Below are 50,727 nucleotides of genomic sequence, written 5' to 3' on the forward strand. Positions count from 1 at the left end.
GCGGCGCGGGTAGAAGTGCCAGGCGCCGGGCCCGTACGCGGCGACGGTCACCGGGTCACGGCAGTGCTCGACGAGGACGAGGTGCCCGCCGGGGCGCAGGACCCGGGCGACCTCGGCGAACAGGGCCCGCCGCTGCGCGGGGACCCGCAGCTCGTGGGCGGCGAACGCGAGGAACACCGCGTCCTGCCCACCGGTCGCCGCCGGCAGCCGCCCCGGCTCGGCGGGGACCGACCCGCGGGGTGGCGGGGTGAGCTTCCGGGCCCGGCGCACCGAGCCCTCGGTCATGACCCGCGGGTCGTAGCAGTCGAGGAGGGTCGCCTCGGCCGCCGGCAGGAGCCGCCGCAGCGTGCCGCTGATCTCGTCGAGGCCGGTGCTGACCACGGCGTACCGTCGCGGCGGAGGCAGCAGGTCGAGGGCCCACCGCCAGTCGTACAGGCGGCTGCGGTCGTACGCCCACCAGGTCGCGGCGAGGCTCACCGCGACACCGGCGGCGCCGGGGACGGCGAGGAGCCGCCACGGCCACGGCAGCGCGGCCACGACGACCAGGGCCACCGCCGTGACGAGGTACTTCGGCCAGTTGTAGCGGACCATCCTGATCATCGGGCGCTCCCGTCGACGGCGCGGCGGACCCCGCGGTGCCAGCCGTAGTCGATCCCCGCGACGTGGAACGCGTGCGCGAGGACCGGTGCCGTCCCGGCGAACGGGCCGCGCTCCAGGAACGTGCACCGGCTGACCTGGACCGCGACCGGCTCCGGCACCCACGTGCTGCGGTGCGCCTTCACCACGACGATCCCGTCGTCCTCGGCGTCGAAGGTGTAGGGCAGCGGCCCGGCGAACCTGCGGGCGGCGGCCGGGTCGGCGAACGGGGAGCCCGGCGGCAGCGGCGCGGGACGGGAGGCGAGGTCGGCGGTGACGGTCAGGTCGGCGCCGCCGTCGCGGCTGTCGACGGTCGCGGTGAGCCGGTCGCCGTCGACGGTGAGCCCGACCCGGCCCAGGTGGTAGCGGTACCTGGTGAGCAGGTTGCCCGCGGCGGCGAGGGCGGGACGATCGGTGTCGCTGCGCAGGATGTACAGGCCGCGCATGCTCTTCCCGGCCGGGGTCGGGAACGTGGTGAAGATCCGGTAGCCGGTGAGGACCGCGTCGATGCCGAGCGCCGGCGGCAGCGGTGACGGACGCAGGTGCCGCGTGGACACGATGCCGATCGCGACGAACCCGTGGCCCTCGTACGTGTCGAGGGCCGGCCCGGGCGGCAGCAGCGGCGCGAGGACCGCCGGTGGCAGCGCGTACGTGAGGACGAGCGAGTGCCCGAAGGTGGTGCGCATCGGCAGCGGGTGCCGTCGCAGTGCCTGCAGCATGGTCATGTCCCCGGGACGAGGGTGAGGGGGTGGAGGCGGACGACGGCGCCCCAGAGCGGGGACCGGTCCGGGAGCGGGTCGCCGGGCAGCGGCGGTGTGTCGCGGAACGTGCGCAGGACGACCGGTCCGCCCGGGCGGACGCCGTGGGCGAGCGCGGCGGCGAGAGCGCCGGCGAACTCGGGCGGCGGGCCGTCGAGGACGTTGGAGAGGGTGACGGCGTCGTACCAGCCGCGCGGCACCGACCTGAGGTGCTCGACGACGTCGGCGTGCACCCATTCGATGCCCTCGACCGGGGTCTCGTCGGTGGAGCCGCCCAGCAGCAGGCGCCACGCCCATGGGTTGGTGGCGTTGGGGTGGCTCGTCAGGCCGGCCTCCAGGCGCCGGCGCAGGACGAGGTCCATCCTCGGCGGCAGGGCCCGCCACAGGTCGCGCCGGACCAGCCCGGCCGTGGCGAACGCGAGCCGCATCAGCGCCCTGAGCATGGGCCGGTCCAGGTGCGCCCGCCAGTGCGCGCGCTGGGCGTCGACGTCGGTCATGCGCAGGAACCTGGTCATCGCGGCGGGCCGCCAGCCGGGGACGAGCAGGCCGGCGGCGCGGCGGGCGACGGCCATGAGGCGCTCGGCGGTGCCGGTGACGGTGGGGGCGCCGGCGAGCCTGGCCTGCGCGTAGGCGAGCTGGGTGGCGCTGATGTCGACGGCGGTGACCCGGTGCCCGGCCCGGGCGAGCGCGGCGGCCGTGTCACCGGCGGACGCGATCGCCAGGACCCGCCCGGCCTGCGGGAACACGCTCAGCTCGGCGCCGGGGTCCTCGTACATGCGGCCGAACATGACCTGAGGCCCGCGCCCTACGGTCAGCCGCCCCCGCTGCCAGGGATTACGCATTCGCGGGCCGGTCGGGTTTCGGGGGCAGGAGCCAGGCGAGGGCGAGGAGGGCGGCGTTGGCGGTCAGCATCCTGCCCGGGTCGGCGATGTGGTCGGCGGCGAGGAGCAGGCCGCCGGCGTTGAACGCGACCAGCAGGACCGTCTGCACCACGGCGGCGGCCCGGGCGTGCCGGCCCGTCAGCACCCAGACGGCCAGGGCGGTCTCGGCGACGCCGATGGCGGTGAGGGACAGCATCGGCACCTCGGCGACGATCTCCCGCTGGGCGGGGTCGCCGCCGAGGATCTTGCACCACAGGCCCTCGTACAGCCACACCGCCGCGACCGCCGCCCGTGCGAACCGGACCGGGGTCACTTCGTGGCCTTCCTGAGCGTCGCCTTCAACGCGCGGCGCGCGACCGGGCCGAGGCCGTCGACGACCTCGACGAGGACGGCGAGCCGCTCCAGGGCGGCGATCGCGGCGGCCGCGCCGGAGGGGTCGACGCCGCCGAACAGCTCCAGGCCGATGAACGTCGACGCGACGATCCTGGCCAGGCCGGGCACGTCGATGATGTCGGCGACCGGCGACGTCGCGGTGATCCGGCGCAGCACCGCCTCGATCTCGGTGATCCACAGGTCGAGGCACACGGCGACGGCCGGGGCGAGCCGCTCGTCGGTCTGGGCGCCGGCGAGCAGCTGGGCCAGGATCGCGACGTTGCCCTCGGCCCGTTCGGTCAGCTCCAGCTGCCGGCCGACGTCGAGGAGCTCCCCGATGCTCGCCACCGCCGTGAACCGCTCGCGGTAGAGCGCGACCCGGCTCTCGGTCGCCTGCCGGCAGGCGACCGAGAGCAGCTGGTCCACGGATCCGAAGTGGTAGAAGACGAGCGCCTGGTTGACGCCGGCCGCCGTGGCGATCGCCCGTGCGGACGCCCCGGCGAGGCCGTCGCTGCCCAGGACCTTGATCGCCCCGTCGACCAGGCGTTCCTTCGTGTCGGCCACTGCCCACCCCCGTTCCTTGAGCAGTCGCTCAACTGCCTTATTTAAGCATTCGCTCAAGCTCCTCGGAAGTGGTGTACGTGAGACCGCCGTCACCGCCGTCGATCGTGACGGTGTCGCCGGGGCGCAGCGTGCCGAGCAGGATCCGCTCCGACAGCGGGTCCTCGACCTCGCGCTGCACGGTGCGGCGCAGCGGCCGGGCGCCGAGGACCGGGTCGTGTCCCCGCCGCGTGATGTGCCGCCGCGCCGTCGGTGTCACCACCAGCCCGATGTCGCGGACGGCGAGCCGCGACGCGACGTCCAGGACCAGGTGGTCGACGATGCCGCCGATCTCGTCCGGGCCGAGCTGGTGGAAGACGACGGTCTCGTCGATCCGGTTCAGGAACTCGGGCCGGAAGTGCTGTTTGAGCTCGTCCTCCACCTTGCGGCGCTGCAGCTCGTACACCGGGAGCGCCGAGGACTGGAAGCCCGCCTGGAGCGCCAGGTCGCGGGTGCCGAGGTTGGTGGTCAGGATGAGCACGGTGTGCCTGAAGTCGACGACCCGGCCCTGCCCGTCCGTGAGCCGGCCGTCCTCGAGGATCTGCAGCAACGTGTGGAACACGTCCGGATGCGCCTTCTCCACCTCGTCGAAGAGCACCACCGAGAACGGCCGCCGGCGGACCCGTTCGGTGAGCTGGCCGCCGTCGTCGTACCCGACGTATCCGGGCGGCGCGCCGACGAGCCGCGACACGGTCGCCCGGTCGTGGAACTCCGACATGTCCAGCTGGATCAGCGCGTCCCGGCTGCCGAACAGGAACCCGGCGAGGGCCTTGGCCAGGGACGACTTCCCGACGCCGGACGGCCCGGCGAAGATGAACGACCCGGCGGGCCGGCGCGGGTCCTTCAGCCCGGCCCGCGTGCGGCGGACGGCCCGCGACACGGCCGCGACCGCCGCGTCCTGCCCGATGAGCTCCTCGTGCAGGGTCTGCTCCATCCGGACCAGCCGGGCGCTCTCCTGCTCCGTGAGCCGGTGCACGGGGATGCCCGTCCACGCCGACAGCACGGCCGCGATGTCGTCCTCGCCGACGTCGCTGCCGATTTCCCTGCCGGTGTCGCTGCCGGTGTCGCTGCCGGCCCGCATCGCGCCGGCCTCGTCGATGAGATCGATGGCCTTGTCCGGCAGGTGCCGGTCGACGATGTACCGGTCGGCGAGCAGCGCCGCCGCCCGCAGCGCCGCGTCGGTGTAGGTGACGCCGTGGTGGCTCGCGTACCGGTCGCGCAGCCCGCGCAGGATCAGCACCGTCTCCTCGGCGGTCGGCTCCGGCACCGGGACCGGCTGGAACCGCCGGTTGAGTGGCCCGTCCTTGGCGATGAACCGGCGGTACTCCTCGTCGGTGGTGGCCCCGATCGTGCGCAGCTCACCACGGGCGAGGAGCGGCTTGAGCAGCGACGCGGCGTCGATGGCGCCCTCGGCCGCGCCGGCGCCGACCAGGTTGTGGATCTCGTCGATGAACAGGATGATGTCGCCCCGGCCGCGGATCTCCTTGGTGACCTTGTTCAGGCGGTCCTCGAAGTCGCCACGGTACCGGGAGCCGGCGACCAGCGCGCCGAGGTCGAGGGTGTACAGCCTGCGGTCCTTGAGGCTCGCGGGCACGTCACCGGCGACGATGCGCTGCGCGAGGCCCTCGACGACCGCGGTCTTGCCGACCCCGGCCGGGCCGGTCAGCACCGGGCTGTTCTTGCGCCGCCGCGACAGCACGCGGATGATCCGCTCGACCTGCGCCTCGCGGCCGACGACCGGGTCGAGCAGCCCGTCCCGTGCGGCGGCGGTCAGGTCGGTGCCGAACTGGTCGAGCACCGTCGGCGCGGCGTGCTTCGGCTCCGCGGTGCTGGACGGGTGCCCGGACAGCAGCTGGATCACCTGGGCCCGCAGCCGGTTGAGGTCGGCGCCGAGCTGGACGAGGACCTGCGCGGCGACGCCGTCGCCCTCCCGGACCAGGCCGAGCAGGAGGTGCTCGGTGCCGATGAAGTTGTGCCCCAGTTGCAGCGCTTCCCGCAGCGCCAGCTCCAGGACCTTCTTGGCCCGCGGCGTGAACGGGACGTGCCCGCCCGGCGCCTGCGCGCCGTGACCGATGACCTCCTCGACACGCCGCCGCACGTCGTCGCCGGAGATGCCGAGCGCGCCGATGCTCCTGGCGGCGACGCCGTCGCCCTCCTGGATGAGGCCGAGCAGGAGGTGCTCGGTGCCGATCGCGTTGTGGTTGAGGATCCGGGCTTCCTCCTGGGCGAGCACGACGACGCGCTTGGCCCGGTCGGTGAACCGCTCGAACATGACGATCACGCCTTCCGCCTGGTGCGGCGGGGGCCCACGCACCCACGCATCCGTTTCATCGGATGCGCTGAGTCGGAGCCTCTTGGCCGCCGGCGGAGGCGTGGGCTCCGTCGATCCGCGGCACGGGCAGGCGCGCTGCCGCCTCCACCATACCGCCCTCGCCCCCCTCCAGCGCAGCCCCCGCGGTGCGCCTGCGGCGCGCCTTCTGCGCGGCTTCTGCGCCGGCTTCTGCGGTGCGCCTGCGGGTGCGCCTGCGGCGCGGCTTTGAGCGCAGCTCTTTGAACGCTGTCTGCGAGCGCTGCCTCGGCGGAGGGCTGGAGCGCGGTTCCTGGGTCAGACCTGGAGCGCGGCGGCGTCGGACTCCTGGACCGGCAGGACGACGAGGTCCTCGGGGCGCATCGTGCGGGTGCGGCCCCGCGGGGCGTCGTCGAGCAGGACGTCGTACCCCAGCGGGGGGCCGGCCGCGCCCCACCGGGCTCCGACGATCGTGCCCTGCGTCAGGGTCCCCACCGGCCTGATCCTCGTCCCCGGCGCATGCCCGTCGTCGGCGACGACCAGCAGCGCGTCGAGCACCTGCCGGGCGCCGTCCCAGGGTGCCCGCAGCACGTACGGCTCCCCGTCCGCCCCCTCCACCGGCATCGTGAACCCGCGGCACACGAGCATCAGCCGGTCCGCGTCGTGCCGCACCGCGGGGCTGCCGTTGTCCTGCCCGTGCCGCAACGCCTCCTCGACCCGCCGCCACAGCCCGGCGACCCCGCCGTCCAGGACCCGCCGCGCGGCCCGGTCCAGCTCCGCGCACTCCATGTCGACCGCGGTCTCCTCACCCAGCTCCGCCGTCCAGGCGAGGTCGAGCGCCGCCGGCATGAGCCCCGGCGCTTCCCGCACGACCACGAGATACAGCATCGCGATGAGGTCCTCGACGCCGTCACCCGCATAGCACGCACCCGCCGGCCCCTCACCCGCCGGGAACCGCTCCACCAGGTGCGCGGCCCGTCCTCCCGCCGGCCGCGCCGCCCGCCGCGTGTCGTGCAGCTTCACCGGCCCGGGCCGGCACTCCCGCCCCTGCACGGTCCACCTCCCGGGGACCCCGGCCGGATACACGGTCCTGCCGAGGCTCGCCAGGCTCTCACCCGGCCCGACCCCGGCCCCGGCGAGCAGCCGCGCGGCCACCGAATACGCGACCCCGGCCTGCGCCGCGTGCGCCCTGATCGCCCGCCGCCGCTTCCGGTCCCGCCGCCCTCGCCCACGTTCACCCGCCCCGCCTGGCTCCGGTTCCGTGGCGTCCGGCCCGGGGGTGGGGTTGTCCGCTTCGTCTGCCATCACGAGACCTCCGGCGTCGACCCACGCTCGCACCGATCGGACGGCGGATCTCCGCCGGGCAGCCTGCACCACCGCGCTGAGTCTGAGCCTCTTGGCCTCGGGGCACGGCCGGCGTGGGCAGCCGTGTCGGGGCTCGGGCAGGCGCACCGCCCACCCTGACCATACCGCCGCACCCCCACCCGTCGCCCCCGCAGCCGTTCGCCGACAGCGGACTGAGCGACCCGCCACAACCCGGTGGATCCCTGTGGTCAGGGCAACAGGGATCCACCGGGTAGTCGGCACTGCGGGCCGCAGCGCGTCGGGAGGGCGCGCCAGCCGGCGCGGCGGAGGAAGACGGCGGCCGCGGCGGCGCTCTGGCACCCGTCGAGGGTGAGGGTGCCCCGGCCGGGTGCGCCAGCACGGATCCGTGCCTGTGGACAACCGGCCGGGGGACTTCAGAGGGTGACGAGGGAGCGGACCGCGAGGGCCGAGCCGACGAGGAGGACCAGGGCGGCGGTGCCGGTGGGGGCGAGCCCGGTGAGGCGGTCGCTGAGGCGCAGGCGGGCGGGCCACCTGTCGCGGACCCGGATGAGCAGCAGGCCGGCGGCGGTGAGGGTGGCGGCCATGCCGATGCCGTACGCGAGGACGAGCAGCACCCCGAACCACGTCCTTCCGAGCGCGACGGCACCGAGGAGCACGACGAGGGCGGACGGGCTGGGCACCAGACCGCCGGCGACGCCCATCCCGACCACCGCGAGCCGGCTCGGCCGCTCCGTCCCGCCCCCGTGCTCATGCCCGTGCTCATGCCCGTGGTCATGGTCATGGTCGTGTGAATGGCCGTGTTCATGATGGGAGTGGGAGTGCGGGCCGTGGGTGTGGGAGCCCGTGCCGTGGGGGGCGCCCCGGCGGGACAGGAGCATGGCCAGGCCGATCGCCGCGACCAGTGCGCCGCTCGTCACCCCGAGCCACCCCAGCACCGTCTCCCCGGCGAGCCCGGCGAGGCTCGTCAGCAGCAGGCCCAGCAGCAGGACGCCGCCGGTGTGGGTGAGGGTGACGGTGGCGCCGACCGCGAGCGCGTCGCGGGGCCGGCCGGCCCGGCCGGCGAGGTACGCGGCCATCACCGTCTTCCCGTGCCCCGGCAGCGCGGCGTGCGCGGCGCCGAGGGTCAGGGCGAGCAGGACGGCGAGGAACCCGACCCACGGCGTCAGCTCCCGTTGCGCGACCCACCCGCGCAGCGTCAGCTCCGCTCTCCCCGCCCAGCCCGGCAGCACCGACGGCGGCGGCGGAGCGGACGACAGGGCGGGACCGGCCGTGCCGCCGCCCGGCGCGACGTGCAGCGTCGCCGTGCGCACCGACGGCGGCGAGCTGAGCAGGTCGTCCGGGTACGAACGGAGCCCGTCGGAGGCCGAGGCGACCGGCAGCGGCGAGTCCACGAGGTGCACACCCGACGCCGCGGCGGTCAGCTCGTGCCAGCCGATGCGGTCGGCGAGGAAGTCGTTGGTGACCTCCACAGTGGACGAACCCACGACGGCGGCGGCGGACAGCGAGCATTCCAGGCGGCTGGTGCGCAGGCCCGCCGCGCCGGGGGAGTAGGCGAACGACGAACGGTCGATCGTCCAGCTGAGCGGGCGGCCGTCGACGGTGACCCGGAAGGCGGGCGCCACCGCCGTGCACGAGGGCGCGGACTGCAGCGTGGGAAGCTCGGCGAGATCCGCGACGTAGTCGACCGTGACCCGGTCGGGAGCGAGAGTCAGCGCGCCGAGCTGGTTGACGGAGAAGTTGCCGAGCGGGTGCGCGGAAGCGCCGGAGGGCCACAGGAACACGCCGGCCACGGCGGCGCAGCAGACGAGCAGCAAGCCACGCATCATGACTCCAGAGCGGCGAGTGTACGCACCGCGATCGGCGCGTCGGTCGGGGAGAACGTCGGGTTGAGCGCGAGGGCGAGCCGCAGCTGCACGAGCGCGGTGTCCTTGAGACCGGCCGCGTGCGCGACCATGCCGTAGTGGTAGGCGAGGGTCGCGTCGACCTGCCCGAGCGCGTTGGCCCGGCGGGCGAACGGCAGCGCCGCACCCGGCTCACCGGCGGCGAGGAGCGTCCACGCGACCATGTCGGCGACCTCGCCGAACTGCCGCCGGTCCCATTCGGCGAGCGCGAGCCGGGCCGCGCCGGCGGCGTCCCCGGAGGCGAGGGCGAGCGACGCGGCGCCGAGGTCGTCGGTGCCACCGTTGGCGGTGAAGAGCGCGTGTGCGGCGCGGGCCAGCGCGAAGGACGACGACGGATCCTCACCGGCGGCCTGCAGCAGGCGGGCCCGGTCGAGCAGCGCGTCGACGGTCGGCGTCCGCGCGACGACCTTGTCCAATGAGGACAGTGCGAGGGTGAGGTCACCGGCGGCCGCGTCGAGCTTCGCCTTCAGCTGCCACAGCCCGACGGCCCCGGGGTCGGCGGCCAGCCCGAGCGACACGTGCCGGGCGGCGGTGGCCACGTCGCCGGCCGCCCACGCCAGGCTGCCCAGGTGCTGGTGGCAGAACGCGACGTCCGCGGGTGCCGTGGCGGTGGACAGCGCCAGCCGCATGAGCGCGACGGCCTCGGTGCGTTTGCCGTGTTGTTCGAGGTCGTACGAGCCGCGCGTGTACGACGCGAGCCCGGGCCGCAGGTCGAGCATCCGCTGCACCGCCGCCGTCGCCGCCTCGGGATGCCCGAGCTGCGTCTCGGCGTCGGCGAGGACCCCGTATGCGGTGTCGGACCAGGCGTTGACGGCCAGGGCCCGCTCCGCGAGGGTCCTGGCCCCGGCGAAGTCGTGCCGGGCGTTGGCCAGGGCGCCGAGCCCGGCGAGCGCGTCGGCGTTGCCGTCGGGCCGGACCTCCAGAGACCTGCGCAGCGCGCCTTCGGCCTTCGGGTAGTAGGCCGGGTCGGCGCTGATCCGGGCCTGTTCCAGGTACGCCTCACCCAGGGCCGCCCACGCCGTCCAGTCGCCGGGCACGGCCCGCAGCCGCTCCTGCAGCGCGGCGAGCCGGTTCGTCGCTTGTGGACGCTCGGCCGGCGCGGCGGCGGGAGCACCGCCCGTCGGACGGCCGAGCACGGCACCCAGCCCGAGCAGCAGCGTCGCCGCCAGTACCACACCCAGAACGATGCGAACCCGCATGACTCCTCCTTGCCGATGGCGGGTGGGGCGCGCCCGTGACCAGGACGCGCCCCGGGAAACCAGGTCAGGGCTGCGGCTGCCCGCGGCGGCGCCGCCACCAGCCGACGAAGAGCAGGGTGCCGAGCCCTGCCGCGATCGCCGACGTGCTGACCGCGACGGCCGTCATGCCGGTGCCCGACTCGAACGCCGACGGCGTCGTGTCCGGCTGCGCCGCGGCGGCCGTGGCCGAAGGGCTGCCGCCGGACGTGCCGGCAGCGGAGCCGCCCTTGCTCACGGGCGAGTTCACCGAAACGCCGTTGGGCAGCGCCAGGTACGGGAACTCCCCACCGAAGGCGTTGTCGTTCGCGTCGACCTTGTCGCCCGCGGCGAGGGCCTCGACGAGCTTGCCGGTCTGCGCCGCACCCTCGACGGCCTGCACGGCGATGTCGACGACGTCGTCGGTGAGCCGCCGCCCGTTCGGGAAGCCCTGCAGGTCCCCGGCGAGGACACCGAGCCGGTTCGGCTGCGCCGCGACGGGCACGCCGAGGTTGAGCCGCAGCATCTCCGCCGGCCGGAAGTTCGCCGCGACGACGTCGGCGTTGTCGAGCTGCGAGTTCAGGTCGGCCTTGATCGGGCCGCCGGCCTTCGTGGTGATGCCGGTCAGGAAGATCTCGACAAGGTCGTTGCGGGGTGCCGCGGGCGCGGGCACCTTGTAGACGCTCTCGATGAGCTTCGGCAGTTCGGGGTCGGTGACACGGGCGACGACGGCGGGGATGCCGGCGTCCTTGTCGGGGCTGATCGAGTTGAACGCGTCCTTCAGCGACGCCGGCACGACGACCTCGTTGACGAGCGGGTTGCCCAGGCGGGACACCTGGACCTTCTCGCCGGTGACGGGTCCGACCTGGCCGGTGACGCGGGTCTTGGCGCGTTCCGTGGTCGACCAGATGCCGATGACCGGGTTGCGTTTCGCGTCGCCCTTGAGCGCCACGTCGGAGAACGGCACCTGCAGCGCGATCGAGTTCACGTTGTACCCGGCGAGGGTGTCCCGCCCGACCCCGCTCAGGTCGCCGCCGTACAGCAGGTCGAACACCCGCAGGTCGAGGAAGAACGGGTCGTCGGCCTGGCCGGCGTAGACGTTCCAGCCGCCGGGCAGCCGCTTGTCCGCCTCCGCCCGCAGCTTGCCGTAGTCGGGCATGGTGGCCTTGCCGACCCGCGACGGCGCGACCGGGGCGCCGGTGACCCGGGTCTTGAAGGGCTCCCCGTGGAACGAGGACTCCAGGGTGTACGTCTGGCGGAAGAGCAGGTTCTCGTCGTCGAGCGAGGTGACGGGGCCGTTGGCGTAGAGGAACGTGTCGCCGCCGCGGCGGTCGATGTTCTGGAACGTCCAGCGGAACACCGCGTCGGCCTTCGCGTCGCCGTCGTTGTCGACGTTGATGGTGTAGACGGCGTCGGTGGCGAAGGGGTAGAAGTTCGGGCCGCCGTCCGGTTCGGAGAACGGCTGCCAGTTGGCGATGAAGGTGACGTACCCGGCCCGTTCGGGGCTGACGAACGCGTACAGGTCGGTGTTGTCGACGGCCGGGTCGGCGGCGACGAGCGGCGCCTCCCGGTGGCTCGAGGCCGACGAGGTGCCGGGCCCGAGGCCGGCGAACGCCACACCTGCCGCCACGAGCGCGGCGGCGGTGGCGCGCCACCGGCGACCTGCCCGGGTTGGAGTGGTCATGAGGGTGGTCCTCCCGCGTCTGGAGCGGTCCTGTGGTGGACCGCCGCACGAGAGGCCTTCGCGTTCGCCCGGGTCGATGGATGGGTCGGTGTCGGCTTGGTGTCAGCGACCCATCCGGGCCGGGGTCAGCTCCGAATGCTGCCGCTACTCGCTGCCCGCGACCGGTCCGTGGCGCTCGTCAACGCCGGACGCTGCCGCTACTCGCTGCCTGTGACCCGTCCGTGGCGCTCGTCAGTGCCGGTCGCCGCGCACCCCGACGCCGCCGTAGCCGTGCGACACCTGCGCCTCATCGTCGTCTGGCCGCCAGTCGCCGAGCCACACCAGTCCCGGCTCGAGCAGGTCGTAGCCGGCGAACAGGTCCGCGATGGCCGCCGCGGTGCGAGGGACTATCGGCGCACTGGACTGCCGGTACACCTGCTGACCCTGCTGCGCGGGTGCGGCGGGCACCCCGTCGAGCGTCAGGTGCGACACGACGAGGTGGCTGCCGGGCGCGGTCGCGTCGCGGAGCCGGGCGATGAGGTCACCCGGGCCGGCCTCGTCGGGGACGAAGTGCAGGATCGACACCATCAGGATGGCGACGGGCTCGCCGAAGTCGAGGTGCCCGGCGACCGCCGGGTCGGCGAGCAGCGCCTCCGGCTCCCGCAGGTCCGCGCACGCCACCGACACCCGGTCCAGACCGTCCACAAGGGACCGTGCCTGCGCGACGGCGACCGGGTCGTTGTCGACGTACACGACCTTGCCGTCGGTCATCTCGTGCACGTTGCCCTGCGTCGGCAGGCCCGTGCCGATGTCGAGGAACTGCCGCACCCCGGCCCGCGCCAGGTGCCGGACCGCGCGCTGCAGGAACCGCCGGTTGGTCCGCGCCGCCGCCGGCGTGTCCGGGAAGATCGCCAGGATCTTCTCCGCGGCCTCGCGGTCGACCGCGAAGTTGTGGTAGCCGCCGAGGTAGTAGTCATACATGCGGGCCACGTTGGGAACGCTGGCGTCGACGTCGCCGAGACCGGTCATCCACCCACCTTAATAGGATAGGTTGCGGCGCATGCTGGACGGACTCGACGACGTCGACTGGGCATCGCTGGAGCACGCGTACGGTCCCGCCGCCGACGTGCCCGGGCACCTGCGTGGCCTCCTCGACGGCGACGCCGGCCACCGGCGCCGCGCCCTGTCGGGGCTGTACGGCGGCATCTGCCACCAGGGGACCCGCTACGAGGCGAGCGCGCCGGCGGTGCCGTTCCTCCTGGAGCTCCTGCAGGACCCGGCGACCCCGGACCGCGCCGCGATCGCCGGGCTCGTCGCGTCGGTCGCCGTGGGGCTGCACGAGTCGTGGCTGCCCGGTGGGTTCCCGATCGCCGAGTTCCGCGCCGCGGCCGTCGGCGGCGCCGACCTGCTCCGCGCCGCGCCGCCGCCCTCGGACGAGGACGAGGACGAGGACGACGACGAGGACGAGGACGAGGACGAGAACGAGGACGAGAACGAAGCGGGGGAGAGCCGCCTCGGCTACTGGGAGCGCCTGGACGGCGCCCAGCAGGAGGCGATGGCGGCATATGTCGATGTCGCCGCCTATGACGCGGTTCGTGTGGGTCAGCCGGTACTGCGGAGCCTCCTGTCGGACGGGGACGCGACCGTGCGTGCCGCCGCCGCGTTCACGCTCGGCTGGTTCCCGGAGGACGGGACCGGCAACGTCGCCGCGCTGACCGCTGCAGCGGCCGACCCGTCCAGGTCCGTCGCCGCGACGGCGCTCGTCTCGCTCGGGCTGCTCGGCACCGCGGCACCGGCGGCGCTGCGGGACACCAAGCCGGAGATCCGCTGGGCGGCGGCGACCGCCCTGGCCCGGGTCCGGGGCGCCGAAGCGGGCGAGGGGGCGGCGGCGGAGCTGCTGCGCTGGGCGGGCGGCGCGACCACCGCCCGGCCCGGGGTCCCGTTCCTCGACGGTGACCTCGCCGGTTACGCGGCCCTGTCCCTGCCGTCGCTCGGCGACGCGTACGCCGCCGCGGCCCTCGACGCGCTCCTCACCAGGCTCGGGACCGTCACCGGCGTCGAGACGCTCCCGGTCCTCGGCACCGCGCTGCGGGCGGTGTTTCCCGGCGGGCCACGGCCGGCGGGCGCGTCGCTCGACCCGTCGCAGCGCCGCCTCGCCGGTGTCCTGGCCGCGGCGCCCGCCGCATGGCAGCTCGGCGGGCGCAGGTCCGGCAACGTGACGGGGCTGCTGCGCGCGTACGGCCTGCCCGGCGATCCGGCGGAGCTGCACCACCTGGCAGAGCGCTGACCGGCTGACCCGCCCGTCCAGAGGGTCCAACTGTTGCCGTGCGGCAATTTGTTGTACGGTGGGGAAGTCGTCACCACCGGCGACCTGCTCAGCGTTGCCGCAAGCAGCGCGACCCGCAGGTCACCGACCGGGCCCGTCCAGACAGTGGCGGTCTACCCGGGGCGTGACGTCCACTCGGTCTCACCGCCGGCGCTCAAGACACGGGCGCTGTGAGCGACCTTCTGACCGGTCCTGAGCCTCGTGCGTCCTCTTCATCAGGATGCCCGCTCGTCGTCACCTGAAACGACGTCCCACCCGGACGGACCGGTCATGCACCGAAAGGCTGACCCTGCCGTGAGCATTGACCTGCACACCGACGCCACCAGCACCGGCACCACCGACAGCATCACCGTCCCCGCGCCCGAGGTCCCCGCCGCGCCCGCGCCGGCCGCCGGCACGCACCGCACCCGGGAGACGGACGCCCAGGCCAAGGCCCTGCTGTCCCTGCTCGGCGACCTTCCCGCCGGTGCCGACCGCGACCGCGTCCGGGCCCGCCTCATCGAGCTGTACATCCCCCTGGCCGAATACCTGGCCCGCCGCTTCCGCAACCGCGGTGAGCAGTTCGACGACCTCGTGCAGGTCGCGAACCTCGGCCTCATCAAGTCCGTCGACGGGTTCGACCCGACCCGCGGCGCCGCGTTCACCAGCTACGCGATCCCGATGATCGTCGGCGAGCTCAAGCGGCACTTCCGCGACAAGGGCTGGGACGTCCGCGTCCCGCGCCGCCTGCAGGAGCTGCGCCTGGAGATCTCCAAGGTCTCCGGTGACCTCGCCCAGGACCTGGGCCGCTCGCCGACCGTCGCGGACCTCGCGAAGAAGCTCGGGGCGAGCGAGGAGGACGTGATCGAGGGTCTGGACTGCGGCCAGGCGTACCGGGCGCTGTCCCTGGACGCGCCGGTCGGCGACGGCGGCGACGGCGGCGGTGCCACCGGCCTCGGCGACCTGCTCGGCGGCGACGACCCCGACATGGCCAACGTCGAGAACCGTGAGGCGCTGCGCCCGCTCCTCGCGAAGCTCCCGGCCCGCGAGCAGAAGATCATCGCGATGCGCTTCCACGGCAACCTGACCCAGTCGCAGATCGCGGCGGAGCTCGGCATCTCCCAGATGCACGTGTCCCGGCTCCTCGCCGGCGCGCTGCGCACCCTGCGCGCGTCGCTGACCCGGGACTGATCGCCCGGCACCTCCACCGCCGGCGGTATGCGGCGGTCACCGGACCGGGTGCGCTCCTGCCGGGGCGCGACCGGCCCGGTGGCCGCCGCACTGCCGTGCCGCGGCCTCCCGTCTACAGCGCCCGGAAACGGGCCGCCGGCAGCCCGCGGGCGTCGGGGTCGAGCAGCAGCAGGTGCCCCGATCGCGGCGCCGCCGCGCCCCGGCCCCGGCGGGCGCTGGTCACGGCGAGCAGCGCCAGGTCCGGGCCGGCGAACGCGCACCGGGTCGGCCGCGGCACCGGCAGCTCCACGACCCGGTCGACGGCGCCGTCGGGGGAGTACCGCACGATCCGGCCGCCGTCCCACTTGCAGTTCCACACGAAGCCCTCGGCGTCGACCGTGACGCCGTCGGGGAACCATGCCTCGTCCTCGTCGGACGCGAACAACCGGCCCGCGCCGACCGTGCCCGTCGCGGGGTCGAACTCGTACGCGGTGATCCTGCTGCGGGCCGAGTCGACGTGGTACATGGTGCGCCCGTCGGGACTCCACGCCGGGCCGTTGGACACGATGATGCCGCCGAACGCCTTCGTGACGGTCCGGTCCCCGCGCAGGCAGTAGAACGCGCCGTTCGCGCCCGACTCCGCCTCGTCCATCGTGCCGAACCAGAACCGGCCCGCCGGGTCGACCGCGCCGTCGTTGCACCGGTTGCCCGGGACGTCGGCCTCCACCTCCGCGACCACCTCGACCTCCCGCGTGACCGGGTCGACGAACGCGAGACTGTGCCGCAACGCCGCGACGAGGCCGCCGCCGGCGCGCAGGCCGACACTGCCCACTGTGGACGGCAGCCGCATCGTCGCCACGTCGCGGGTCGCCCAGTCGAGGGTGAACAGCAGGTCCCGGTCGATGTCGACCCAGTGCAGCCGGCCCGTCGCCTCGTCCCACAGCGTGCTCTCGCCCAGCTCGCACGGGATGTCGGAGAGTGTCTCAATCATCGGCGCGCTCCCTGCCGTAGGTGAAGAGGATGGCGAGGATCACCAGACCGTAGATGACGTCGCGACCGTACTCCGGCACCCGCTCCGCCTGCAGCAGGGTCACGATCGCGACGAGCGTGACGGACCCGGCGACGACACCGGCGTAGTGGCCCCGGCCGCCGAGGATGGACACGCCGCCGACGACGACCGCCGCGATCGACTCGAACAGGTACGGGTCGCCGAGCCCCAGCGATGGCTGCCCGCCGTAGGCGACGAGGGTGATGCCGGCGAGGGCCGCGAACACGCCGCTGAGCACGTACAACGCGACCGTGACCGGCCGCACCCCGACCCCGGCCAGGAACGCGGCGCGCGGGTTGTTGCCCACCGCGTACACCCGCCGGCCGAACGTCGTCAGGGTCAGCAGCACCGTCACGAACAGCGCCACGCCCGCCCACAGCAGCAGCTCCGACGGCACGCCGAAGATCCGGCCCACGACGAGCCGGCGGAGTGGTTCGGGGGCGTACGACGCGCACGAGCCGCAGGTGAGCCCCTTCGACAGGCCGAGCGACAACCCTTGCAGGACACCGTTCATGCCCAGCGTCATGACGACCGCGGGCACGCCGAGCCAGGCGACGCCGAGCCCGTTGCAGAGCCCGACGGCGGCGCCGGTGCCGAGCGCGAGGACGATCGCCAGGGGCAGCCGGCCGGACTGGCCGAGGCTGCTGGTGGTGAGGACGATCGCGGCGCCGTTGAGCACCCACGGCATCGACAGGTCGATGCCGCCGACGAGGACGACGAGCATCTGCCCGGCGCCGACGAAGCCGATGAAGCTCGCCAGGACCAGCATCGTGCGCAGGCTCGTCCACGACCCGAACCCCGGGTGGATGACCGCGCCCGTCAGGAGGATGGTGGCCGCGGCGGCGAACGCGTACAGGACCCGCCGGTGCGGTCCATCCACAAGGGACTTCACGGCGGCCCTCATGACCGCCTCCAGCGCACGAGCGTGCTCAGGCTGCCCAGCAGGACCGCGACGACCAGGAACAGGCCCTGGAACAACGACTGGTACAGCGGGTCGATCCCGGCGAAGAACAGCACGTCGATGACGAGCGTCAACGCGAACGCCCCCGCGACCGCGCCGAGCGCCGAGCCGCGCCCGCCGGCGAACGCGATCCCGCCGACGACGACCGCGGCGATCGACGTGAGGATGAACGGGTCCCCGGCGTTGGGGTCACCGGACGTCGTGGTCGACACGTAGAACACCGCCGCGAGGCCGCTGCACAGCCCCGACAGGCTGTACACGCCGACCTTCACCCGTGCCGTCGGCACCCCGACGGCACGGGCGGCCGTCTCGTCGCTGCCGACGGCGTAGACCCGCATGCCGAAACGGGTGCGGCGCAGCACCAGCCACCCGGCGACGGCCGCGCCGAGCCAGATCAGGCCCGTGGGCACGTCCGGGTCGGTGAGCACCGACCGGACCGCCGGGGAGATCTTCCCGCCCGGCACCGGCAGCACCTTCAACGCCAGTCCACTGTAGACGGACAGGGTGGCGAGGGTGGTGAGGATCGGCGCGATGCGCCCCTTCGCCACGATGAGGCCGTTGACCGCGCCGCAGAGCGCCCCGGCGGCGACGGCGGCGAGCATCCAGCCGGCGGTGACGGCCGCGCCGCCCGTCGACCCGGCGGCGACGATCGCGACACCGAGGCCGACCATGCCGCCGACGGACAGGTCGATGCCGCCGGTCAGCACGACCAGGCTCTGCCCGATCGCGACGAACACCAGCGGCAGCGACGTGTTGAGCAGCGACAGGTAGTCGAACGGGGTCGGCAGATGCCCCAGGTTGGTGGTGTACACGACGAGGTAGGCGACGGCGGTGGCGGCGAGGACCGCGTAGCCGAGCGTGGCGGCGCGTAGCTCAGACATGTTCACGCTCCCGCACGGCCGCCGCGACGATCAGCTCCGCGTCGCCGACGGGACCGTCCAGCTCGGCCGCCACCCGCCCCTCCCGCATCACCAGGACGCGGTGGCACAGGTGCGCGATCTCCTCGGTCTCGCTGCTGTACAGCAGGACCGCCCGGCCCTGCGCGGCGAGCCCGGCGACGAGGGCGTAGAAGTCGTGCTTGGTCGCGGCGTCGACGCCCCGCGTCACGTCGAACAGCAGCAGCACCTCGGCGCCGCTGAGCAGCCAGCGGCCCATCAGCACCTTCTGCTGGTTGCCGCCGGACAGCGTCCCGACGGGATGCCGGCTCGACGCCGCCCGCACCGCGAGCCGGTCCATGATGTCCCGCACCGCCGCGCGCTCGGCGGCGCGGCGCACGAACCCGGCGACGGACCGCCGCTCCAGGGTCGCCAGGGCGAGGTTGTCCCGCACCGACATCGGCAGCAGCAGCCCCTCGGCCTTGCGGTCCTCCGGCACGTACGCGATGCCGATCCCGGCCCGGATCGCGTCCTTCGGCTTCCTGATGGTGGACTCCACACCGCCGACGGTGACGTTCTGCCGGCCGGTGAAGAGCCGCAGGAACAGCTCGCGCTGGCCCTGCCCGGCGAGGCCGCCGATGCCGAGGATCTCGCCGCGACGGATCTTCAGCTCGACCTCGCCGACCCGCGCCCGCAGGGCGACGGCGTCCTGCGGCGGGGTGAGCGGGGGATAGGTGGCCTCCAGGGTGCGGCCGCTCATCAGGGTCACCGCCTCCGCCTCGGCGAGCCGCTCCCTGGTGGTGACGTGGGTGCCGTTGCGGAACACGGTGACCCGGTCGGCGAGGGCCTCGATCTCCCGCCACCGGTGCGAGGTGAACACCACGCAGCAGCCCTCCTCCCGCAGCCGCCGCATGTGCGCGGCCAGCCAGGCCACCTGCTGCTCCTGCAGCGCCGCCGTCGGCTCGTCGAGGATCAGCACCTCCGGCCGGGTGGCGAGGACCCGGACCAGCTCGACCACCTGCCGGTGCGCCACCGACAGGTCCCGGGTCACGGTCCGTGGGTCGAGGTCGTCGATGCCGTGGGTCTCCAGGACGGTTTTCGCCGCCGGTACCAGCCGACGCCGCGAGACCAGACCCAGCCTTCCCCTGGGCGGGTCCCGCAGCAGCAGGTTCTCCGCGATCGTGAGGTCCGGCAGCAGCGACAGCTCCTGGAACGCCGTCGCCAGCCGTCCCTTCACGACGACCGTGCCCCTGTCCGGTTTGACGAGCCCGCACAGCACCTTGATCATCGTGCTCTTGCCGGCGCCGTTCTCGCCGGCGAGGGCGTGGATCTCGCCGGGACGCGCCGCGAACGACGCGTCCCGCAGCGCCCGCACCCCGCCGAAGGAGCGGTCCACTCCTTCGGCGAGGACGGCGTGCGCCTCGGTGTGCACCTCGGCGCGCACCTCGCTGTTTGCCCCGGCGCGCACCTCGCTGTTTGCCTCGGCGCGCACCTCGCTGTTTGCCTCGGTCATCCGAGCTTCACCGCGAGGGTCTTGCCCGGGCAGGGCGTGCCGTCGGTGGCCGCCTCCTGGCACAGGACCACGGTCGCGTCGGGCCCGGAGTCGGTGAAGTCGGCGAAGAAGCTGTCCGGCAGGTCCGGGAACACGGTCTCGCCGACCTTCACCGTCTCCGACGTGACCATCGGGAACGGGATCGTCACGCTCGTCTTCGGGTGCTCGCCCTTGATGACGGCCCGGGCCAGCTCCAGGGAGATCACCGACAGGAACGGCGGCTGCCCGATCGACATGCCGTTCACCTTCGGCGTCGACACCCCGGCCAGGTACTTGCGGAAGCCGTTCTCCGCCTCGCCGCCGACGACGGGGACGGGCTTGTTCGCCTCGATGAACGCCTTGATCACGCCGTCGGTGCCGCCGGACACCCACACGCCGTCGACCTTCGGCAGGCTCGGCAGCTGCGCCGACGTCTGCCGCTGCGCGGTCGCCGAGTCCCACATGCCGCTGTACGTGGCGACGACCTTGATGCCCGGGTTGGCGTCGAACACCTTCTTCGCGCCGGCGTTGCGGTCGTTGTCCGCGCCGGTGCCGGCCACGCCGGTGACCATGACGACGTTGCCCTGACCCTTGAGCTGGTCGACGACGAACCGGGCGAGCTGCTCACCGAACTTCACCTGGTCGGTGTTGACCGTCAGGCCGCACGTGTTGTCCACGGTGTTGTCGAACGACACGACGACGATGTTGCGGTCGCAGGCCTGCTGGACGACGCCGTTGAGGCCGCTGGTCGACGCGGCGTTGATGACGATCCCGTCCACACCCTGCGCGATGAGGTTCGAGATCTGGCGGGTCTGGGTGGCGACGTCGTTGCCGGCGTTGAACACGCTGCAGTCGACCTGGTCCTTGTACGGCGGCATCGCGCAGGCCGCCTTGAACACGTTCTCCATCTCCACGCGCCAGCCGTTGCCGATGAACGAGTTCGACAACGCGATCTTGATCTTTCCGGTGCCCGATTTGGGGCTTTCGGCGGCGGTACTGCATGCGGCGGCCGCCGGGAACAGCAGGGCGAGCGCCAGGAGGGCCTTCACGGAACGCGGTAGAATCATGGTTGCTCCACCTTCGACGATCGGCCGTGGACGGCAATCCATGGCCGGTTGTTTGTGCTGCGATCGGCCGTGGACGGCAATCCGTTGGCCGGTTGTTGCGTTTGCTGCATTGGCGTGCGGCGGGGCGGCCAGAGCCGTTTGTCGCTCTGGCCGTTTCCTCTTTCCGGGTCTTTCCGGGTTTTCCGGGTCTTGCCCGGCGCTCGGTTCGGCGCTTTCACGGTGTTCGCTCGGCGCTTGGTTCGGTGCTTTTTGTTCGGTGCCTTGTTCGGTGCTTTTCGGTGCACCGGCCGGCCGACGGGTTGGGAGGGCCGGCCGGCGAGCTTTTCAGGTTCGCGGCTGTGTCAACGGACGGTTTCGCGGCCGCGTGGGCGGACGGTTCGCGGCTGCGTGAGCGGACGGCTCAGCGGACTGGGAGCGGAAACCTGGTGGCGTCGCGGAGCACGGCGGCGGCCGCTCCCACGACGACGACCTCGTCGATCCCGATCTCGCCGGCGACGACATCGGGGACGGCCTCCCCGGCGTGGATCGCGCGGCGCATCATCGACTGGCGCAGCGGCTCGATGAGGATGTCACCGGCCGGCGCGAGACTGCCCCCGAGCACGATCAGCTCGGGATCGAGCAGGTTGTACATGTTGGCCATGGCGACCCCGATGTGCCGGCCCGCGTCGGCGAGGACGCGGCGGCACCCGGCATCGCCCTCGTGCGCGAGGGCGATCACCTCGCCGATCGACGGCCGCCGCCCGTGGCTCTGCCACAGCTGGTCGGTGATCGCGTCCGGGTTGGCCAGGGTGTTCAGGCACCCCCGGCCGCCGCACGCGCACACCAGGCCGTCCTCGTCGATGGTCGTGTGGCCGATCTCGCCGGCCGTGCCGTTGGCCCCGACATACAGGCGCCCGTCCATGACGAACCCCGCGCCGATGCCGGTGGCGGTGTAGATGTAGGCGTAGTCCCGCAGCCCCCGCGCCGCGCCCCAGGTCATCTCGGCGAGGGCGGCGAGGTTGGCGTCGTTGCCGGCGTGCACCGGCAGCCCGAGCACGTGCTCGGCGAGCAGCCGCGGGTCGAGACCCACCCACGGTTTGAGCGTGCACGCGCGCCCGGTCAGCCCGGTCCGCCGCTGGATCGGCCCCGGCATGGCGATGCCGACCCCGATCACCTCGTCGCGCCGGAACCCGGTCTGCTCGAGCAGACCGTCGATCAGCCGGTCGACCAGCAGCAGGGTGTCCTGCGGCGAGGTCTGCTCGTCGACCTGGACCGCGTCGCGCCGCAGCAGCTCCTGCGCCACGTCACAGACGGCGATCCGCACGATCCCGTTGCCGATCTCGACGCCGACGGCGACGCCGAGCCCGCCCTTGAGCCCGATCAGGGTCGGCGGCCGCCCGGCCCTGATCTTGGTGCCGCTCTCGGCGACCTCGACGGCCGCGCCGGCCTCGATGAGCTCCCCGACGACGCTGGCGACCGTCGACCGCGACAACCCGATCTCCGCCAGGGCGGCCCGGCTCATCGCACCGTGCTGCCGCAGCGCGTGGATCACACGGCTGCGGTTCGCACTGCGTTGCGCTGATCCCGAGTCGAGCGGCGACATGCCCTTGAGTATTCGCATTCACCATGGTCCAGTCAATAGGAACTGCGGTAGAGCGCTTCCCCGACCAGACTTCCGCCTGTTTCAGGCAAAATCTCGCGCATTGGAGCTGCGATGGAAACGCACCCGGCAACGGCCGCCATGCATCACTGGATCGCCGGCGCCGCCACCGGCGACTGGTCCCGCCTCATCGACATGCTCGACCCCGCCGTGACCTTCCATGTCCCGGTCGAGGGTTTCGCCGGCGTACGCCACGGCCCCGCCGACGCCGTCCGCTTCTTCGACTGGCTGACGGCCAACCTCCGCGCGGACCTGGTCGTCCACTCGACCCTCACGGGGGAGCGGGGCGTCGCCTTCGAGGTCCAGGTGACCGGCACCATGCGCGGGGAACCCTTCACCCAGCGCCTCTGTCTGGTCTTCGAGCTCCGCGCCGGCCGGGTGACCGCCTTCCGCGAGTACCTCGCCTGGCCCGGCGGCCTGCGCTGAGTCGTGCCGTGCCGCTCACCCACACGGGTGCCCCGGGCCCCGGGTCCGCACCGGCCCGGAGTCCCGGCCGTTAGCCTCGGACGAAGGGGGTGGGCGAAATGGGTAAATCGCCGGAATTGAAGTGGGTTCTGCGACCGGACCGGAACGGCGTGCACCACGCCGAACTGGCCCCGCACGACGGCAAGGAGATCTACGCCTTCGGCGACACCGACGCCAACGGCCGCGTCGAGATCACCCTGATGGACGGCACACGCGTCCGCGCCCGGCGGGGCGAACTGATCCCCTGCTGAGACCGGCGGACCCGCCACCGCGGCGCAGGGCTTCCACGGCCCCTCCCGCCGCCCGGCGCGGTCACCGCCACCACGCTCCGGCGCCCGACCCTCAACCGGGCGCCGGAGCCATGCTGTATTCCTGCCCCACCGCTTCGCGGCGGGTCCCGCCGGGGGATTCTCACCCCGGACCCCCAATGCGCCGCGAGCGGCGATGAATCCCGACACGAACAGGGACGATGGTGGCTGCACGTCGCCCGCAAGGCGATCGACTACGACTACCTCGCCTCTACGGGAGACCCGGCACGCAGGGCGGCCTCGCTCGCACATGCTGCGCACGCAGCAGATCGAACTCACACGGCCCAAGCGACTTGCTTGACATGACTATCAAGCACCGGCCGCGTAAGGCCGAAATTGGGCGCCGGCGGGTGTGGTTACGGATCGACGCGAGGCGTCCCGACCGAGCGCAGCTGCGGGTCCGACGTCGAGCTGGAATGGCGAAGGTGTGGCTGCGATCGACGGTCGTGGTGCCGTTGACGAGGCTGGTTCAGGTGACCTGGGTCAGGTGAGGCAGGAGGCGAGGCGGGACTGCAGGAAGGCGCGTTCGACGGTGTTGTCGCACAGGGCGATCGCCGTCCGGTACGCCTCCGCGGACTCCTCGTGGCGGTCCAGGCGGCGCAGCAGGTCGGCGCGGGTCGCCGGCAGGTAGTGGTACGACGCCAGGCGCGGGTCGTCGGCGAGGGCGTCGACGAGGGCGAGCGCGGCGTCAGGGCCGTCGGACATGGCGACCACCACCGCGCGGTTCAACGCGACGACCGGGGACGGCCAGGCGAGCAGCAGCAGGTCGTACAGGCCGCGCAGCTGCTGCCAGTCGGTGTCGGCGAAGCTCGCGGCCTCGGTGTGGACGGCGGCGATCGCTGACTGCAGGGCGAAGCGGCCCGGGCGGCCGCCGCGCAGGGCGGAGCGGACCAGGGCGATGCCGTCGGCGATCTGGGTGGCGTCCCAGCGGGTGCGGTCCTGTTCCTCGAGAAGGAGCAGGCGGCCGTCGGCGGCGACGCGGGTGGCGCGGCGGGCGTCGTGCAGGAGCATGAGGGCGAGCAGGCCGCGGGCCTCGCGTTCGTCGGGCATGAGGGCGCACAGCGTGCGGGCCAGGTCGATGGCGCGCTCGACGAGGTCGGGGCGCAGCAGCCCGGGACCGGCCGGGGCGGCGTGGCCGGTGGTGAAGACCAGGTGCACGACGGTGAGGACGGCGTCGAGGCGGTCGGGGAGCTGCTCCAGGGGTGGCACACGGTAGGGGATGGCGGCCGCGGCGATCTTCTTCTTCGCGCGGGTGACCCGGGCGGCCATGGTCGGCTCGCTGACGAGGAACGCGTGGGCGATCTCCGCCGTGGTCAGGCCGCAGACGAGGCGGAGCGTGAGGGCGAGCTGCGCCTCGCGGGCGAGTGCGGGGTGGCAGCACGTGAAGACCAGGCGCAGCCGGTCGTCGGGGATCTCGTCCGGCTCCTCCGGACCGGGATCGGGCACGACCAGGAGCGGCAGCTTCGAGCGCAGCGTCGCGGCGCGCTTGTGGGCGTTGAGGGCGCGGCGCTGCGCCGCGACGGTCAGCCACGCGGCGGGGTTGGCCGGCACTCCCTGGCGGAGCCAGCCGTCCATGGCGGCGACGTACGCGTCCTGGACGCACTCCTCGGCGAGGTCGAGGTCGCGCGTGACGCGCACCGTCGCGGCGAGCACTCTGGCCCACTCGCGACGGTGCGCGTCGGCGACCGCTTCCCTGACGGCGGCCGGCTCCATGAGGACGGCTACTCGAACGTCATCACCGGGCGGACCTCGACGCCGCCGAAGCGGGCGGGGCAGAGCTTGGCGATTTCGAGGGCCTCGTCGAGGTCCTTCGCCTCGATGACGTAGTAGCCGCCGAGGACCTCCTTCGTCTCCACGAACGGCCCGTCGGTGACGACGTCGCCGCGGATGGAGGTGGCCGTCGCGACCCCCTGCAGGGCGTTGCCGCCGAGCAGCCGGTCGCCGGCCTGCTCGGAGAACCGGTTGTGGGCCTCCATGACCTCCGGGTACACGCCCGGGCCGGCGGCCTCGTAGTCGGCCTCGTTCTCGTAGATCAGGATCAGGTACTGCGCCATGGTGGTGTCTCCTTCAAGGGAAAACGTCCTCTTACACTCCTACGTCAATCGGCATCGTGCTCGAATCGACAGGCCGGGCGAATTTTTTGTACACGAGTGCGCAGCCGGCCACCGCGAGGGTGCCCAGCAGGTACCAGCCGCTGAGGGCGAGCAGGCCGAGCGACGCGGCGAAGGACACCGCGGCACACCACCACACCGGCGTCCGCCGGGGCAGGAGGCGAAGTGCGGCGGCGGCGCCCAGGACGTACACGAGGACGAACGCACCACTGGTGAGCAGGACCAGCGGGCGGGTGCCGGTGCCGGTCACCGTGGCGAGCAGCAGCGACACCCCGCCGAGCCCGGCGACCACGGCGAGGCTGCGCCGGGGCACCTCACCGGCGCCGCTGCCCCGGCCGAACCACGCCGGCAGCGCCGCGTCCCGGCCGAGCGCGGCACCGAGCTTGGCGGCGCCCGCGTAGTAGGCGTTCATGGTGCCCAGCGTCAGCAGCACAGCGGCGCCGGCGGTGAGGACCCTGACCTGGCCGCCGACCCCGCGGGCGAGCAGTTCGGCCAGCGGCGCGTCGCCGGGCGCCGGACCGAGCACCAGGATGCTGGCGGCGGCGATCCCGAGGTACAGCACCCCGACGACGACCAGCGCGATCGCCGTGGCGCGGGGAAGGTCCCGCTCGGGTCGCCGGAAGTCGGCCGCCAGGGACGTCACCGCCTCCCACCCGGCGAAGCCCCACACGAGCAGCGCCGCCGCCGAACCGACCGCCCACCAGCCGTGCGGGGCGAACGGCCGCAGGTGCCCCGGGTCGGCGTGCGGGAGCGCGGTCACGGTCGCCGTCAGCAGCAGCGTGACGAGCAGCAGGGCGAGGCCCAGCTGGAGCCGGCCGGACACCCGCACGCCCCCGAGGTTGCCGGCCGTCACCGTGAGCATCAGCGCGGCGGCGGTCAGCAGCTCCGTGCGGGTGCCGCCGCCGAGCGCCGACGCCACGTACGCCCCGGCGAACAGCGCCGCGGCCGGCGCCCCGACCGGGACGGCGAGGTAGAAGCACCAGCCGACGACCGCGGCGGCCCGGTCGCCGAACGCCTTGCGCGCGTACGTGGCGACGCCGCCCGAGTCGGGGAACCTGGCGCCGAGCGCCGCGAACGTCGAGGCGAGGGGCACCGACAGGACGATCAGGGCGGCCCAGGCGACGAGCGACGCCGGCCCGGCGGTCTGCGCGGCGAGTGCCGGGAGCGCGATGACGCCGGTGCCGAGGACCGCGCCGATGGACAGGGCCGCCCCTTGGGGCACGTTCAACATGCCCTTATTCGACATCCTGGTCTTCGCTCCGGGCGAGTGGCAGGAATGCCATCCTGGGTTAGATTCGAGACATGACCCCACGCCACGTCGTCGGCGTCGCCGTCACCGAGGACATGCCGGTCTTCGAGCTGGCGGTGCCGTGCGAGGTGTTCGGCATCGATCGCAGTGATCTGGTTTCGCCGTGGTACGAGCTGCGCTTCGCTGCCGTGACACCGGGCAGCGTCCCGGCCCGCTCGGGCCTGTCGATCGCCGCGCCCTACGGCTTGGAAGGGCTGCTCGACGCCGACACGCTGATCGTGCCGGCGTTCGCCCGCGCCACCCAGGTGGCACCGCCGGCGGCTCTCGTCTCGGTGGTGCGTTCGGCGTACGAGCAGGGCAGGCGCATCGTCGCGATCTGCACCGGCGCGTATGTGCTCGCCGCCGCTGGCCTGCTCGACGGGCGCCGCGCCACGACCCACTGGATGAACGCCTTCGACTTTGCCCGGCGCTTCCCCGCCGTGACGTTCGACCCCGACGTGCTGTACACCTGCGACGGCACGATCTTCACGTCCGCCGGCACCGGCGCGGCGATCGACCTGTGCCTGCACCTGGTCCGCCTCGACCACGGCGCGGCGGTCGCCAACGAGGTCGCCCGCCGCATGGTCGTGCCCCCGCACCGCGACGGCGGCCAGTCCCAGTTCGCGCACCCGCCGGCGCGCCCCCGGACCCCGGACGCGCTCAGCGCCGCCCTCGACTGGGCCAGGACCCGCCTCGACCAGCCGCTGACCGTCGCCGACCTGGCCCGCGAGGCCCGCCTGAGCCCCCGGACGTTCGCCCGCCGCTTCCGCGAGTCGGTGGGGACCAGCCCGTTGCAGTGGCTGCTGGGTCAGCGCGTCCGCCTGGCGCAGGAGCTCCTGGAGACCACCGACGACTCCATCGAGCGCATCGCCCACCGGACGGGGCTGGGCACCCCGGCCAACCTCCGCGCCCACTTCGCCCGCCAGACGAGCGTCACACCCACCACGTACCGCCAGGTCTTCCACCGCTGAACCCGCGTTTCCGGCGGGCGGGCGCGCCGGCTGTCACGCTCAGCCGCGGGCCAGGGTGAGCAGACGGTCGAGCACCCGGTTGCCGTCCGTGCGCACGCCGTTGTGGAGGTACTCGTCGGTGAGCCACCGGCGCATGCCGGGCAGCAGGTCGGCGGTCTCCTCCGAGAACTGCCGGATCACGTACGGGTCGTCGCCGTAGATGACCGCGGCGCACGGCACGTCGACCCGCGCCAGCACGTCGGCGTCGTAGAGGCGCGGCCACTCGTGCTCCGCGAGGATGGCCGCGACGTCGCGGTATGGTCGCAGGCCGGGCGTGTCCTCGAAATGCCAGGAATAGAGATGTTCGGCGGTGAGCAACGAGGACCCACCGGCGAAGTCGTCGGGCTGGACGCGTTCGGACGACCACCGGGTGGCCCCGCCGTCGGCGTAGCTCGACTCGTGCAGGACCGCATACATCGGGTTGCGGGCGTCGAACGGCAGCAGCGCGGCGACGTCATGCCGGAAGGCGGGTGACGCGAAATCCAGCTCCAGGACGTGATGGACGTGCTCCGCCCCGCCGTCCGTGCCCAGCTGGTGGCCGATGGTGCGCAACAGCCGCCGGGAGATCTGTCCGCCGTCGGCAGCCCGGACGTCACCCGCGTCGCAGCGGTCGAGCAGCTCCCGGAGCCGGGCCGCGTCCTGCGGATATCTGCGGTGGTAGCGCCGGTTCAGCATGCGCATCACGTCGAAGGTGGCGGAGTAGACGTCGTCGACCGGCCGGCCCACCGGCGGAAGGCCACCGGTGAACAGCACCTCGCGGAGACTGTCCGGCGCGACGCACAGGTAGTGCAGGGCGCAGAATCCGCCGAACGACTGGCCGAGCAGGCTCCATCGGCGGGCCCCCAGATGCTCCCGCAGGCATTCGGCGTCCCGCACGATGGCGTCCGCACGGAAATGCGTCAGCCGTCGCGCGTCCGCGGCGGCGTCCGGACCCGGATCACCGTAGGGGGTGGAGCGTCCGGTGCCCCGCTGGTCGAGCATGACGACCCGGAAGTCCCGCAGGGCCCGCTCGAGCCATGCGGGCGACGACGGCCAGGACGACGGCCGTGGCGCCTCGAACCCGGGACCGCCCTGCAGATAGACCAGATACGGCAGATCGCGACCGTCGGCGGCGGCGATCTCCCGCGCGTACACCTCGATGGTCGGTCCGCCCGCGACCTCATGGTCGAGCGGCACCGTGATCATGTGGTCGGTCAGCAGCACCCCAGCATCGTACGGCGAGTGCGTCGTCCTCGTCCGCCGCCGCCGCCCCCGGCCCGTCTGAGCAGCGGATGGAGATGCCGATGAGCGTGCGTCCCGCCGTGAGCATTCGGACCCGTTCAGGCGTCGACGGCCTGCGCCGCGGCGGCGATCGGCTCGAGTCCCGCGACCAGTTCGTCGAGCTCGTCCGCGCTGAGCACGTCGTACGCGGGCGCCGCGAGTTCGTCGGTGAGGGCCTCGATCCGCGCTTTGGTCTCCCGGCCGGCGTCGGTGAACCCGCCGGCCGGGTCGACGAGGCCGCGGCCGCGCAGCCCGTCGATGACGGCGTCCAGCCGTGCCTTGGGCAGGTGGTGGACCCGGCCGAACTCCTCCGCCCGCATGCCGAGGGAGAGCGCGAGGAGGACGTGGGCCTCGGTGCCGCCGATGCCGTGGGCGAGGAGGGCGGCGTTGTGACCGTCCCCGCGGTGTTCCCGCAGCAGCGTCGCCGCGTGCCAGAGCCTGGCCACCGGTTCCGTGGGCACGTCGAGTGCCCGGAGCCCGGCGTACAGCGCCCGGCCCTCGGTCGGCGCGCTGACCGCTGCCCGGGTGGCGAGGTCCGCGACCCGCACCAGACCGGGAGCGTCGGCGGAGTCGCCGAGCGTCTCCCGCAGCGCTGCGGCGCTGCCCCGCTCGCGCACGGCGATCGCCTCCTGCGGGGTGATCTTCCCCCAGACCCACGGGATGTGGCGGGCCACCTCGCCGTCGGCGAAGTTGTAGAAGACCGCGTGCACCACCCCGGCCGGCGCCGGTCCCAGCGGCGCGGCCCGGCCCGCGAAGTATCCGTCCCAGTAGTTGCGCATGCCGGCGGCCAGGAACGCCTCGTTCGGCCCCTCGGAGAAGGTGATGGCGCCGATCGGCTCGACGAGCTCGAACATGCGGTGGATCTTCGCCTGTGGGTGCGGCATCTGTCGGTATCTCCTGTGGTCGTGACGGCACCCTCATGGGCCGCCGCTCATCTCTGCTACGAACAGGGCTGCCTGGATCCGACAACACCGGTCGAGAAAACCCGACCGGCATCAGCCTCACCCCATGGCCGCGACCCGTGGGGCGGCAGACACGGACGGGCCGGCGCCTCCCCACAGAGGTGCCGGCCCGTCCGTCGGAGCCGCTGGGCCCGTGGCTGTCACCCAGCGGCGGGTTCCCCTGCCGGAGCCGGAAGCGGAGCGGGCTTGGTGGAGCCCTTGACCAGGGAGGCCAGGGCGCCGACGAGCGACATGGCGATCGCCAGCCAGAACACGATGACAAGGCCGTCGTGGAAGGGGCCGGACACCAGGTGCGGGAAGAACTCGCGGCCGGTCAGGGTGGCGGCGTTCGCGGCGGGGAGCTGGCCCAGCAGATTCGGGCCGAGCAGCGCGGCGATCGGGTTGTAGCCGAGGAACGCCGCGAACAGTGTCCCCACCGGCGGCAGGTTCGCGATCGTGTGCGCGGCCGGGGCCGGCACGCCCTGGCCCGTCAGTCCGCTGTCCAGGGTCGCGGGCAGCGAGGTGGACAGGCCCGCGACCATCAGGGAGAAGAAGACGCCGATGGACAGGACCATGCCGGCGTTCTGGAAGGTGGCGCGCATGCCTGAGGCGGCGCCGCGCAGGTGGGCGGGGACGCTGGACATGACCAGGGACGTGTTCGGCGCGGCGAAGAGGCCGCCGCCGAGGCCGTTGAGGAAGACCAGGGTGGCGAAGGCCCAGTAGCTGAAGTCGGTCGGCAGGATGAGCAGGCCGCCGAAGGACAGGGCCATGACGAGGAGGCCGGCGGCGGCGAAGAGGCGGGGGCCGTACTTGTCGGAGAGGTGCCCGGCGACGGGGCCGGCGGCGAGGAAGCCGACGGTGAGCGGCAGCAGGTAGATGCCGGCCCACAGCGGGGTCTCCTCGTAGCGGTACCCGTGCAGGGGCAGCCAGATGCCCTGGAGCCAGATGATGAGCATGAACTGCAGGCCGCCGCGGGCGATCGAGGCGAGCAGACCCGCGATGTTGCCGGAGGCGAAGGCCCGGATCTTGAACAGGCCGAGCGGGAACATCGGATCGGTGACGCGGGTCTCGATCCAGGCGAACAATGCCAGGACGAGCGCTCCGCCGAACAGGCCGAGCAGGACCCACGGGTTGGTCCAGCCCTGGGTGTGGCCGCCGTACGGCTGGATCCCGTACGTGATGCCGGCCAGCAGCGCGGTGAGGCCGGCGGCGAACGTGAGGTTGCCCCACCAGTCGATGCGTCCGGGGCGGCGCAGGCCGGTGTCGCGCAGGGAGCGGTAGGCCCAGACGGTGCCGATGACGCCGATGGGGACGTTGACCCAGAAGATGGCGCGCCAGTTCCACTCGGCGAGGAGGCCGCCGAGGACGAGGCCGATGAACGAGCCCGCGATGCCGGCGACGATGTTGACGCCGAGGGCCATGCCGCGCTGGGCGGTGGGGAACGCGTCGGTGAGGATGGCGGCGGAGTTGGCCATGAGCATGGCGCCGCCGACGGCCTGCAGGACGCGCCAGCCGATGAGCCACAGCGCACCGCCGCCGCCGTCGAACGGGTCGAGGGACAGGGCGACCGAGGTGACCGTGAACAGCGCGAAGCCCGCGTTGTAGATGCGGACCCGGCCGTACATGTCGCCGAGGCGGCCCAGGGTGACCACGAGGACGGCGCTGACCAGCATGTAGCCCATGAGCATCCACAGCAGGTAGCTGACGTTGCCGGGGCTGAGCGGGTCGAGGTGGATGCCGTTGAAGATGGCGGGCAGCGAGATGAGCACGATCGAGGAGTTGACCGTGGCGATCAGCATGCCGAGCGTCGTGTTCGACAGCGCGACCCACTTGTAGTGGGGGTGGTCGGTGCCGCTGGTCAGAGCGCCCCGGAGCGCGAGCAAGGTCACGGCGCGAGCCTTTCCAGCGCGGGCAGGGCGGCGGCGATGAGCGCCTCGTCGTCGGCGGACAGCCGCGACAGCAGCGCGGACAGGTGCGCGGCGCGCACGGCGCGGCGGCGGGCGAGCAGGTCGCGGCCGGCGTCGGTGACGCGGACGAGGACGACCCTGCCGTCGGTGGCGTCGGGGGCGCGCTCGGCGAGGCCGTCGCGCTCGAGGCGCTGCGCGAGCTGGGTCATCGCCGGCTGGGTGACGCCCTCGGCGGCGGCGAGCTCCGTGAGGCGGCGCGGCCCCTCCAGCTCCAGCCGGCGCAGTGTGGACGCGGCGGTCAGGCTGATGTCGTTGGGCGGGAGCTCGCGCCTGAGCAGGCTGAACAGTCGCTCGACCGCGGTCGACAGCCGCACGGCGTCAAGTGCCGGCGGGGACGAAAGAGGCATATCCAATTTGTATCACGCACTTATAGAAGCACGTTATGTATCAGGTCACAGGAAGGGGGCGCCGCCAAGGCGACGCCCCCCGAACGAGCCCGAGGACAGCGATCAGATGCACTTCTTGTTGTCGACGATGGTGAGCCCGTCGACCAGGTTGCCCATGCCCTCGTCGGTGGAGGCGCTCTCCACCGCCGTCAGGGTGACGCGGGTCGAGGTCTGGTTGGCGCCGGTCTGGTACCAGCCGGACAGCCGCCGCCAGGACACGTCGGTGGCCGTGTTCATGTACGCGAACGTCGAGCCGACCCCGTTGACGCTGCCGTCGTTCCTCGGCGTGCGGCCGAAGTGGATCTGGGTCGCGTCGACGTCCTTGGCGTCGGACGTGTCCCGGGCGCGGATCCAGAACGACCAGTAGATCTTCGTGTTCGGCTTGGTCTTGATGTCCTGGTAGATCGAGTTGCCGGAGCCGGTGGCGTTGAGCTCGGCGAACTGGCTGCCGAAGCGGGCCGGCACGCCGTCCATGCCGCTGCGCCAGATCTCGATCTTGCCGTCCGGGTCGTCGGTGCGCCAGCCGGGCACGTCGTCCTCGTCGAACAGCATCCAGTCCGCGCCCTTGACCTTCGGCTGCTCGAAGCCGCCGCCGGTGGTCAGCTCCTTGCACACCGCGCCGGGGCCGGCCTTGTTCGCCGACGAACCAGCCATACCGGCGGTGCCGGAGCCGCCGGGCTTGCCTGCCCCGGCGGCCGACGCCGGCGGCGCGCTGACGAGCGTCGCGAGCAGTGCGGCGGCCCCGACCACCGGCAGCATGTGGGTCTTCAACATGGTGATCCCCCTGTCCGCCACGGCTCCGCTGCCGTGGCAACCTCCGCGCAGAGCCAAACACGGTGACCTGCACAAAGGCGGACAGTTGGGGGAAATTCCGTATTTCGGGCAGACTTGTCAGCCGTTACGTCGTCGCGGGCTTGGTCCTACGGCGCAGGTACAGCCGGACGAGCGGCTCCGCGGCGCGGGCGGCCAGGGGCCCGGCGATGGCGAGGATGAGCACGTACGCGGCGGCGAGGGGGCCGAGTTTCGCGTTGGTGCCGGCGGCGACCGCGAGGCCCGCGATGACGATGTTGAACTCGCCGCGGGGGAGCAGTGCGGCGCCGGCCCGGACCCGGCCGGTGATCGCCACCCCGGCGCGGCGGGCGGCGAGCCATCCGGTGGCCATCTTCGACATGATCCCGGCGAGCGCGAGCAGCGCCGCGACGCCGAGGACCGGCGGCAGCGCCCGCGGGTCGGTCTGCAGGCCGAAGAAGACGAAGAACACGGCCGCGAACAGGTCCCGCAGCGGGGTCAGCAGCTCCCGCGCGGTGTGCGCGAGGGGCCCGGACAGCGCGATGCCGACGAGGAACGCCCCGACGGCCGCGGACACCTGCAGCAGCTCGGCGACGCCGGCGACGAGCACGGTGAGGCCGAGGACCTTGAGCAGCAGCACCTCGTCGCTGTCGGAGGCGACGAACCGCTCCACGATGTGCCCGTAGCGCAGCGCGACGAGCAGGATGGCGCTGATCGTCGCGGCGGCGATCGCGAGGGTGGCGGTGCCGCCGAGCAGACCCACGCCGGCCAGCAGCGCGGTCAGGATCGGCAGGTACAGCGCCATCATCAGGTCCTCGAAGACCAGCAGCGACAGCACGACCGGCGTCTCGCGGTTGCCGAGCCAGCCGAGGTCGCCGAGGACCTTCGCGGTGATGCCGGAGGAGGTCACGTACGTGATGCCGCCCATCGCGACGGCGGCGACGGGCCCCCAGCCGAGGATGAGCGCGGCCGCGACGCCCGGCGCGGCGTTGAGCACGAGGTCGATGATGCCGGCGGGCGCCGAGGAGCGCAGCGTGCCGACGAGCTCCGGAGCGGTGTACTCCAGGCCGAGCGTGAACAGCAGCAGGATCACGCCGATCTCCGCGCCGGCCGAGATGAACTCGGTGCTGGTGGTCAGCGGCAGCACGCCGCCGGCGCCGAACGCCAGCCCGGCCAGGAGGTACAGCGGGATGGGGGAGATCGAGAACCGCAGGGACAGCGCGCCGAGCAGGCCGAGGGCGAGGATGACGGCACCGAGCTCGATGAGGATCGTGTCGTGGTGCACGGGCGGCCCCTATCCGTCGGTGAGGAGCGTCGCGACGCCCTCTGTGCCGGCGGCGGTGCCCACCACGACGACGAGGTCGCCGGCGCGCAGGCCGAAGTCGGGCCGGGGGCTGGTGTGCACGTCACCGCCGCGCAGCACGGCGACGATCGACGCGCCGGTGCGGGTGCGGGACTGGGTGTCGCCGAGGGTACGACCGTCGTACGGCGAGCCGGGCGCGATCACCAGCTGCTCGGTGACGAGCCCGGTCACCTGCCGCTGGAGCTCGGCGAGGTGCTCGACGATGCGCGCGGTGCCGAGGTATTCGGCGACCGCGTTGGACTCCTCCGCGGACAGGGCCACGGAGACCACGCTGGTATCCGGGTCTTCCTTGTCGTAGATGACGAGGTCGCGCCGCCCGCTGCGGTGGGAGACGATGCCGATGCGGCGGCCACGCGCGGTGGTCACCACGTGGCTCGTGCCGATGCCGGGGAGGTCGGTGCGCTCGACGTTCATACCCCATCGTACCGGGAAACGATCAATGCCAGGGGGTCAGCGGCGCAGCGCCTCGCCGAGTTCCTCCGTGGTGCGCACGAGGTTCGCGGCGATCTCGGTGGCGTGGTCGTCGGTGAGCCGGGCGAGCGGCATCCCGATGCTGATCGCGTCCCTGGTGCCGGGGACCGCTGCCGCGACGCAGCCGACGCCGGGCTGGAACTGGCCGCGTTCGTACGCCCAGCCGCGCGCCGCCGTCTCGGCCAGCTCCTGGAACAGGGCGGCCCGGTCGACCACGGACTCGCTGGTGTGGGCGACGACGCCGAGGTCGAGCAGGGCGACGACCCGATCCCGGGGCAGCCCGGCGAGGATGGCCTTGCCGCCGGCGGTGGCGTAGGCGGGCATCCGCCGGCCGACCGCGGAGCCGACGGTGTCCTGCGGCGCCTCCCGGCTGGCGATGCAGACGATGCCGGGCGGGTCGAGCCGCACCAGGCGCACCGCCTCGTTGAGCCGGTCCCGCAGCTGCGCCAGGAGCGGCGCGGCGAGCCGGACGGTGCGGTCGGTCAGCAGGTACGCGCTGCCCGGGCGCAGCGCGCCGACCCCGATCGCGTAGCTGTCGTCGGGCTCGGCGTCGACCCAGCCGCGCTCGACGAGGCTGCGCAGCCTGCCGCGGAGCACCCCCTCGGGCAGGCCGAGCCGGCGCAGGAGCGACTCGAAGGTCACCCGGTCCGTGGCCGCCGCCAGCTGCTCGAGCACGTCGAGGGTCGGGCTCTCGTCAATCATGGGCATCGGCTCCGCGTTTCCCATCCGCACGACGTCCAAACATCTCAGCCGGAGTTTTTCTTCACGAGCGGAAACGGCAGCGTCTCGCGGATCGTCCGGCCGGTCAGCAGCATGACGAGCCGGTCGACGCCGAGGCCGAGCCCGCCGCTGGGCGGCATCGCGAACTCGAACGCGTCGAGGAAGTCCTCGTCGAGCGACATCGCCTCGGGGTCGCCGGCGGCGGCGCGCAGCGACTGGGCGGTCAGCCGGGCGCGCAGCTCGACGGGGTCGACGAGTTCGGTGTACGCGGTGCCCAGCTCCATCCCGAACGCGACGAGGTCCCAGCGCTCGGCGAGGCGCGGGTCGTCGCGGTGCTGCCGGGTCAGCGGCGACACGTCGACGGGGAAGTCGGTGTAGAACGTGGGCCGGACCGTGGCGCCCTCGACGAGGTGCTCGTAGAGCTCGAGGACGAGCTGGCCGTGCGTCCAGGCCTCCTGCCACGCGATGCCGTGCCGGTCCGCCAGGGCCCGCAGGTCCTCCGGCGCGGAGCCGGGCGTCACCGCCGCGGAGACGGCTCGCGACACCGCCTCGTACACCGGGACCACGGGCCATTCGTCGCGGAGGTCGACCTCGACGGGCCCGCGGCGCAGCACAGGACCGGGACCGGCGGTCGCGGCGGCGAGGATGAGCTCGCGGGCCAGGACGCGCATGGTCGTGTAGTCGCCGTACGCCTCGTAAGCCTCCAGCATCGTGAACTCGGGGTTGTGGGTGGCGTCGACGCCCTCGTTGCGGAAGTTCCGGCCGATCTCGAAGACCCGTTCGACGCCGCCGACGGCCAGGCGCTTGAGGTACAGCTCCGGCGCGATCCGCAGGAACAGCCGCATGTCGTAGGCGTTGGAGTGGGTGACGAACGGCCGGGCGTTGGCACCGCCGTGCACCCGTTGCAGGACCGGGGTCTCGACCTCGACGTAGTCGCGGCCGTGCAGGGCGGTGCGCAGCGCGAACCCGACGGCGGAGCGCAGCCGCACCATCTCGCGGGGCGTGGCGTTGACGATCAGGTCGACGTGCCGCTGCCGGACGAGCGCCTCCGGGTCCGCGAGCCCGCGATGCTTGTCCGGCAGCGGGCGCAGGCACTTCGCGGTCAGCCGCCAGTCCTCGGCGAGCACGGACAGTTCGCCGCGTTTCGTCGTACCGACGCAGCCGCGGACACCGATGTGGTCGCCGAGGTCGACCGTGGCGGCGAACGACGGGTCGCCGCTGATCATGACCTGCAGGTCGCCGGACCAGTCGCGCAGCGTGACGAAGCACAGGGCGCCGTGGTCGCGCAGCCGCACCACCCGCCCGGCGACGCTGACCAGGTCGGCGGTGCGGGTGTCCGGCGGCAGGTCCGGGTGCGCGGCGCGGATGCCGGCGAGGTCGTGGGTCCGGGCGAACCCCGGCGGATACGGGTCGACGCCGTCGCGGCGCAGCGCGTCGAGCTTGGCCAGCCGCACCCGGACCTGCTCCGGCAGCGGCTTCTCCACCGGCGGCGCCTCGACCGCGATCAGCTCCCGCGGCCCGTCGTCGGCCGGTGGCGTGCCCCGCCGCAGCAGGGTCCGCAGCTTCGGCACGACCAGGAACCCTTCGGCGGCCGCGGACGCGAGACCGACCTTCGCGAGGTCCCGGACCTCCTCGAAGCACAGGAACCGCGGCAGCCACTGCGGGTTGTACTTGACGTTGGAGCGGTACAGCGACTCCAGCTGGAACCAGCGGGACGCGAACAGCAGCAGCGCCCGCCACAGCCGCAGCACCGGCCCCGCCCCGATCCGCGCGCCCTGCTCGAACACGGCCCGGAACACGGCGAAGTTCAGCGACACCCGGTCGACGCCGATCCGCGGCGCCTCCCGCATGAGCGTGGCCACCATGTGCTCGACCAGGCCGTTGTCGCTGGCCCGGTCGCGGCGCATCAGGTCCAGGGACAGCCCGTCGTCGCCCCACGGCGTGAACGACAGCAGCGCCACCTCACGGCCGTCGCGGTCGTGCGCCTCGACGAGCACGCAGCGGCCGTCGTTGGGGTCGCCGAGCCGGCCCAGCGCCATCGAGAAGCCGCGCTCGGTCTCGGTGTCCCGCCAGCGGGCGGCGAGCTCGATGATCCGCGCCATCTCCTGTGCGCCGATGTCGGCGTGCCGGCGGATGCGGACGGTGTACCCGGCGCGCTCGACGCGGTGCACGGCCTGCCGGACCTGCCGCAGCCGGGGTGCTTCGAGGTCGAAGTCGTGCACGTGCAGGATCGCCTCGTCGCCGAGCTCGATGACCCGCAGCCCGGCGCGGGCGTACGCGGTCGCGCCCTCCTCGCTCGCGCCCATGACCGCCGGGGTCCACGCGTAGTCGCGGGCCTCCCGCAGCCACGCCTCGATCGCCGGCGGCCACGCGTCGGGCTCGCCCAGGGGGTCGCCGCTGGCGAGGGAGACGCCGAAGACGACCCGGTACGTGACGGCGGCGCGTCCGGTGGGGGAGAACACGACCTCCTTGTCGCGGCGGGTCGCGAAGTAGCCGAGCGAGTCGCGGCGGCCGTGCGCTGCCAGGAGCTGCCGGACCCGCCGCTCCTCGTCGGCGTCCAGCGAGGCGGTGGCCCGCTGGGAGCGCAGCAGCGCGAACAGCGCCGCGAACAGGGCGACGGCGCCGAACGCGCCGAGGATCAGGTTGACCCAGCCGGGGACTCTGCCGTGCCGGCCGACGTCGAAGCCGAACGCCCCGCCGAGGACGGTCTTCGCGCTGTACGCGAGGCGTCCCGCCCCCGGGCCGAGCGACCCGGGGAACAGCTCGACGAGCCCCCAGCCGAGCAGCGTGAACGCGACGAGCAGCCCGCCGAGGGTGGCGAGGGCCTTGGCGAGGCTGGCCCGCTGGACGCGGGCGGAGAACCCGGCGCGGGCCAGCCACAGCAGCGCCAGCAGCACGGCGGTGATGAGCACGTTGGCGAGGCCGGCGGCGGCGCCGTGCCACGGCAGCCGCAGCTCCCGCGCCTCCTCGCCCCGCTCCGCGCCGCCGAGCAGCACGAACACGTCGAACAGCACCTGCGCGCCGAGGAACAGCAGCAGCATCCAGTAGGTGACGCGTTTGCGGTTGTGCACGGCGGCGGCGAGGGTGGCCAGGATCGCGGCGTAGCCGAGGTTCGCGGGCGCCGGCAGCAGCAGCGCGTCGACGGTGACCCGCACCGGGTGGACCCGCGAGCCGAGCGCCGCGGAGACGGCGGCGACGGCGCAGAGCACGGCCACGGCCAGCAGCCCGCCCGCGAACCAGTCCGGGAGCCTGTCGCGTAGCGTCTTCACCGGCACATCATCGCGTGCCTGGTTTCAGAACATCCGCACCGGGTGATGATGGCTGCATGGACGACATCACCGCGCTCATTCTGGACGATCACGCCGCGTTCCGCCGGGGGTTCGCCCGACTCGACGACGCCCGCGGCGAGGAGCAGCTCACCGCCGTGTGGGAGGCCCTGGCCCTGCACCTGGAGATCCACGCCGAGGCGGAGGAGCGGATCCTGTACCCGCATCTCCTCAAGCGTGCCTCGTCCGGCGAGGCCAGGGACGAGGCCAAGGAGGAGACCGACGACGCGATCCGCGACCACAACAAGATCCGCGACGCGATCGAGGCGGCCCGATCCTCGGCCGTCGGCACCGACGGCTGGTGGAAGGCCGTGTGGGAGGCCCGCACCGAGAACAGCGAGCATCTCGCCGAGGAGGAGGACGAGGTGCTGCCCGACTTCCGCAAGCACGCCGGCATGGACCTGCGGGTGACGCTCGGCGCGCAGTGGCTGACGTTCTACGGCGAGCACCCCAGCGGCAAGGGCCTCACGTTCCGCGACAAGGACCCGGAGCAGTACATCCGCGACAACAGCTAGGCATATCGGGTTTCGAACCGGGGACCTACCGGCGCATGACAACTGTGCTGATCACCGGTGGTCTCACCGGCATCGGACGGGCCACCGCCGCGGCGTTCGCCGGACAGGGCGCGGACGTGGTGGTCGCCGGCCGCCACGACGCGGAGCTGCCTGCCGGCACCGTCTTCATGCACGCCGACGTGCGGCAGGAGGACGACGTCCGGCAGCTCGTCGACGACACCGTGACCCGCTTCGGCTCCCTCGACGTCGCGGTCAACAACGCCGGCACCGAGGGCAGCCCGGGCACCGTCCTGGAGCAGGACGCCGACACGTACTCGAGGACCTTCGACACGAACGTGCTCGGCACGCTGCTGAGCATGAAGCACGAGCTGCGGGTCATGGAGGAGCAGGGCCACGGCAGCATCGTCAACGTCTCGTCCGTCCTCGGCCATCAGGGCGCGCCCGGGTCGGCGGTCTACGTCGCCAGCAAGCACGCCGTCGACGGGCTGACCCGGTCCGCGGCCCTCGAAGCGGCCGGCAGCGGCGTGCGGGTCAACGCGGTCGCTCCCGGGCCCGTCCAGACGCCGATGCTGCAACGGTTCGAGGCGAACACCGGCGCGACCGATCTCATGGCGGGGGTGCCGCTGGGCCGCCCGGCCACCCCCGACGAGATCGCCAAAGCGGTGCTGTTCCTCGGATCCGACGCCGCCAGCTTCATGACCGGCGAGATCATGTACGTCGACGGCGGCGCCTCAGCCCGGTAGCTCACCCGGTAGCTCATGGCCGTGGCGGACGAGCGCCGCCTCGACCGCCGCGCAGACCTGCTCGACCACCAGCACCCGGGCCGTGGGCTTGTCGTCGCCGGGGATGACGTGCCACGGCCCGGTCGGGTGGTCGGTGCGCGCCAGCATGTCCTCGACCGCGCGCTTGTACGCGGGCCGCTTCTCCCGGTTGCGCCAGTCCTCGTCGGTGAGCTTCCACGAGCGCAGCGGGTCGTCCTGCCGGCTCTTGAACCGGCGCAGCTGCTCCTTGCCGGAGATGTGCATCCAGAACTTGACGAGGACCATGCCCTCGGCGGCGAGGGTCCGCTCGAACTCGGTGATCTCGTCGTAGGCGCGGGACCACTGCTCCTGCGTCGCGAAGCCCTCGACGCGTTCGACGAGGACCCGGCCGTACCAGGACCGGTCCAGCACCGTCATCCCGCCCCAGCCGGGCAGCACCGGCCAGAACCGCCACAGGAAGTGGTGGCGTTTCTCGTCGTACGTCGGTGCCGCGAACTGCGCGACCCGCACGTGCCGCGGGTCGAGGTGGTCGACGAGCCGCTTGATCGAGCCGCCCTTGCCGGACGCGTCCCACCCCTCGAACACCACGCACAACGGCGGCCCCAGCTTCGTCCGCTCGCCGCCGATCTGCCCGCCGAGCGTGAGCCGCAGCCGCAGCAGCCGCTCCTGGGCCCGCTCCAGGCGGCGGGCCGCCTCGTCCCTGGGCAACGTGTCGTCCAGGTCGACCTTCGCCAGCCGCTTCATGCCTGCAAGCCTCGCACGGCTTCGCCTGGTCCGCGTGATGTGCGCAACGCAGTTCCTTTCCACGCGCGCGGGTGCATCGCAACCCTGAGGTGGGACAGTGTTCCGGTGAGCACGAAACGGGCACTGCGGATCGCCGTGCTGCTCGTCGTGCTGGGTGTGGCCGTGTTCACGCTCAAGGACAAGGTCCCGGACCCGGGGCAGATCGCCGGCACGATCGCCTCGGCGAGCCCGTGGTGGCTGGTCCTCGCCGCCGTCGCCGAGCTGACGTCCCTGCGGCACTTCGCGCTCCAGCAGCGCCGCCTCCTGGCCGGCTTCGGGGTGCGGATGTCGGTGCCGCGCGCCGTCGCGGTCACGTTCACCCGCTCGGCGATCTCGTTCAGCCTGCCGGCCGGCTCGGCGATGTCGGCCGGGTTCGCGTTCCGCCAGTTCCGCACCGCCGGCGCGACCCGCCGCACCGCAGGGGCCGTGGCCGTGCTGTCGTCGGTGCTGTCCGGTGTCGCGCTGGTGCTCATGTACGGCGCGGTCGTGCTGATCCCACGCGGCGGCGCGACCGGCAACGCCGACACGCTGGTGCTGGTCCTCGCCCTGCTGGCGACCGGGTCCGTGGTGTTCGGCCTGGACTTCCTGCTGTCGCGCGGGACCGTGCCGGCGCCCGTGCGGCTGGAGCCCGACGAGGAGGCGCGCCCTGACGGGCTGCTCGGGCGCGGCCGGGCGGCGGTGGCCCGCACCGTGGCCGACCTGCGCCGCCTGCCGCGCCGCTCGTGGGTGCTGTCGCTGATCCACGCCACCGTCAACTGGGGCCTCGACTTCGCCTGCCTGGCCGCGACGGCCGCCGCGTTCGGCATCGACGTGAGCCTGGTGCGGCTGGCCACGGTGTACCTGACGGTGCAGCTGGTCCGGCAGGTGCCGATCAGCCCCGGCGGGATCGGCGTGGTCGAGGTCGCCCTGCTCGCCGGCCTGGTCTCCGCCGGCGCGGGGCACGACGCGGCGACCGCCGCGATGCTGGTCTACCGGCTGCTGTCCTGCTGGATCATCATCCCGCTCGGCGCGCTGACCTACGCCACGCTGCGCCGCCGCACCTCCCCCGCGCCGAAGCCGGCGCCCCGTGCACCGTCCCCGGTCGCCTAGCTCACACGGATCTTTCAAACTTCACAAGGTCCTGTTAGGTTCGGTGGCGTGCCCGCACCGGACCGCCTCGACCTGACCCTCCGCCTCGTCCGCGGTAGCGGCCGGCTGACCCTCGCCGACCTCGCCGACCGCCTCGGCGTCTCGGAGATGACCGTCCGCCGCGACCTCGACCAGCTCCAGAGCCACGGCCTGGTCCGCCGGGTCCGGGGCGGCGCCGTCGCCCTCGACGTGCCCGCCGACGAGGCCGGCTTCGACGTCCGCGCCCAGTGGCAGGCCGCCACCAAGGCCCGCCTCGGCGCGGCGACCGCCGCGCTGATCGAGCCCGGCGGCACCGTCCTGCTGGACGCCGGCACCACCACCGCCGCGGTCGCCGCCGCCCTCGCCGCCCGCTTCGGCGCCTCGTCGCCGCCCTTGACGGTCGCGGCGCTGAGCCTGCAGGCGGCGGTCCGGCTCGCCGACCAGCCCGGCATCCGGCTGATCGTCATGGGCGGCGAGTCCCGCGCCGGCGAGCGCAGCCTCGTCGGCCCCCTGGCCCTGAGCGCCCTGGACCAGCTGCGCTTCGACACGTTCGTCATGTCGATCGGCGCGGTCCACCACGACCTGGGCTGGTCCGAGTTCGACCTCGACGACGCCGCCGTCAAACGCGCCGCGCTGCGCCGTGCCGGCCGCACCGTCGTCGTCGCCGACGCCACGAAGCTGGGGGTCCAGGCGTTCGCCCGGGTCGCCCCCCTCGACGCCGCCGACACCCTCGTCACGTCCGGCGTCACGTCCGGCGTCACGTCCGGCCCAGCCGGGTCGGACGGGGCCGCGGCGGAGACCCTCACCGCGCTGCGTGCCGCCGGCGTCGACGTCATCACCACCGACAACCCTGAGGAGCCCTTGTCATGATGATCCTGGTAGCCGGCCCCTACCGCTCGGGCACCGGCGACGACCCCGCGCTGCTGCGCGCCAACGTCGACGCCATGAACGACGCCGCCGTCGGCCTCTTCCGCGCCGGCCACCTCCCCGTCACCGGCGAGGCCCTGGCCCTGCCCCTCATCGAACGCGCCGGCTCGGCGGCCGTCGGCGACCCCGTCTTCGACGAGATCTTCCACCCGATCTCCGCCCGCCTCCTCGCCCGCTGCGACGCCGTCCTGCGCATCGGTGGCCCCTCCACCGGCGCGGACGAGATGGTCGCCCAGGCCCGCACCGAGGGCAAACCCGTCTACACCTCCGTCACCGACATCCCCGCCCCGTGACGGTGCCGGGTGAGGCCGCTCAGGCGGCGCGCCGCGACATCCGGCGCAGCAGGGCATCCGGATCCAGGGTGACGCCGACCGGCTCGGTGAGCGTGAGCGTCTCGCCCGGCCCGACCTTCGCCTCCTCGGCATACTGCCCGCCCTCCAGCCGGTGCAGGCGCATGGTGACCGCTCCGGCCGGGTCCTGCTCGACGATCAGATACCACGCGATCCCCGCGGCCGCGTAGAGCGGCAGCTTCACCGTGCGGTCCACGCCCGCGGTGCTCGGCGAGGCGATCTCGACGACGAGCACGACGTCGGCGGCTTCGATCATGTCGTCGTCCCCGTCGACGTCGGCCACGACGATGTCCGGAATGAAGATGCGGCCGGAGCCGAGCCGGACGTTGACCGCCTCGAGCATGAGCAGGCCGGCGTCGGTGGCGGGCCCGTCGAGCGCGGTCGCCAGCAGCCAGGACAGCCGCTGGTGTCGGTTTCTCGGTGCCGGGCTCACCAGCAGACTCCCGTCGAGCAGCTCGATGCGATGGTGTTTGATCGGCTCGAGGGCGAGATAGTCGGCCTCGAGCCAGGGACCCTCATGGTCGAGCGGGTTGAAGCTCATGAGGTCACGCACCTTCCGTCGGCTGCTGCCATCAGGCTGCCACGCGGCGGGGCCATCGACGAGGCGCTCGCTCAGAAGGGTCATGCATTCACCCTGCCACATAGCCGCTTAAGAGTACAACTTGATCGGTGTTTCAGCGCGAATTGATCGGACGCTGGTCCCGGTCGGGGCGGGGGACGGTGGCGAAGGTGATGAGTTTGAACCAGGCGGGGACGCCGCGGCGCAGGTCGGGCGGGCCCTGGATGGTGACGGCGCCGGAGCGCAGGGCGTCGGACCAGTCGAGGTCGCCGAGCCAGACCTCGGTCATGCTGCGCAGGTCGGCGGTGACCTGGAGGGTCACGTCGAAGCCGGGGTCGGCGTCGCAGACGTCGGCCTCGGTCGGGGTGAGGACCAGCCACCAGGTCCGCTGCGACGGGGGCACGGCGGGGAAGTCGAACCGCACGACCGTCCGGCCGGCCGGGACGGCGTCGTGGTCGACGCGGCGGTGCATGTCCCACAGCAGGAGCTTCGGGTCGAGGTCGCGGTCGCCGAGTTCGCCGATCCAGCGGATGCCCCACGCGCCGAGCGCGGCGACGATCGGGGCCAGCTCCCGGCCGGCGGGGGAGAGCCGGTAGCGGACCTCGACGCCGGACTTGTGACGCTCGGCGACGCCGGCGGCGACGAGGTGCTGCAGGCGCTTCGACAGCAGGGTCGGCGACATCCGGGGCAGGCCGCGGCGCAGGTCGTTGAAGTGCCGGTCGCCGCCGACGAGCTCGCGGACCACGAGCATGGTCCAGCGCTCGTCGAGCAGTTCCATGGTCTTGGCCACCGGGCAGAACTGGTAGTACGACGCACCCATACACGCACCGTAAGCGCCGGGCGGGGCACGGCGCCGGGTGGTGTCGGCGAGCCGACCGGCCACGCTCGCACGGTCCGGGCCCTGACCGCCCCCTGGACCCCGTAGTCGGGAACCGGACCAGTACAGATCTTGTACTGGTCCGGCCCGCCGGACCGTTCCTACGGTCGAGACATGCAGACCGAAGCCATGACCGCCGAACAGGCCGACAAGGCACTGAAGAGCAAGCACCGGGTGATGTGGGCGCTGGGCGACTACGCCGCCGTCGCCGCCGACGTGATCCCGGCCCTCGGCCCCGTCCTCGCCGGGGCGATCGGCGCGGGACCCGGCGTCCGGGTCCTCGACGTCGCCGCGGGATCCGGCAACGCGGCGATCCCGGCCGCGCTCGCCGGCGCCGACGTCGTCGCCACCGACCTCACCCCCGAGCTCCTGCGGATCGGGGAGCGGCTCGCCGCGGCGCGGGGCGCGACGCTGACCTGGGAGACCGCCGACGCGGAGGCGCTGCCGTTCGAGGCGGCCGCGTTCGACGCCGTCATGTCCTGCGTCGGGGTGATGTTCGCCCCGCACCACCAGGCCGGCGCCGGCGAGCTGGTCCGGGTGTGCCGGCCCGGCGGGACGATCGGGCTGGTCAACTGGACGCCGGAGGGGTTCATCGGGCAGATGTTCGCGACGATGAAGCCCTACGCACCCCCGCCGCCGCCCGGCGCGCAGCCGCCCCCGCTGTGGGGCAGCGAGGCACACGTCCGCGACCTGTTCGGCGACGCCGTCACCGACGTCGTGGCGCAGCGGCGGATGCTGCGCGTCGAGGCGTTCCCGTCCGCAGAGGCGTTCCTGGAGTTCTTCAAGCGCACCTACGGGCCCACCATCGCGGTGTACGCCGCGAACGCCGGTGACCCAGCGGCGGTCGCCGCGCTGGACGCCGCCCTGCTGGACCTGGCCCGGGCGCACGACCTCGGCGGCGGCGCGATGGAGTGGCAGTACCTGCTGTACGTGGCCCGCCGGGCCTAGACGAAACGCTGGCGCTGCCGGCCCAGCCCGTCGATCGACAGCTCGACCACGTCGCCGGCGCGCAGGTACGGCTGGCCGGGAATGCCCATCGCCACCCCGGCCGGCGTGCCGGTGTTCACGACGTCGCCGGGGCGCAGCACCATGAACTGGCTCAGGTACCAGATCAGGTGCGGCACGTCGAAGATCATGTCACCGGCGAGCTCGTCCTGGCGGGGCTCGCCGTTGACCCACGACCGCAGCCGCAGGTCCGGGACGGCCAGGCCTTCCGCGGGGACCAGCCAGGGGCCGAGCGGGTTGAAGGTCTCGCACGACTTGCCCTTGTCCCACTGGCCGCCGCGCTCCAGCTGGAACTCCCGCTCGGAGACGTCGTTGCTGATCGCATACCCGGCGACGCAGGCGGGCGCGTCGGCGGGGCTGTCGAGATACCGGGCCTGCCGGCCGATGACGACGGCCAGCTCCACCTCGTAGTCGGTCTTTACGCTGTTGCGCGGGACGCGCACGTCGTCGTCGGGGCCGACGACGGTGTCGGACGCCTTCATGAACACGACCGGCTCGGCGGGCGGCTCCGCGCCGGACTCGGCGGCGTGCGCCCGGTAGTTGAGGCCGATGCAGACGACCTTGCCGGGCCGCGCGACCGGCGCGCCGGTGCGGGCAGGGGGGTCGGCCAGCGCGGGCAGGGTGCCGGCGTCGAGGGCGTCGCGGACCCTGGCGATCCCGTCCGCCGCGAGGAACACGCCGTCGATGTCCGAGGTCAGCCGCGACACGTCCCGCGGCACGTCCTCGGCGTCGAGCACCACGGGTCGTTCGGCACCGGACGGTCCAAGCCGGGCAAGTCTCATGGGCTGCCACGGTACGGACGCAGTGGCCAAGTGGTCAAGCCAATCCTGCCACCGCGGCGATGCGTTCGAGGTGGGCCGTCATCGCCGTCCGCGCGGCGTCGGGGTCGCCCCGCTCGACGGCGTCGACGATGGCCTCGTGGTCGTCGGCCGTCCGCCGGCGAACCCCGGGTCGCTCCGCCGTGATCGACCGGCTGGACCTGCCGAGGCCGGACAGCGACTCGAGCATGGCGGCCAGCAGCGCGTTGCCGGCCGCCTCGGCGATCAGCCGGTGCAGCACCAGGTCGGCCTCGACCTGGTCGTCGCCGCCGATCGCGGCCCGCATCGCGGCGGCCTGCCCGGGGGTGGCCCGCTGCGCGGCGAGGGCGGCGAGCGCGGGCTCCAGGAGCAGCCGCGCCTCGAACAGCTCCCCGATCGTGCGCTCGTTGAGGGCCATCACGAAGCGCATCGGCTCCAGCAGGGCCGCGGTGGACAGCGCCGCGACGAACGTGCCGGCGCCGTGCCGGCTCTCCAGGATGTTGAGGCCCTGCAGGGAGCGGATCGTCTCGCGCAGCGTGGGCCGGCTGATGCCGAGCAGCTCGGCGAGCTCCCGCTCCGGCGGCAGCCGCTGCCCGGGCGTGAGCCGCCCGTCGACGATCATCTCCTGGATGGCGCGCGCCGCGTCCGCCGCCGCCGAGGTGCGCCGCAGCTTCACGAAGTCGGCCCCGCTCACCGCCCCCACGCTACGGCACCCACCTTCCGCGTGCCTCCCATGATCTGTGCCGACACGAAGCCCGCGGCGGGCGGCGGGTCAGGCAATGGTGGCGACGGTGAAGGTGCCCGGGTCCTTGCCGGCCCGGGCGACCGGGGTGCCGTCCGGGGACCAGATGGCGGAGCGGCCGGCGGTCTCGGTGTAGCCGTCGCCCGTCGGGCCGGCGAAGCTGGCGAACGCGACCCACACCCCGTGCGCCACGGCGATGCGGGCGCCGCGCTCGGCTTGCTCGTCGGCCTCCTCGGCGGACCTGCAGGTGCCGGCGAGATACGCGTCGATGCCGAGCGCCACGGTGTCGGCCTGGTGCCGCGGGACGCCGGTGTCCTTGCACTGGGCCAGTCCGAGGCGCCGGCCCTCGACGGTCACGACCGCCGGGCCGGCCGCGGGCCGGAAGCGGCGCCGCTCGTGCCCGCCCAGGTAGACCTTGCGGTAGGCGACGGTGACGGCGCCCGTGAGGCCGTCCACGGCGAGCATCCCGATGAACGGCCCGCCGTCGCCGTCGACCGGGGCGCCGGCCAGCGCGAGGGTGCCGGTGTCCCGGCACGCGGTGAGCAGCTCGGAAAGGGCCTCGTGCTCCGGCGGCACGACATCCGCGTCGAGCTCGTAGCCGGTCAGGGACAGTTCGGGGAACACGACGACCCGCGCGCCCGCCGCGTGGACCACGGCGGCGTGGGTGGCCGCGTTGGCCGCCACGTCATAGGCGTCGCATTCCGGCTGCGCGACCGCGACGGTCAAGGGCTCCCGCATCCATCGATCCTAGACGCCGGGCAGGCTGCCCCGGGGCCCGTGACGTGCGCCGGTCGGCGGCCCGGACCTGCCGGTCGGCCGCGGACCGTCCCACGCCATATATCTGACGATCATCGATGTCGTTGGTTGGCTGCGAGGGTGTCGTATCGCATGGGCGACCACGCCTGCATTTCCTCGACGTCCGGTGGCGCGGCACCCGCCTGCTGAGCGGTCACCGGCGGGGCGGCCGCGACCGGCGGGCCGGCGTCGAGGTCGATCACGGATCCACGGTGGAGCCGGACCTGCCCGACGGAATCAGTCAATTGACGCCCCTGAATGCATGGGTATCCCTCGCTCATACCCTCGCACTTCGATGCGACCGTCGCCGATGGGTGCCGCGGCGATAGTGTGCGTTGTCAATATCATCACGGGCGGTCTGCCCGCTTCCGGTCGCGGTCACCCCCGTCCGGTGCGGCAGGCCGACTTGAGGAGGCTTCATGGTGCGAACACGCCTGGTCACGACCGCGGTCGTCGTCCTCGCCGCGCCGGTGCTCGTCGCCCTGCCGGGCTCCCCGGCGTCGGCGGCCCCGGTCAAGGCGCCTGCGGCGTCCAGTGCGAGCAAGACGTCCGACACGCGGCACATGACCCGCACGCAGTTCACGTTGGACGGCAAGCTGGTCGACACGTCGAAGATGGCGAAGCCGGCGCAGAAGCGCTCGCTGGCGGCGGGGGAGACCCCGGCCGTCGGCACGGTCCGTCAGTGGCTGGGTTCGGACGACTACCAGGGCCGGCTGTACCGCAAGGACTACGTCCTTCGTGGTGCCGGCGAGCACATCGAGGTCTGGGTCGCCGTCGACACCTCGTTCCCGGCGGGCGACTGCCGTAACGCGGTGCCGAACACGACCACGGTCACCGACGAGCAGGTGGCGAACTTCATCCACGAGTTCGACACCAACATGTACCCGAAGGAGACCGCGGCCTTCAGCACCCCGCCGAACCGGGACGGCAGCAACGCGCTGCTCGGCCCGGACGCCAACGGCAACGGCGGCGTGTACACCGGCGGCGGCGAGAAGACCGTCACGCTGGTCGACAACGTCCGGGACGACAACTACTACACGTTCCCGGCCGCGACGACCTACATCGCCGGCTTCTTCTCCACCCAGTTCAACGAACTGTTCGACCGCAACGTCATGACGATCGACGCGTTCGACTGGGAGCACCGCACCGGTGCGAACCCCGTCGACGCGCCCTCCAGCGACGTCTGCACCAGCCGCCCGGCGCGCCCGACCCTGTACGAGGGCACGTTCGCGCACGAGTGGCAGCACCTGCTGCTGTCCTACGTCGACCCGAACGAGACGACGTGGCTCAACGAGGGTCTCGCGGACTTCGCGCAGACGCTCACCGGCTACGTCGACGGCACCAAGACGGTCTACGACAAGGGCGGCGACAGCCACCTGTACTGCTTCCAGGGCTACGGCCCGGTGCAGACACCCTTCAACCCCAACCCCCGCGACTGCGGTGGCTCCCAGAACTCGCTCAACCTCTGGGGTGAGGGCGGCAGCGGCGCCGGTGTGCTCGCCGACTACGGCAACGCATACCAGTTCCTGCTGTACCTCTACGACCACTACGGTCAGGACATCATCGAGAAGCTGCACCGCGACGCCGCCCTGCAGGGCATCAAGAGCGTCGACGCGGCAGTGAAGGCCGAGGGCGCCAAGGACGCGTACACGGTGCTGCACGACTACCAGTCGTCGGTGCTGCTGGACAAGCTCCTGGACGACTCGCGCTGGAGCCTCGTGCTCGGCGCCGACAAGTCCAAGGTCACGTCGAAGAGCGTCCGCTCCTCGGTGAACCTGGCGAACACCCAGAGCTACAGCGTGCCCGGAGCGGCCCCCAACGGCGCCGACTACGTGCTGCTGCAGAAGACCGGCACGGCCATCAAGGGCAAGGACCTGCGGTCCCTGAAGTTCACGGGCGCGGCCCAGCTGCCGGCGGTCCCGCTGGCCTGGACGCTGGTGAACAACGACCCCGACCGGCCGGGCAACTCGGTGCTGTTCTCGGGCAACGCCAACAACACCGACGCCACCGCGGTCATCCCGGTGACCGTCCCCGCCACCAACGCGACGCTGGCCTTCCAGGCGAAGTACGGCGCCGAGCTCGGCTACGACTACGGCTACGTCGTGGTCTCCACCGACGGTGGCACGACCTACGCCGCGATCCCCGGTGACAGGACCGTCGACGCGCCGCTCGGGCCGGGCCTGAACGGCACGACGACCGGGTTCGAGCCGCACAGCTACGACCTGTCCGCGTACGCGGGCAAGTCGATCCTGCTCGGCTTCCGCTACGTCAGCGACGGTGGTGTCAACGAGGGCGGCCTGCTCATCGACGACATCAAGCTCGGCGGCACCACGCTGAGCGACGGCTCCAGCCTGGCGCCGTTCGACTCGCCGACGGAGATCCAGCCGGTCAAGGTCAAGAACTGGCACGTGAAGCTCGTCGGCATCGACGAGGGCAACCACTTCGCGTGGCAGCTCGAGTTCACCGGCAAGAACAGCATCCAGCTGAACTGGATCCAGCTGGCGCTGCTGTCGCTGTTCCCGAAGGTCGTGGCGGTCGTCGCCTACGACGAGCCGACGGAGCAGGTCCAGCAGTACGCGCCGTACACCCTCACGGTGAACGGCGTGCTCCAGCCGGGCGGCAGTTCCTGACGCTGCGGTGAGCAAAGGCGGGCGCCCCTGGTTCACCAGGGGCGCCCGTCGCGTTGTGCGCCGTGATCCGGAAGACCTTGTGCAGTCATAGGTCAATGCCGGTGAGTTAAGCGTTCAGGGTGATGGATGGGGCTGGATGGTGACCGTGAAGGTTGCTGTCCAGCTTCGTTGTTTGCGGCCGGGTGGTTTGGTGGTGCGGTCGCTGATGCGGTTGCGGCGGTTGGGGAGGGTTTGTTCGAG

48 protein-coding genes (1 of these 48 running past the window's edge) are annotated in these 50,727 nt (G+C 73.0%); 12 read left to right on the forward strand and 36 right to left on the reverse strand.

Annotation, left to right across the window (positions count from 1 at the left end):
* The 11 genes from ABZS58_RS23510 to ABZS58_RS23560 all read right to left on the reverse strand — a co-directional run.
* Positions 1–600: the 5' portion of a methyltransferase domain-containing protein gene (locus ABZS58_RS23510; RefSeq protein ID WP_354784743.1), read on the reverse strand. It extends 93 nt beyond the left edge of the window; the window shows 600 of its 693 coding nt (coding positions 1–600); it begins with the start codon at positions 598–600; its stop codon lies off the left edge, out of view.
* Positions 597–1,361, reverse strand: coding sequence for a DUF2071 domain-containing protein (locus tag ABZS58_RS23515; protein WP_354784744.1), 765 nt, complete (start codon positions 1,359–1,361; stop codon positions 597–599). The genes ABZS58_RS23510 and ABZS58_RS23515 overlap by 4 nt, the downstream gene beginning before the upstream one ends.
* Entirely contained in the window at positions 1,358–2,170 is an 813-nt protein-coding gene (locus ABZS58_RS23520) for a methyltransferase domain-containing protein (protein ID WP_354784746.1), read from the reverse strand. Before ABZS58_RS23520 ends, ABZS58_RS23515 begins: the two co-directional genes overlap by 4 nt.
* Before the next feature lie 58 nt (positions 2,171–2,228).
* Positions 2,229–2,588: a DoxX-like family protein gene (locus ABZS58_RS23525; protein ID WP_354784748.1), complete on the reverse strand. Its 360-nt coding sequence runs from the start codon at positions 2,586–2,588 to the stop codon at positions 2,229–2,231.
* Positions 2,585–3,211, reverse strand: a complete 627-nt coding sequence (locus ABZS58_RS23530; RefSeq protein ID WP_354784750.1) for a TetR family transcriptional regulator — start codon at positions 3,209–3,211, stop codon at positions 2,585–2,587. The genes ABZS58_RS23525 and ABZS58_RS23530 overlap by 4 nt, the downstream gene beginning before the upstream one ends.
* A 37-nt stretch (positions 3,212–3,248) precedes the next feature.
* On the reverse strand, positions 3,249–5,519 hold the full coding sequence (locus ABZS58_RS23535; protein ID WP_354784841.1) for an ATP-dependent Clp protease ATP-binding subunit: 2,271 nt from the start codon (positions 5,517–5,519) through the stop codon (positions 3,249–3,251).
* Positions 5,520–5,852: 333 nt separating this feature from the next.
* On the reverse strand, positions 5,853–6,839 hold the full coding sequence (locus ABZS58_RS23540; protein WP_354784752.1) for a hypothetical protein: 987 nt from the start codon (positions 6,837–6,839) through the stop codon (positions 5,853–5,855).
* A 434-nt stretch (positions 6,840–7,273) separates the two neighbouring features.
* Positions 7,274–8,686 (reverse strand): hypothetical protein, encoded by a 1,413-nt coding sequence (locus ABZS58_RS23545; RefSeq protein WP_354784754.1) that lies wholly within the window; start codon positions 8,684–8,686, stop codon positions 7,274–7,276.
* Positions 8,683–9,960, reverse strand: a complete 1,278-nt coding sequence (locus ABZS58_RS23550; protein WP_354784756.1) for a hypothetical protein — start codon at positions 9,958–9,960, stop codon at positions 8,683–8,685. Before ABZS58_RS23550 ends, ABZS58_RS23545 begins: the two co-directional genes overlap by 4 nt.
* A 64-nt stretch (positions 9,961–10,024) precedes the next feature.
* Positions 10,025–11,659, reverse strand: coding sequence for a DUF4331 domain-containing protein (locus tag ABZS58_RS23555; RefSeq protein WP_354784758.1), 1,635 nt, complete (start codon positions 11,657–11,659; stop codon positions 10,025–10,027).
* Positions 11,660–11,890: 231 nt separating this feature from the next.
* The gene (locus tag ABZS58_RS23560; RefSeq protein ID WP_354784760.1) at positions 11,891–12,667 is read right to left on the reverse strand and encodes an SAM-dependent methyltransferase; all 777 of its coding nucleotides are present in this window, start codon (positions 12,665–12,667) and stop codon (positions 11,891–11,893) included.
* A gap of 31 nt (positions 12,668–12,698) precedes the next feature.
* On the opposite strand from ABZS58_RS23560, the gene ABZS58_RS23565 reads away from it, so the two are divergent.
* Positions 12,699–13,925 (forward strand): HEAT repeat domain-containing protein, encoded by a 1,227-nt coding sequence (locus ABZS58_RS23565; protein ID WP_354784762.1) that lies wholly within the window; start codon positions 12,699–12,701, stop codon positions 13,923–13,925.
* A 333-nt stretch (positions 13,926–14,258) separates the two neighbouring features.
* Positions 14,259–15,134 (forward strand): SigB/SigF/SigG family RNA polymerase sigma factor, encoded by an 876-nt coding sequence (locus tag ABZS58_RS23570; RefSeq protein WP_354784764.1) that lies wholly within the window; start codon positions 14,259–14,261, stop codon positions 15,132–15,134.
* 112 nt (positions 15,135–15,246) lie between these two features.
* Here the strand turns inward: ABZS58_RS23570 and ABZS58_RS23575 are convergent, their stop codons facing one another.
* The 6 genes from ABZS58_RS23575 to ABZS58_RS23600 all read right to left on the reverse strand — a co-directional run bounded on the left by ABZS58_RS23575 (position 15,247) and on the right by ABZS58_RS23600 (position 22,126).
* Positions 15,247–16,104: an SMP-30/gluconolactonase/LRE family protein gene (locus ABZS58_RS23575; RefSeq protein WP_354784766.1), complete on the reverse strand. Its 858-nt coding sequence runs from the start codon at positions 16,102–16,104 to the stop codon at positions 15,247–15,249.
* Positions 16,097–17,065, reverse strand: coding sequence for an ABC transporter permease (locus tag ABZS58_RS23580; protein ID WP_354784767.1), 969 nt, complete (start codon positions 17,063–17,065; stop codon positions 16,097–16,099). The genes ABZS58_RS23575 and ABZS58_RS23580 overlap by 8 nt, the downstream gene beginning before the upstream one ends.
* Positions 17,062–18,003 carry an ABC transporter permease gene (locus ABZS58_RS23585; RefSeq protein WP_354784769.1) on the reverse strand — a complete coding sequence of 314 codons (942 nt, stop codon included), beginning with the start codon at positions 18,001–18,003 and terminating at the stop codon, positions 17,062–17,064. Before ABZS58_RS23585 ends, ABZS58_RS23580 begins: the two co-directional genes overlap by 4 nt.
* The gene (locus ABZS58_RS23590) at positions 17,996–19,510 is read right to left on the reverse strand and encodes a sugar ABC transporter ATP-binding protein (protein WP_354784771.1); all 1,515 of its coding nucleotides are present in this window, start codon (positions 19,508–19,510) and stop codon (positions 17,996–17,998) included. The genes ABZS58_RS23585 and ABZS58_RS23590 overlap by 8 nt, the downstream gene beginning before the upstream one ends.
* On the reverse strand, positions 19,507–20,595 hold the full coding sequence (locus ABZS58_RS23595) for a sugar ABC transporter substrate-binding protein (protein WP_354784773.1): 1,089 nt from the start codon (positions 20,593–20,595) through the stop codon (positions 19,507–19,509). Before ABZS58_RS23595 ends, ABZS58_RS23590 begins: the two co-directional genes overlap by 4 nt.
* A gap of 400 nt (positions 20,596–20,995) precedes the next feature.
* A complete protein-coding gene (locus tag ABZS58_RS23600) occupies positions 20,996–22,126 on the reverse strand; it encodes an ROK family protein (RefSeq protein WP_354784775.1) in 1,131 nt (376 codons plus the stop codon).
* A gap of 162 nt (positions 22,127–22,288) precedes the next feature.
* On the opposite strand from ABZS58_RS23600, the gene ABZS58_RS23605 reads away from it, so the two are divergent.
* Both ABZS58_RS23605 and ABZS58_RS23610 read left to right on the forward strand, forming a co-directional pair.
* On the forward strand, positions 22,289–22,660 hold the full coding sequence (locus tag ABZS58_RS23605; protein ID WP_354784777.1) for a nuclear transport factor 2 family protein: 372 nt from the start codon (positions 22,289–22,291) through the stop codon (positions 22,658–22,660).
* A gap of 116 nt (positions 22,661–22,776) precedes the next feature.
* Positions 22,777–22,950 (forward strand): hypothetical protein, encoded by a 174-nt coding sequence (locus ABZS58_RS23610; RefSeq protein ID WP_354784779.1) that lies wholly within the window; start codon positions 22,777–22,779, stop codon positions 22,948–22,950.
* 540 nt (positions 22,951–23,490) lie between these two features.
* Here the strand turns inward: ABZS58_RS23610 and ABZS58_RS23615 are convergent.
* From ABZS58_RS23615 to ABZS58_RS23625, 3 genes are all read right to left on the reverse strand, one after another.
* On the reverse strand, positions 23,491–24,660 hold the full coding sequence (locus tag ABZS58_RS23615; protein WP_354784843.1) for a DUF6596 domain-containing protein: 1,170 nt from the start codon (positions 24,658–24,660) through the stop codon (positions 23,491–23,493).
* 68 nt (positions 24,661–24,728) lie between these two features.
* Complete coding sequence (locus ABZS58_RS23620) at positions 24,729–25,061, reverse strand: YciI family protein (RefSeq protein ID WP_354784781.1); 333 nt, start codon at positions 25,059–25,061, stop codon at positions 24,729–24,731.
* A gap of 31 nt (positions 25,062–25,092) precedes the next feature.
* On the reverse strand, positions 25,093–26,349 hold the full coding sequence (locus tag ABZS58_RS23625; RefSeq protein WP_354784783.1) for an amino acid permease: 1,257 nt from the start codon (positions 26,347–26,349) through the stop codon (positions 25,093–25,095).
* Between the two features lie 71 nt (positions 26,350–26,420).
* Between ABZS58_RS23625 and ABZS58_RS23630 the strand changes: the two genes are divergently transcribed.
* A complete protein-coding gene (locus ABZS58_RS23630) occupies positions 26,421–27,377 on the forward strand; it encodes a helix-turn-helix domain-containing protein (protein ID WP_354784785.1) in 957 nt (318 codons plus the stop codon).
* A 39-nt stretch (positions 27,378–27,416) separates the two neighbouring features.
* Here the strand turns inward: ABZS58_RS23630 and ABZS58_RS23635 are convergent, their stop codons facing one another.
* The 9 genes from ABZS58_RS23635 to lysX form a co-directional block, all read right to left on the reverse strand.
* The gene (locus ABZS58_RS23635) at positions 27,417–28,619 is read right to left on the reverse strand and encodes an alpha/beta fold hydrolase (RefSeq protein ID WP_354784787.1); all 1,203 of its coding nucleotides are present in this window, start codon (positions 28,617–28,619) and stop codon (positions 27,417–27,419) included.
* 116 nt (positions 28,620–28,735) lie between these two features.
* Positions 28,736–29,560 (reverse strand): MarR family winged helix-turn-helix transcriptional regulator, encoded by an 825-nt coding sequence (locus ABZS58_RS23640; protein ID WP_354784789.1) that lies wholly within the window; start codon positions 29,558–29,560, stop codon positions 28,736–28,738.
* A gap of 218 nt (positions 29,561–29,778) precedes the next feature.
* Positions 29,779–31,506: an MFS transporter gene (locus ABZS58_RS23645; protein ID WP_354784791.1), complete on the reverse strand. Its 1,728-nt coding sequence runs from the start codon at positions 31,504–31,506 to the stop codon at positions 29,779–29,781.
* On the reverse strand, positions 31,503–31,931 hold the full coding sequence (locus ABZS58_RS23650; RefSeq protein WP_354784793.1) for a MarR family transcriptional regulator: 429 nt from the start codon (positions 31,929–31,931) through the stop codon (positions 31,503–31,505). The genes ABZS58_RS23645 and ABZS58_RS23650 overlap by 4 nt, the downstream gene beginning before the upstream one ends.
* 102 nt (positions 31,932–32,033) lie before the next feature.
* Positions 32,034–32,744 (reverse strand): hypothetical protein, encoded by a 711-nt coding sequence (locus ABZS58_RS23655; protein ID WP_354784795.1) that lies wholly within the window; start codon positions 32,742–32,744, stop codon positions 32,034–32,036.
* A 124-nt stretch (positions 32,745–32,868) separates the two neighbouring features.
* Positions 32,869–34,044, reverse strand: coding sequence for a cation:proton antiporter (locus ABZS58_RS23660; protein ID WP_354784797.1), 1,176 nt, complete (start codon positions 34,042–34,044; stop codon positions 32,869–32,871).
* A 9-nt stretch (positions 34,045–34,053) separates the two neighbouring features.
* Positions 34,054–34,536, reverse strand: a complete 483-nt coding sequence (locus ABZS58_RS23665; protein WP_354784799.1) for a cation:proton antiporter regulatory subunit — start codon at positions 34,534–34,536, stop codon at positions 34,054–34,056.
* Positions 34,537–34,572: 36 nt separating this feature from the next.
* Entirely contained in the window at positions 34,573–35,295 is a 723-nt protein-coding gene (locus ABZS58_RS23670) for an IclR family transcriptional regulator (protein WP_354784801.1), read from the reverse strand.
* 44 nt (positions 35,296–35,339) lie between these two features.
* The gene (gene lysX / locus ABZS58_RS23675) at positions 35,340–38,582 is read right to left on the reverse strand and encodes a bifunctional lysylphosphatidylglycerol synthetase/lysine--tRNA ligase LysX (RefSeq protein WP_354784803.1); all 3,243 of its coding nucleotides are present in this window, start codon (positions 38,580–38,582) and stop codon (positions 35,340–35,342) included.
* A gap of 56 nt (positions 38,583–38,638) precedes the next feature.
* Between lysX and ABZS58_RS23680 the strand changes: the two genes are divergently transcribed.
* Positions 38,639–39,154: a hemerythrin domain-containing protein gene (locus ABZS58_RS23680; protein WP_354784805.1), complete on the forward strand. Its 516-nt coding sequence runs from the start codon at positions 38,639–38,641 to the stop codon at positions 39,152–39,154.
* A gap of 35 nt (positions 39,155–39,189) precedes the next feature.
* On the forward strand, positions 39,190–39,897 hold the full coding sequence (locus tag ABZS58_RS23685) for a glucose 1-dehydrogenase (protein WP_354784807.1): 708 nt from the start codon (positions 39,190–39,192) through the stop codon (positions 39,895–39,897).
* On the opposite strand, the gene ABZS58_RS23690 is transcribed toward ABZS58_RS23685, so the two are convergent.
* Positions 39,886–40,659, reverse strand: coding sequence for a UDP-galactose-lipid carrier transferase (locus ABZS58_RS23690; protein WP_354784809.1), 774 nt, complete (start codon positions 40,657–40,659; stop codon positions 39,886–39,888). The two genes, ABZS58_RS23685 and ABZS58_RS23690, sit on opposite strands and share 12 nt — an antisense overlap.
* Positions 40,660–40,764: 105 nt before the next feature.
* On the opposite strand from ABZS58_RS23690, the gene ABZS58_RS23695 reads away from it, so the two are divergent.
* From ABZS58_RS23695 to ABZS58_RS23705, 3 genes are read left to right on the forward strand one after another with little or no spacing between them, the layout of a single operon-like run.
* A complete protein-coding gene (locus tag ABZS58_RS23695) occupies positions 40,765–41,787 on the forward strand; it encodes a lysylphosphatidylglycerol synthase transmembrane domain-containing protein (protein WP_354784811.1) in 1,023 nt (340 codons plus the stop codon).
* A 48-nt stretch (positions 41,788–41,835) separates the two neighbouring features.
* On the forward strand, positions 41,836–42,675 hold the full coding sequence (locus ABZS58_RS23700) for a DeoR/GlpR family DNA-binding transcription regulator (protein ID WP_354784813.1): 840 nt from the start codon (positions 41,836–41,838) through the stop codon (positions 42,673–42,675).
* Entirely contained in the window at positions 42,672–43,025 is a 354-nt protein-coding gene (locus tag ABZS58_RS23705; protein WP_354784815.1) for a DUF4406 domain-containing protein, read from the forward strand. Before ABZS58_RS23700 ends, ABZS58_RS23705 begins: the two co-directional genes overlap by 4 nt.
* Positions 43,026–43,044: 19 nt before the next feature.
* On the opposite strand, the gene ABZS58_RS23710 is transcribed toward ABZS58_RS23705, so the two are convergent.
* Both ABZS58_RS23710 and ABZS58_RS23715 read right to left on the reverse strand, forming a co-directional pair.
* Positions 43,045–43,707, reverse strand: a complete 663-nt coding sequence (locus ABZS58_RS23710) for a Uma2 family endonuclease (RefSeq protein ID WP_354784817.1) — start codon at positions 43,705–43,707, stop codon at positions 43,045–43,047.
* 49 nt (positions 43,708–43,756) lie between these two features.
* The gene (locus tag ABZS58_RS23715) at positions 43,757–44,461 is read right to left on the reverse strand and encodes a helix-turn-helix domain-containing protein (protein ID WP_354784819.1); all 705 of its coding nucleotides are present in this window, start codon (positions 44,459–44,461) and stop codon (positions 43,757–43,759) included.
* Between the two features lie 171 nt (positions 44,462–44,632).
* Here ABZS58_RS23715 and ABZS58_RS23720 point away from each other — a divergent pair, with 171 nt between their 5' ends.
* Positions 44,633–45,466: a class I SAM-dependent methyltransferase gene (locus ABZS58_RS23720; RefSeq protein ID WP_354784821.1), complete on the forward strand. Its 834-nt coding sequence runs from the start codon at positions 44,633–44,635 to the stop codon at positions 45,464–45,466.
* Here ABZS58_RS23720 and ABZS58_RS23725 read toward each other — a convergent pair.
* The 4 genes from ABZS58_RS23725 to ABZS58_RS23740 form a co-directional block, all read right to left on the reverse strand.
* On the reverse strand, positions 45,463–46,305 hold the full coding sequence (locus tag ABZS58_RS23725; protein ID WP_354784823.1) for a fumarylacetoacetate hydrolase family protein: 843 nt from the start codon (positions 46,303–46,305) through the stop codon (positions 45,463–45,465). The two genes, ABZS58_RS23720 and ABZS58_RS23725, sit on opposite strands and share 4 nt — an antisense overlap.
* A gap of 34 nt (positions 46,306–46,339) precedes the next feature.
* A complete protein-coding gene (locus ABZS58_RS23730) occupies positions 46,340–47,014 on the reverse strand; it encodes an FCD domain-containing protein (protein WP_354784825.1) in 675 nt (224 codons plus the stop codon).
* Between the two features lie 78 nt (positions 47,015–47,092).
* Entirely contained in the window at positions 47,093–47,800 is a 708-nt protein-coding gene (locus tag ABZS58_RS23735) for a carbon-nitrogen hydrolase family protein (protein ID WP_354784827.1), read from the reverse strand.
* Between the two features lie 110 nt (positions 47,801–47,910).
* Complete coding sequence (locus ABZS58_RS23740; RefSeq protein WP_354784829.1) at positions 47,911–48,060, reverse strand: hypothetical protein; 150 nt, start codon at positions 48,058–48,060, stop codon at positions 47,911–47,913.
* A 216-nt stretch (positions 48,061–48,276) separates the two neighbouring features.
* Here ABZS58_RS23740 and ABZS58_RS23745 point away from each other — a divergent pair, with 216 nt between their 5' ends.
* Entirely contained in the window at positions 48,277–50,487 is a 2,211-nt protein-coding gene (locus ABZS58_RS23745) for a choice-of-anchor J domain-containing protein (RefSeq protein WP_354784831.1), read from the forward strand.
* Positions 50,488–50,727: the final 240 nt, after the last annotated feature.

Origin of the sequence: Dactylosporangium sp. NPDC005555, from assembly GCF_040605635.1 — a bacterium.
Lineage (GTDB): Bacteria > Actinomycetota > Actinomycetes > Mycobacteriales > Micromonosporaceae > Dactylosporangium.

What these genes read in the sequence shown, in the direction of transcription:
- ABZS58_RS23515 (WP_354784744.1), bottom strand. Translation starts at nt 1,361, where the DNA reads ATGACCATGCTGCAGGCACTGCGACGGCACCCGCTGCCGATGCGCACC.
- ABZS58_RS23520 (WP_354784746.1), bottom strand. Translation starts at nt 2,170, where the DNA reads ATGTACGAGGACCCCGGCGCCGAGCTGAGCGTGTTCCCGCAGGCCGGG.
- ABZS58_RS23535 (WP_354784841.1), bottom strand. Translation starts at nt 5,519, where the DNA reads ATGTTCGAGCGGTTCACCGACCGGGCCAAGCGCGTCGTCGTGCTCGCC.
- ABZS58_RS23540 (WP_354784752.1), bottom strand. Translation starts at nt 6,839, where the DNA reads ATGGCAGACGAAGCGGACAACCCCACCCCCGGGCCGGACGCCACGGAA.
- ABZS58_RS23545 (WP_354784754.1), bottom strand. Translation starts at nt 8,686, where the DNA reads ATGATGCGTGGCTTGCTGCTCGTCTGCTGCGCCGCCGTGGCCGGCGTG.
- ABZS58_RS23550 (WP_354784756.1), bottom strand. Translation starts at nt 9,960, where the DNA reads ATGCGGGTTCGCATCGTTCTGGGTGTGGTACTGGCGGCGACGCTGCTG.
- ABZS58_RS23555 (WP_354784758.1), bottom strand. Translation starts at nt 11,659, where the DNA reads ATGACCACTCCAACCCGGGCAGGTCGCCGGTGGCGCGCCACCGCCGCC.
- ABZS58_RS23560 (WP_354784760.1), bottom strand. Translation starts at nt 12,667, where the DNA reads ATGACCGGTCTCGGCGACGTCGACGCCAGCGTTCCCAACGTGGCCCGC.
- ABZS58_RS23565 (WP_354784762.1), top strand. Translation starts at nt 12,699, where the DNA reads ATGCTGGACGGACTCGACGACGTCGACTGGGCATCGCTGGAGCACGCG.
- ABZS58_RS23575 (WP_354784766.1), bottom strand. Translation starts at nt 16,104, where the DNA reads ATGATTGAGACACTCTCCGACATCCCGTGCGAGCTGGGCGAGAGCACG.
- ABZS58_RS23580 (WP_354784767.1), bottom strand. Translation starts at nt 17,065, where the DNA reads ATGAGGGCCGCCGTGAAGTCCCTTGTGGATGGACCGCACCGGCGGGTC.
- ABZS58_RS23585 (WP_354784769.1), bottom strand. Translation starts at nt 18,003, where the DNA reads ATGTCTGAGCTACGCGCCGCCACGCTCGGCTACGCGGTCCTCGCCGCC.
- ABZS58_RS23590 (WP_354784771.1), bottom strand. Translation starts at nt 19,510, where the DNA reads ATGACCGAGGCAAACAGCGAGGTGCGCGCCGAGGCAAACAGCGAGGTG.
- ABZS58_RS23595 (WP_354784773.1), bottom strand. Translation starts at nt 20,595, where the DNA reads ATGATTCTACCGCGTTCCGTGAAGGCCCTCCTGGCGCTCGCCCTGCTG.
- ABZS58_RS23605 (WP_354784777.1), top strand. Translation starts at nt 22,289, where the DNA reads ATGGAAACGCACCCGGCAACGGCCGCCATGCATCACTGGATCGCCGGC.
- ABZS58_RS23620 (WP_354784781.1), bottom strand. Translation starts at nt 25,061, where the DNA reads ATGGCGCAGTACCTGATCCTGATCTACGAGAACGAGGCCGACTACGAG.
- ABZS58_RS23625 (WP_354784783.1), bottom strand. Translation starts at nt 26,349, where the DNA reads ATGTTGAACGTGCCCCAAGGGGCGGCCCTGTCCATCGGCGCGGTCCTC.
- ABZS58_RS23630 (WP_354784785.1), top strand. Translation starts at nt 26,421, where the DNA reads ATGACCCCACGCCACGTCGTCGGCGTCGCCGTCACCGAGGACATGCCG.
- ABZS58_RS23640 (WP_354784789.1), bottom strand. Translation starts at nt 29,560, where the DNA reads ATGCCGCACCCACAGGCGAAGATCCACCGCATGTTCGAGCTCGTCGAG.
- ABZS58_RS23650 (WP_354784793.1), bottom strand. Translation starts at nt 31,931, where the DNA reads ATGCCTCTTTCGTCCCCGCCGGCACTTGACGCCGTGCGGCTGTCGACC.
- ABZS58_RS23655 (WP_354784795.1), bottom strand. Translation starts at nt 32,744, where the DNA reads ATGTTGAAGACCCACATGCTGCCGGTGGTCGGGGCCGCCGCACTGCTC.
- ABZS58_RS23665 (WP_354784799.1), bottom strand. Translation starts at nt 34,536, where the DNA reads ATGAACGTCGAGCGCACCGACCTCCCCGGCATCGGCACGAGCCACGTG.
- ABZS58_RS23670 (WP_354784801.1), bottom strand. Translation starts at nt 35,295, where the DNA reads ATGATTGACGAGAGCCCGACCCTCGACGTGCTCGAGCAGCTGGCGGCG.
- ABZS58_RS23680 (WP_354784805.1), top strand. Translation starts at nt 38,639, where the DNA reads ATGGACGACATCACCGCGCTCATTCTGGACGATCACGCCGCGTTCCGC.
- ABZS58_RS23685 (WP_354784807.1), top strand. Translation starts at nt 39,190, where the DNA reads ATGACAACTGTGCTGATCACCGGTGGTCTCACCGGCATCGGACGGGCC.
- ABZS58_RS23690 (WP_354784809.1), bottom strand. Translation starts at nt 40,659, where the DNA reads ATGAAGCGGCTGGCGAAGGTCGACCTGGACGACACGTTGCCCAGGGAC.
- ABZS58_RS23705 (WP_354784815.1), top strand. Translation starts at nt 42,672, where the DNA reads ATGATGATCCTGGTAGCCGGCCCCTACCGCTCGGGCACCGGCGACGAC.
- ABZS58_RS23710 (WP_354784817.1), bottom strand. Translation starts at nt 43,707, where the DNA reads ATGACCCTTCTGAGCGAGCGCCTCGTCGATGGCCCCGCCGCGTGGCAG.
- ABZS58_RS23715 (WP_354784819.1), bottom strand. Translation starts at nt 44,461, where the DNA reads ATGGGTGCGTCGTACTACCAGTTCTGCCCGGTGGCCAAGACCATGGAA.
- ABZS58_RS23720 (WP_354784821.1), top strand. Translation starts at nt 44,633, where the DNA reads ATGCAGACCGAAGCCATGACCGCCGAACAGGCCGACAAGGCACTGAAG.
- ABZS58_RS23725 (WP_354784823.1), bottom strand. Translation starts at nt 46,305, where the DNA reads ATGAGACTTGCCCGGCTTGGACCGTCCGGTGCCGAACGACCCGTGGTG.
- ABZS58_RS23735 (WP_354784827.1), bottom strand. Translation starts at nt 47,800, where the DNA reads ATGCGGGAGCCCTTGACCGTCGCGGTCGCGCAGCCGGAATGCGACGCC.
- ABZS58_RS23745 (WP_354784831.1), top strand. Translation starts at nt 48,277, where the DNA reads ATGGTGCGAACACGCCTGGTCACGACCGCGGTCGTCGTCCTCGCCGCG.